Source organism: Streptococcus infantis (assembly GCF_019929575.1).
In the GTDB taxonomy this organism is placed as follows: domain Bacteria; phylum Bacillota; class Bacilli; order Lactobacillales; family Streptococcaceae; genus Streptococcus; species Streptococcus infantis_L.
Window position 1 is genome coordinate 1 of sequence record NZ_JAHZPU010000014.1, and the last position, 49,491, is coordinate 49,491.

Below are 49,491 nucleotides of genomic sequence, written 5' to 3' on the forward strand. Positions count from 1 at the left end.
GACACACTTGAAAGCTTATTTGATTAACACTCCGCAACTTTACTTGAGTGTTTACACAAAATTATTGACAGAATCGAAATATTTTTAGAGAATGATAAATCAACAAATTTTATTGTTAATGAGGGAATGATTTTAATCACACGAAGCGGTATCCCAGGAGCTACACGCTTAGTGTCAGAACTGGAAGCAAAAACTGTATATTCAGGATTTATTATTGCATCAGAAGTTAATGATTTGATTTATAAAAATTTGATTTTCTACTACTTAAAACATGTTGAAGAAGTATTAAAAAATCAATCAGCAGGGACTATCATGAAAAATATTTCTCAATCAGTTCTTACTGATATGACTGTTTCACTACCTCCCCAAAATGTTCTGTTAAAATTTAATTCAATCGTTGATAACTTACTTGAACAAATGAAAAATGTTCAAAGGCAAAACCAAGAACTCACCCAACTTCGCGATTGGCTCTTGCCAATGCTGATGAATGGGCAGGTGAAGGTGGAGTAGGGGAATCTAAACTAAAAGAGATTTGCATGTTTGGAAAATAAATTTCTGCTAGAGTCTATATCTATTCCAACAGGTTTTATAGCTTTGTAAGAAACGACAATTGACAGGGAATCCTAACTAGTTTAATGTGGTAGAATAGATAGAATGTAAAGATTTTACTTGAAGATTTCCATAGAAAGGAAGACGATGACACCCAACTATAAAATAACAGAAGAAATATTGAATCTCGTGCAGAAGATTTCTGAGTTGGCGACTCAACTTTCTTTCGAAACGAGGGAACTACACCTACGCAAGGAAAATCGAATTCGCTCTATTCAGTCCTCTTTAGCTATTGAGAATAATAGTCTTTCTCTGGAGCAGGTGACTGATGTTATAGAGGGAAAAAGAGTTCTAGGCCCTCTTAAGGATATCCATGAGGTCCAAAATGCTTATGAAGCTTATGAGAAGGTTTTTCGCTTAAATCCATATAGTATAGATGATTTTTTATTAGCTCATCGATTGTTGACACAGGATTTGGTCAAGCATCCTGGACAGTTTCGATTAGGCGATGTGGGTGTTTTTGATGGAGCAGGGAAAGTTGTTCACCTTGGAGCGAGACCACAGTTTGTTCCTAATCTGGTATCGGATTTATTTGTTTGGGCTGAGGCCAGCCATATATCTGATATTGTCAAATCTTGCATCGTGCATTTTGAGTTAGAAATTATTCATCCCTTTGAGGATGGGAACGGTCGTATGGGTCGGATGTGGCAGAGCCTAATTTTGAGTAGATGGAATCCGTTATTTGAGTGGCTTCCTGTCGAGTCTGTTATTTACCGACATCAGTCAGGATATTATCAAGCCTTAACTGATAGTAATGAAGCTAATGATTCTACAAAATTTATCCAATTTATGCTTGATGCGATTTTAGAAACCTTGCTTGATTATGGTCAGCAAAAAATTGATAGTAGGAACAAGTCGGTTAAAGTGCTTTTGAAACCACGTGAGCTAGCTATTTTTGAAAAAATAGAGTCTTATCTTATAGAGCATTATCAGATAACAAATGCAATTGCACAAGAACTAACAGGTTTAAGTGCGGCAACCATGCGTCGTTATCTCCAACTATTTGTAAATCAAGGTTTATTAGAAAAATCAGGAACTACAAAAAACACTATTTATTCGCTCATAATTCGCTCATAATTCGCTCATTTTTTAGTAATAACTTTGTTCCGTATTTCCTGGGAACTAGTAGAAAGTTAGGAGAAATATGGAAAACAACAACCAACGTGCCCTTTGTCAGCAAATCTGGGCGGAAAACAAATACCTTGTTTTGAGCCATTCTAGCAATATTTACAAGGACATTCGCCAGTATCTCAAGCAAGAAGTGGTGGAGCTGAGTCAGGTTCAAGAGATGATTGACCGTGCCTGCGAGATTCCGGAACACAGGGGTCAGGTTTGCAATGCCTTCCAGCATATTTGGGGCTATTTTAAAAAGCAAGCTAGCCTTGATGAACGCAAAGACTATATGCTCTTGTTGGATCGCTACCGCTTTGGTCAAGCTTCCAAGGAAGACTTGATTGCTCAGACGAGAGATTTGCTCGAACGTTACCCAAATGCTTATCTGCAACATTCTACCTTGCTGAAGGGAGACTCCCATGAGACTTTGGCATGAGGCTTTGATTTCACGACTTCCCCGTCCTCAGCTCTTGGGACAGCATCGAGAGTGCTGTGCCCTTCGTGGCAATGGCTGGGGCAGAAAGCATGCGACGGTTGACTATGTCTTTACCCACTCGCCTTATCGTCTCTATGCCTATCATCGTTTGATCATGGAGGAGATGGCTAGCCGTGGTTACAAGGTCAGTCCGGAATGGCTAGACAAGAACTACCGTGGCAAGACCTGCCCTCCTTATCAAGACTTAGCAGAGGAAAAGCTGAAAAGTCCTATCTACAGTGAGCATGACGCTGCCTACTATGAGGAATGTCTGGCTAATCTTCGTGAAAAGGGGATAGAGCTGGAGTAATATTAAGGATTTTCTCCAATATATAACTCTTTTCGTAATTTTTTCGAATAATAAGAATGGGACCTTTAGAATGATTCTAAGGTCTTCTTTTTATAAGTATTTGGATTTACTTTTAATAACTTTTAAGTTATAATTAAATTGAAAGAGGTTGCTTGGTGCACACGATTTACTTCTATAAGGACAAAAATGGAAATGAGCCAGTCTTGGATTATATGAGAGAATTGGCCTGTCGTAAAAGTAAGGATAGTCGCATAAAACTCAGTAAACTAAACGACTATATCGAGCTACTTAGTCAGCATGGGACTAGAGCTGGTGACCCCTATATTAAACATTTAGAAGATGAGATATGGGAATTAAGACCTCTTCGGGATAGGATTTTATTTGTAGCTTGGCTTGATGGGAGTTTTGTTCTTTTACATCATTTTGTCAAAAAGACTCAAAAGACTCCTAGAAGAGAAATTGAAAAAGCCAAGCGTGAACTGAAGGACTTAAAAGAAAGAGGGTTAAGTGATGAAGAATAGTGCCATTGGAAGTAACTGGAAGGATGTCCGGTCAGAACTCTTCACCAAGGAGGAAATCCTTGAAAGTGATATGCGAGTGGCTATCATGAGTGAATTGATTGAGGCTAGATATGAGCAAGGCATCAGTCAGAAAAAGCTAGAAGAACTCAGTGGAGTGAGCCAGCCTGTCATAGCTAGAATGGAAACAGGTAAGACTAGCCCTCAGTTAGATACCGTCTTAAAAGTTTTAGCCAGTTTAGGCAAGACACTCGCAGTTGTCCCACTTGAACAAGAAAATAGTTGAGAATCAGTGCCTATAGTCTTTTCTAATACCAAGCCATAGTCAGCTGTCAGTTCACTATTTTTTTGCGAAGAACATAGCAACCTTGAAAGGCTATCAATCTATATTTACCAAAGGATTTGGGGAATCTTCTCCAAATCTTTTTTTGTCTTTTAAATCGAGATATAGTTTCAAACTATACCAAAGCCTAATTTTTTACAATTATACAGACGCTTTCTTTTCTGTTAAGATAGTTTCAACAACAATTTTTGGAGGACAAAACATGTCAACTACAATTATCGGTTTCCCTCGTTTGGGTGAATTCCGCGAATTAAAATTTACAACTGAAAAATACTTTAGAAAAGAAATCTCAGAAGAAGAACTCTTAGCTGCGGCTAAAGAATTGCGTGCAAAACACTGGAACATCGTCAAAGAAAAAGGCATCACTGAAATCCCATCAAATGACTTTTCTCACTATGACAACTTCCTTGATGCTGCTTTCCTTTTCAACGTAGTTCCTGCATCAGTACAAAACTTAGAATTGTCTGATCTTGAACGTTACTTTGCTTTGGGACGTGGTTACCAAGGAGAAAAAGGGGATGTTCGTGCCCTTCCGATGAAAAAATGGTTCAACACTAACTACCACTACATCGTTCCTAAATTTGAAAAAGACACTCAAGTAAAATTGGCTGGTCACAAGATTTTCGATGAGTTCCAAGAAGCTAAAGAACTTGGTCTTAACACTCGTCCTGTCCTTGTAGGTCCATTCACTTTCCTTCAATTATCAGACTATGAAGAAGGCGTGAAAGCAGAAGACTTCGTAGATAGCTTAGTAGCTGCTTACCAAGATGTTTTTGCTAAATTGGCTGAACTTGGTGCGACTCGTATCCAACTCGACGAAGCTGCTCTTGTAAAAGACTTGACAGAAGAAGAAAAAGCGCTCTTCTTGAACATTTACAACAAACTCTTGGCTGATAAAAAAGGTCTTGAAGTCTTGCTTCAAACATACTTCGGTGACGTTCGTGACGTTTACGCTGACCTTGTGAAATTGCCAGTAGATGCCATCGGTCTTGACTTCGTTGAAGGTAAGAAAACTCTTGAACTCGTTAAAGGTGGCTTCCCAGCTGACAAGACTCTCTATGCAGGTATTGTTAATGGTAAGAACATCTGGCGTAACAACTATGAAAAGAGCTTGGCTGTTCTTGAGCAAATCCCAGCTGAAAACATCGTTTTGACAAGCTCATGTTCACTTCTTCATGTGCCATTTACAACTGCTAATGAAGAATTTGAACCAGCTATCTTGAACCACTTTGCATTTGCAGTTGAAAAATTGGATGAAATCCGTGACTTGGATGCTATCCGCAATGGTCAAGGGGCAGAAGCACTTGCAGCTAACAAAGAACTCTTTGCGACTGAACGTGTTGGTGAAAATGCGGAACTTCGCGCTCGTATCGCTGGATTGACAGACGCAGACTACACTCGTTTGCCAGCCTTCGCAGAACGTGAAGCTATCCAAGAAGAAGCCTTTAAACTTCCAGCTCTTCCAACAACAACTATCGGTTCATTCCCTCAAACCAAGGAAGTTCGTGCTAAACGTTTGGCCTTCCGTAAGGGTGAATTGTCACAAGAAGAATACGATGCCTTCCTTGCTGAAACCATCGACGAATGGATCAAGTGGCAAGAAGAAGTAGGATTTGACGTGCTTGTACACGGTGAATTCGAGCGTAATGACATGGTTGAGTACTTCGGTCAAAACTTGTCAGGTTACCTCTTCTCTAAAAACGGTTGGGTACAATCATACGGTATGCGTGGGGTTAAACCACCAATCATCTGGGGTGATGTCACTCGTCTCAACCCAATCACTGTTAAATGGTCTAGCTACGCACAAAGCCGTACTGACAAACCTGTTAAAGGTATGTTGACTGGACCTGTTACCATCCTTAACTGGTCATTCCCACGTGAAGATATCTCTATCAAGGATTCTACTCTTCAAATCGCTCTTGCAATCAAGGATGAAGTTCTTGACCTTGAAGCTGCAGGCGTGAAAATCATCCAAATCGACGAGGCTGCTCTTCGTGAGAAATTGCCACTCCGTCGTAGCGACTGGTACGAAGACTACCTTGACTGGGCTATTCCAGCCTTCCGCTTGGTACACTCAACAGTAGCACCAGATACTCAAATCCACACTCACATGTGTTACTCAGAATTTACAGATATCATCCCAGCTATCGACAACATGGATGCCGACGTTATCTCATTTGAAGCTAGCCGTTCAAACCTTGAAATCTTGGACGAACTCAAAGCGAAAAATTTCCAAACAGAAGTGGGTCCTGGGGTTTACGATATCCACTCACCTCGTGTGCCTAATGAAGGCGAAATCGACCACACCATCGAAGCCATCCTTGCCAAAGTACCAAGCAAGAAAGTATGGATCAACCCTGACTGTGGTTTGAAAACACGTGGTATTCCAGAAACTAAAGAAAGCTTGATCCGCCTTGTAGAAGCTGCTAAAGCTGCGCGTGAGAAATTGTAAGAAAAGACATTTCTCCATACATGGTTGATCAGTAAGAAATCAACTAGAAAAGGTTCATACATATGTCACGTCAAACACCGTCCCTCTCATTTGAAGTTTTCCCTCCAAACCCAGCAGTAGGCAATGACAAAATTATTGCAGCCCTGAAAGATATGCAGGACTTGGCTCCACACTTCATCAGTGTGACTGCCAGCAATAATAAATTTAATATCAAAGAGACGACGGTTCGTTTGGCTGATTATATTCAAAATGACTTGGAGATTCCAACCATTGCTCACTTGCCAGCTATCTATTTGACTAAGGATAAGGTGGCTGAGACCATTGCAGATTTGGATAAGGTTGGTGTTCAGAAAATATTGGCTTTGCGTGGAGATATCATTCCAGATGTTGAGCCACAGAAGGATTTCCGTTATGCGACAGACTTGATTGAATTCATCAAGGAGCAGGCCCCGCACTTTGATATCATTGGTGCTTGTTATCCTGAGGGACATCCTGATTCGCCAAACCAAATCTCAGATATTCAAAATCTCAAGAAAAAAGTAGATGCAGGCTGCTCAAGTCTTGTCACCCAGCTTTTCTTTGACAATGAGCGTTTCTACGATTTCCAAGACAAATGTACCTTGGCTGGAATTGATGTGCCGATTCATGCAGGAATCATGCCAATCCTCAACCGTAACCAAGCACTTCGTCTCTTGAAGACTTGTGAGAATATTCATCTTCCACGTAAGTTTAAGGCTATCTTGGACAAGTATGAGAATGACCCTGAGTCACTCAGAGCAGCAGGACTTGCCTATGCCGTAGACCAAATCGTGGACTTGGTAACGCAAGACGTAGCAGGTGTGCATCTCTACACTATGAACAATGCAGAAACTGCCCAATATATCCACCAAGCAACTCATGCCTTGTTCAATCACCAGTCTTTAGGATAATAAAAAGCAAACCATTCTTCTTTTCATGGAGGAATGGTTCCTTTTTAATAGAAAAGCCCGCACTTTTTAAGAAAAATATGATAAAATAGACTCTGTACGTACTTGATACAAAGATGAGGGTATTAAATAATACAATGCATTCAAACTGCAAGGTTTAGCGACACGAGCGAGTCAAATCGATATTATTTGACGAGGGGAGTTAGTAAAGCATTTAGCTAATCGCATGATAGCGATTAGCGTGAAAGGCTTAGATGCTTTAGCATCAATCCTTTCTGATGACTAACGGTAGGAAGAGCGACACGAGCGAGTCAAATCGATATTATTTGACGAGAGAGTTAGTAAAGCATTTAGCTAATCGCATGATAGCGATTAGCGTGAAAGGTTTAGATGCTTTAGTATCAAACCTTTCTAATGATTTGTATCTTGATTTTTGTAGGCAAGGCGTATAATATTATCAATCCAAAGGGGATTAAAATGACAAAACATGTGTTTCAAACGACTTTTGCGGGTCGTGAGTTGATCGTAGAGACTGGTCAGGTTGCTAAGCAAGCAAATGGCTCTGTTGTCGTGCGTTACGGTGAGTCAACTGTCTTGACTGCTGCCGTTATGTCTAAGAAGATGGCAACTGGGGATTTCTTCCCACTTCAAGTCAACTACGAAGAAAAAATGTATGCGGCTGGGAAGTTTCCTGGTGGCTTTATGAAACGTGAAGGACGTCCTTCAACAGATGCGACCTTGACAGCGCGTTTGATTGACCGTCCAATCCGTCCGATGTTTGCGGAAGGTTTCCGTAACGAAGTGCAAGTCATCAACACAGTTCTTTCTTACGATGAAAATGCATCTGCACCAATGGCAGCTATGTTTGGTTCATCATTGGCACTTTCTATCTCAGACATTCCATTTGACGGACCAATCGCTGGGGTACAAGTGGGTTATGTTGATGGGGAAATCGTCATCAACCCAACTCAAGAACAAGCAGAGCAATCGCTTCTTGAATTGACAGTAGCTGGTACAAAACACGCTATCAACATGGTAGAGTCTGGTGCCAAAGAATTGTCAGAAGAAATCATGTTGGAAGCTCTTCTTAAAGGACACGAAGCTGTTAAAGAATTGATTGCCTTCCAAGAAGAAATCGTTGCGGCAGTTGGTAAAGAAAAAGCAGAAGTAGAATTGCTTCATGTGGATGCTGAATTGCAAGCTGAAATCATCGCAGCCTACAACAGTGACCTCCAAAAAGCGGTTCAAGTAGAAGAAAAATTGGCGCGTGAAGCTGCAACTCAAGCAGTTAAAGACCAAGTGACTGCTGTTTACGAAGAAAAATATGCAGGCCACGAAGAATTTGACCGTATCATGCGTGATGTGGCTGAAATCTTGGAACAAATGGAACATGCAGAAGTGCGCCGTTTGATCACAGAAGACAAGGTTCGTCCTGATGGCCGTAAGGTCGATGAAATCCGTCCTTTGGATGCACAAGTGGACTACCTTCCTCGCGTACACGGTTCAGGACTATTTACTCGTGGACAAACTCAGGCGCTTTCTATCTTGACTTTGGCGCCAATGGGTGAAACGCAAATCATCGATGGTTTGGATCCAGAGTATAAGAAACGCTTTATGCACCACTATAACTTCCCACAATACTCTGTAGGGGAAACTGGTCGTTACGGTGCGCCAGGTCGTCGTGAAATTGGTCACGGTGCTCTCGGTGAGCGTGCCCTTGCTCAAGTATTGCCAAGCTTGGAAGAATTCCCATATGCTATCCGTCTAGTAGCAGAAGTCTTGGAATCAAACGGTTCTTCATCTCAAGCCTCTATCTGTGCCGGCACTCTTGCCCTTATGGCTGGTGGTGTGCCAATCAAGGCGCCAGTAGCAGGGATTGCTATGGGTCTTATCTCAGATGGAAACAACTATACAGTATTGACAGATATCCAAGGTTTGGAAGACCACTTTGGAGACATGGACTTCAAGGTTGCAGGTACTCGTGACGGGATTACAGCCCTTCAAATGGATATCAAAATTCAAGGGATTACTGCAGAAATCTTGACAGAAGCTCTTGCTCAAGCCAAGAAAGCTCGTTTTGAGATCCTTGACGTCATCGAAGCTACCATTCCAGAAGTTCGTCCAGAATTGGCTCCAACTGCTCCGAAAATTGATACTATCAAGATTGATGTGGACAAGATCAAGATTGTTATCGGTAAGGGTGGAGAAACAATCGATAAGATCATCGCTGAAACAGGCGTTAAGATTGATATCGACGAAGAAGGTAACGTATCTATCTACTCAAGTGACCAAGCTGCCATTAACCGTACCAAAGAAATCATTGCTGATTTGGTTCGTGAAGCTAAAGTGGATGAAGTCTACCATGCCAAAGTTGTTCGTATTGAGAAATTCGGTGCCTTTGTCAACCTCTTTGACAAGACTGATGCCCTCGTTCACATCTCTGAAATGGCTTGGACTCGTACCAACCGTGTCGAAGACTTGGTAGCTATCGGCGATGAAGTGGATGTTAAGATTATCAAGATTGATGAAAAAGGTCGTGTCGATGCTTCTATGAAAGCACTCTTGCCACGTCCGCCGAAACCTGAACATTCAGAAGAAAAAGGTGAAAAGGGTCATCGTCATGGCGATCGTCCTCGTCACCACCACAAGGATCACAAACCTAAGAAAGAAACCACAGAAACACCAAAAGACTCAGAATAAGAAAGGAGAAATGTATGGGATGGTGGCGTGAAACCATTGATATCGTAAAAGAAAATGATCCAGCGGCTCGCACCACTTTGGAGGTTCTTTTGACCTATCCTGGTGTGAAAGCCTTGGCTGCCCACCGTCTCTCTCATTTTCTCTGGAAACATGGCTTTAAGCTCTTAGCTCGTATGCACAGCCAGTTTTGGCGCTTTTGGACTCAGATTGAGATCCACCCAGGTGCTCAGATCGAATCTGGTGTCTTTATCGACCATGGTTCAGGTCTTGTAATTGGGGAGACGGCTATCGTTGAAAAAGGCGTTCTTCTCTACCATGGGGTAACCCTTGGTGGGACAGGGAAGGATATTGGCAAACGCCATCCGACAGTACGTAAGGGAGCTCTCATATCTGCACATGCCCAAGTTATCGGACCTGTAGAAATCGGTGAAAATGCCAAAGTCGGTGCTGCAGCAGTTGTTGTAGCAGATGTTCCTAGCGATGTGACGGTTGTCGGTATTCCTGCTAAGATTGTCCGAGTGCATGGGCAAAAGGATGAACCAACCATTCATGAAGTTGAAGGAAAACGGGAATACTACGTCAATAAACTCGAGCAAGCGAGAGATGCCAGTCATAGATCGTCCGAGCTTTAACATTTGATTTCGTTCGTTTGAAAAGATTGGCTTTGTCAAACAAACCCAAGTGGTCTATCTGAATGCGAAAGAGTAATAAATGCTATTAGATGAATTTGAAAATGTACCTGCTGTTATAGAGCCAACTGATCGAAGCCTCCTTAGTGGTGGAGAAGTTTGTGATACCATTATCTTGTCTTTTAATGGAGAAATCCTTGAACGAGTAAAGCAGATAGAAGGTGTCTACGAAGGTGGCTATCTTACCAATCTAAATGGCAAACTGCCATGGTATATCTATGAAAAAGATGGGAGTAAGGTAGCAGTTGCTATGGCTACTATTGGAGCTCCAATGGTTGTTGGACTCTTAGAAGAACTAAAAGCAAGAGGGTTTAAAAACTTTATCGTTTTAGGGTCTTGTGGAGTTCTGGACCAGTCTATTCAAGCAGATAAGATTATCCTACCAAGCTCGGCTTTACGTGATGAAGGTACTAGTTATCACTATGCTCCAGCAAGTGATGAAATAGCCTATGATCGATCTCTACTCTTAACTATGGAAAAAGCCTTGGATAAAGCTGGTATTGAGCATATTCGAACAAAGTCTTGGACCACAGATGCCTTCTATCGTGAGACAGCTGCTAAGATCAAACGAAGACTAGCAGCAGGAGCTAGAGTTGTAGATATGGAAGCTTCAGCTATCATGGCCTGGGCCCAATATCGACAAGCCAATGTCTATCAATTTTTCTACACAGCTGACTATGTCGACCATCACAATCACGAATGGGATGCTAGACGCGAGGATAGAAAAGCGGATGCTATGACTTTCTTTGAGATTGCCCTAGTCATTGCTCAAGAGTTAGTTTAGACTAGTTTTTACGATAAATTCGAAACAAGAAAGGAAGGGAGCCTAACGGAAAACATAGAAATAAAACTTCCGTAGTGACTCCCTTCATCTTTTTACTTCATTCTTCTTTTATGTTTAGAAAGGAGCAAGGAATTCCGATTTGTGACAGGCAATCGGACTAAAATTTAGTTGAACAGTTAGTTATGAAAATATCTGTTTATGAATTTTAGCTTTCCTGACTATTATTTTATGATTAAAATCTATGACACCATGTCTCGTGATTTACGAGAATTTGTCCCAATTACAAAGGGCAAGGTTCTCATGTATGTCTGTGGGCCAACGGTATATAATTATATCCACGTGGGGAATGCCCGCTCAACAGTAGCCTTCGATACCATTCGTCGCTACTTTGAGTACCGTGGTTATGAGGTTGCCTACATTTCCAACTTTACCGATGTAGATGACAAGATTATCAACCGTGCCAAGGAAGAAGGCATCACACCTCAGGAAGTAGCGGACAAGTATATTGCGGCCTTTCGTGAGGATGTGACAGCTTTGGGTGTTAAACCTGCGACTCGTCATCCACGTGTTGTAGAGTTTATGGCTGATATCATCCGCTTTGTAGAAGACTTGATTAAAAAGGGCTATGCTTATGAGAGTCAAGGAGATGTCTATTTTCGTGTAGAAAAATCTCATAACTATGCTAAGTTGGCCAATAAAACCTTGGAAGACTTGGAGCTAGGTGCTTCAGGTCGAACGGATGAAGAAACAGCTCGTAAGGAAAATCCTGTGGACTTTGCCCTCTGGAAATCTGCCAAACCAGGTGAGATTTCTTGGGATAGTCCATGGGGACCAGGTCGTCCAGGCTGGCATATCGAGTGTTCGGTCATGTCAACGGAGATTTTAGGAGATACCATCGATATTCACGGTGGTGGAGCAGACCTTGAGTTCCCTCACCATACAAATGAAATTGCCCAGTCAGAAGCTAAAACAGGCAAGACCTTCGCCAACTACTGGATGCACAATGGCTTTGTCAATATCGACAATGTCAAGATGTCTAAGTCTTTGGGAAACTTCATTACGGTACACGATGCTCTCAAAACTATCGACGGTCAAGTATTGCGTTTCTTCTTTGCGACTCAGCACTACCGTAAGCCTATCAACTTTACAGAAAAAGCAGTACGTGATGCAGAGACTAATCTCAAGTATTTGAAGAACACTTACGAGCAACCATTTTCTGGAACTGTAGATGCTCAAGAGTTACAGGTTTTTAAAGATAAGTTTGTAGCGGCCATGGATGAGGATTTCAATACAGCTAACGGAATCACAGTTGTCTTTGAAATGGCCAAATGGATCAATTCAGGTAACTATGATGCAGCCGTTAAGGAAGCTCTTGCGGCGATGTTAGAAGTCTTTGGAGTGGTCTTTGTTGAGGAAGATTTGGATGAAGAGATTGAAGCCTTGATTCAAAAACGCCAAGAAGCGCGTGCCAATCGTGACTTTGCGACAGCTGACCAAATCCGTGACCAACTAGCTGCACAAGGGATTAAGCTACTTGACACAAAGGATGGAGTGAGGTGGACACGTGATTGATGTCAATCTCATTAACGGGATTGCTCTAGCTTTTGAAGGAGATGCAGTTTATTCTATGTATATCCGTCGCCATCTCATTCTCAAAGGCATGACCAAGCCCAATAAACTTCACCAAGAGGCAACCAAGTATGTGTCGGCCAAGGCTCAGGCACATTTGATTTCCCTCATGCTGGAAGAAGAAGTCCTAACGGAAAAAGAAGAAGAAATCTATAAACGGGGTCGCAATACCAACAGCCATACTAAGGCTAAGAATGCGGATGTGGTAACCTACCGTATGTCCACGGGTTTTGAAGCGGTCATGGGCTATCTTCATATGACTGAAAATGTGGAACGCCTAGAAACCTTGATTTCTTGGTGCATCCAAAAAGTGGAGGGCTAGGAATGATTGCAAAAGAACTACTGGATTGGTTTCCTGATGGTAAAATCTTAGATCAGCCAGTTGATAAAGAGGGTTATCTAAGTCTACCTCTGTCAAATTATCAGTGGCTTTTGCTTGAGGAAGCTAGTCTTAGCGAGCGTGAAAAACAACTGGTGGCTCTCTTAACCAAACAGGAGCAAACCATTTCCCTCAATCCTTGGTATAGTTATCTCATTGAAGGCAAAGGACAGGCACCGCAAAACTTTAAAAAATTGCAGCTTGTCTATTGTCACCTATCCTATTTCCAACAGGAAAATTTAACGTCTTGGTTAGAGATGATGGGAACCCTCTTTCCAAATTGTCAAACAGTGCTTCAGGTGGGAGCGCAGGATTACATTTTTGTTCTCCAACAGGATAAGTACATATCCGTTCGCTCTATCTTGATGGATACCTTGGAAGCCGTAGAATATGACTTTGGAGTACGTTTGTCCATCATGTTAGGTCAGGTCTGGTCACAGACAGGACATCAGGCTCTGTCAGATCTCATCAAAGCAGAACGTGATTTGTTCAAAAACTGGTGGCGACAAGGGCATCAAGGGTTCCATACTTTTTCTCAACTCTATCTGTGGAGTATGGGTGAAAGAATCGTGGATCTCCGAGTTGTCAAGGAATATCTGCATCAGATGATTGTGGACCAGGATCAGATTCAGGAAATCATCCTTTCACTGTGGGAAAATAGTGCTGTCCTTACGAAGACAGCTCAGCAACTGTATTTACATCGCAATTCTCTCCAATACAAGATTGATAAATGGGAAGAATTGACAGGGCTTCAGTTGAAAGAATTGACTGACTTGACCTTGTGCTATCAGTTGATTTTACCAGATATTATTTAAAGTTTTGTGCAAGTTGCACAGAACTTTTTTATTTTTTTGGTCACCTTGCCATAGAAATGTAAAGCGTTTTCATCTATAATAAAACTATCAAATGACAAAAGGAGTTCACCGAAATGGTAGAATTAAATCTTAAAAATATTTACAAAAAATATCCAAATAGCGAACACTATTCAGTTGAAGATTTCAACTTGAACATTAAAGACAAAGAGTTCATCGTTTTCGTAGGACCTTCAGGATGTGGTAAATCAACTACTCTTCGTATGATTGCAGGTCTTGAAGACATCACAGAAGGTACTGCATCTATCGATGGCGTGGTTGTCAATGACGTAGCTCCAAAAGACCGTGACATCGCCATGGTATTCCAAAACTACGCTCTTTACCCACACATGACTGTATACGATAACATGGCTTTTGGTTTGAAATTGCGTAAATACAGCAAAGAAGACATTGACAAACGTGTACAAGAAGCAGCTGAAATTCTTGGTTTGAAAGAATTCTTGGATCGTAAACCAGCTGACCTTTCAGGTGGTCAACGTCAACGTGTTGCCATGGGTCGTGCAATCGTCCGTGATGCCAAAGTATTCTTGATGGACGAACCTTTGTCAAACTTGGATGCTAAACTTCGTGTATCAATGCGTGCTGAAATCGCTAAAATCCACCGTCGTATTGGAGCTACAACTATCTACGTAACTCACGACCAAACAGAAGCGATGACACTTGCAGACCGTATCGTTATCATGTCAGCAACTAAAAACCCTGCTGGTACAGGTACTATCGGACGTGTTGAACAAATCGGTACTCCTCAAGAAGTTTACAAAAACCCAGTGAACAAATTCGTAGCAGGATTTATCGGAAGCCCAGCTATGAACTTCATCAATGTTAAATTGAACGGTGACCGCATTGTTGCTGACGGATTTACTTTGAAAGTTCCAGAAGGTGCTTTGAAAGTTCTTCGTGAAAAAGGCTACGAAGGAAAAGAATTGATCTTCGGTATCCGTCCAGAAGACGTAAATGCAGAACCTGCTTTCCTTGAAACATTCCCAGAATCAGTTGTGAAAGCAACAATCTCTGTATCAGAATTGCTCGGTTCAGAATCTCACCTATACTGCCAAGTTGGTAAAGATGAGTTCGTTGCAAAAGTTGACGCTCGTGACTACTTGCAAGCAGGTGCAACAGTTGAACTTGGATTTGACTTGAACAAAGCACACTTCTTCGACGTAGAAACTGAAAGAACAGTTTACTAAGATAGATTTTAAACAATGAGCACTACTAGAGTTTTTCTAGTAGTGTTTTTTATCAAGTTTAGCAAACTCTTACAGAATGGGCTTTACTAGTTTTCATATCCTCAAAAAAGTGTTAAAATGGTAGGAAGAATTGGAGAGTATGCATGCCGAAAGAAGTAATTTATTCAGGCGATGAGGTCGTCGCTTTAACGCAAAAATATTTATCGAAAGAAGATGTGGCTTTTGTACACAAGGCCTTGGTTTACGCTGTAGAATGCCATAGTGGTCAGTATCGTAAATCAGGCGAGCCCTACATTATCCACCCTATTCAGGTAGCAGGTATCTTGGCTAAACTCAAGCTGGATGCTGTCACTGTTGCCTGTGGTTTTTTGCATGACGTGGTAGAAGACACAGATGCTACTTTAGATGACTTAGAACGCGAATTTGGTCATGATGTTCGAGTGATTGTAGATGGTGTTACCAAGCTTGGTAAGGTTGAGTATAAATCTATCGAGGAGCAGCTGGCTGAAAATCATCGCAAGATGCTCATGGCTATGTCAGAAGATATTCGTGTTATCTTGGTCAAACTATCTGACCGCCTGCATAATATGCGCACCCTTAAGCACCTTCGTAAGGACAAGCAGGAACGTATTTCCAGAGAAACCATGGAAATCTATGCACCCCTTGCTCACCGTTTGGGGATTTCAAGTGTGAAGTGGGAACTGGAAGATCTCTCTTTCCGCTATCTCAATCCAACTGAATTTTACAAGATTAGTCACATGATGAAGGAAAAACGTCAAGAGCGTGAAGCCTTGGTCGATGAAGTTGTGACGAAACTCGAGGAATACTCATCTGAGCGCCATCTTACAGGAAAAATCTATGGTCGTCCAAAGCATATCTACTCTATCTATCGTAAGATGCAGGACAAGAAAAAACGCTTTGAAGAGATCTACGACCTGATTGCCATTCGCTGTATCCTAGACACTCAGAGTGATGTCTATGCGATGTTGGGCTACGTTCATGAGCTTTGGAAACCGATGCCGGGACGTTTTAAAGACTATATTGCCAATCGTAAGGCCAATGGTTACCAGTCTATCCATACGACTGTTTATGGACCAAAAGGGCCGATTGAGTTCCAGATTCGTACTAAGGAGATGCACGAGGTTGCTGAGTACGGGGTTGCGGCTCACTGGGCTTATAAAAAAGGAATCAAGGGTCAGGTTAATAGCAAGGAATCTGCTATTGGAATGAACTGGATCAAGGAGATGATGGAACTCCAAGATCAAGCAGATGATGCCAAAGAATTTGTGGATACTGTCAAGGAAAACTATCTGGCTGAGGAGATTTATGTCTTTACTCCAGATGGGGCGGTTCGTTCACTTCCAAAGGATTCTGGACCGATTGACTTTGCTTATGAAATTCATACAAAGATTGGGGAAAAAGCGACTGGTGCTAAGGTTAATGGTCGTATGGTTCCCTTGACGACCAAGTTAAAAACGGGTGACCAGGTTGAAATCATCACTAATCCAAATTCATTTGGACCAAGCCGTGACTGGCTTAATATGGTCAAGACCAGCAAGGCTCGTAACAAAATTCGTCAGTTCTTTAAAAACCAAGATAAAGAATTGTCCATCAATAAAGGTCGTGAATTGCTGATTAGTCAGCTCCAAGAAAATGGCTATGTGGCCAATAAATTTATGGACAAACGCCACATGGATGAAGTCCTTCAAAAAACCAGCTACAAGACAGAAGAAGCGCTATTTGCTGCGATTGGTTTTGGAGAAATCGGAGCTATTACTGTCTTTAACCGTTTGACTGAGAAGGAACGTCGTGAAGAAGAGCGGGCCAAAGCTAAGGCAGAAGCTGAAGAATTGGTCAAGGGTGGCGAAGTCAAGGTGGAGAACAAGGACACGCTTAAGGTTAAGCATGAGGGTGGAGTAGTCATCCAAGGTGCTTCTGGGCTCTTGATCCGGATTGCCAAATGTTGTAACCCTGTTCCAGGTGATGATATCGTCGGCTATATTACCAAAGGACGCGGAGTTGCCATCCACCGTGTAGACTGTATGAACCTTCGTTCACAGGAAAATTACGAACAACGTCTACTCGATGTTGAATGGGAAGACCAATTCTCAAGTAAGGAGTATATGGCTCACATCGATATCTACGGGCTCAACCGTTCTGGTCTATTGAATGATATCTTGCAAGTCTTGTCAAATACAACTAAGAATATCTCAACAGTTAATGCCCAACCAACCAAGGATATGAAATTTGCCAATATTCATGTTTCCTTTGGAATTTCAAACCTTTCAACTCTGACAACGGTAGTTGATAAGATTAAGAGCGTACCAGAAGTCTACTCGGTTAAACGTACCAATGGTTAAGTTGGCTTGATATCCTTAGAAAGGATTGCTATGAAAATTATCGTTCAGCGTGTCAAGAAAGCTCAAGTTTCTATTGAGGGTCAAGTATATGGGAAAATCCAGCAGGGGCTCTTACTCTTAGTAGGTGTTGGACCTGAGGATCAAAAAGAAGATTTGGATTATGCAGTCAGAAAGCTTGTCAATATGCGAATTTTCTCAGATGCTGAAGGCAAGATGAATCTATCTGTTAAGGATATCCAAGGCCAAATCCTTTCCATCTCTCAGTTTACTTTGTTTGCCGATACCAAAAAGGGAAATCGTCCAGCCTTTACAGGTGCTGCTAAACCGGATATGGCGGAAGCTTTCTATCAAGAATTTAACCAAGAACTAGCCAAGGAAGTTCCTGTTGAGACAGGAGTCTTTGGAGCAGATATGCAGGTGGAACTGGTCAATGATGGCCCAGTAACCATTATCCTTGATACGAAAAATAGATAAGAAAAAACCAAGCTCGCGGGCTTGGTTTTTTTGTAATGTATTTAGTTCAGTTTTTCAACATAGAGCTGTTTGGCGATTTCTAGGCTGACTTGGAGTTCTTCATTCTTGTGAATCAGAGTGAAGGTATTAGAGAAGCCATCAAACTGCTTGACTTGGAGTTTGTCTCCAATGTGGATGCTGTGTTTTTCCAAATATTGGAGAAGTTCAAAGCTATCATGGACCCGAGTCAGTAGATAGGTTCCTGATTCTTTGATATCAGAGAGAGGAAGGTTATTGATCTCAACTAAAAGCTCTCCCTTGGCAGGAATGGTTCCTCCATGGGGACAGGTTTTTGGAAAACCTAACATTTTGTCTAATCTCTCGACAAAAAAGTCTGAAACCGTATGTTCTAGTACCTCAGCTTCGTCATGAATCTGGTTACTGGTATAATCCAGATGGTGAACCAGAAAAACCTCAATGAGTCTGTGCTTTCGGAAAAGGTCAGATACAAGTTTTAAACCAATATCCGTTAGTAAGTAGCCCTTTTTCTGATCTTTTAGGATAAGATTTTCGGATTGCATGCGCTTGATCATTTCAGTTACAGCTGGAGGTGATACCTGCATTCGAGTAGCGATTTCCTTATTGCTAATCTTAGGAACTTCCATGCCAATCTCATAAATACATTTTAAGTAATCTTCTTTATTTGGTGTCATTCTCATTTCCTTGTTCGTTATCTCCATCTAGTATATCAAAAAAAGCTAGATTTCTCTAGCTTTCTGCCTTGTTACAAGTGGACTTTCTTTTAGTCAAGCGACTTTGCTGCTGCAATAGCTGCTTCAAAGTCTGGCTCGCTGTTGATATTGTCTACGTATTCGACGTAGCGGATGGTATTATCGGTATCGAGAACAAAAACGGCTCGAGCAAGCAGATGCCATTCATTGATTAAGAGGGCATAATCGCGTCCAAAGGAGTGGTCGAAGTAGTCTGAAAGCATGATGGCATTCTCAATTCCCTCTGCGCCACACCAGCGTTTTTGTGCAAATGGAAGGTCCATGGATACCGTTAGGACAACAGTGTTGTCTAAGCTAGCCAATTCTTGATTAAAGCGACGAGTCTGAAGCGAGCAGATGCCTGTATCGATAGAAGGGATGACACTCAAGATCTTTTTCTTGCCTTCAAAGTCAGCCAGTGTTTTTTTAGAGAGGTCAGTCGTTGTGAGAGAGAAATCAAGTGCTTTGTCTCCTACTTGTAGTCGTTTTCCTGTAAAAGTAACAGGGTTTCCAAGGAATGTAGTCATAAGCTACTCCAATCTTTTTTCTTTCATTTTACCTGGAAATGTTCAATTTTTCCAATGATTTGACCGAAATTTAAATAGACAAAAAACGTCAATTCATGGTGACTGACGTTTTTTAATGGATTATTTTGACAAACCTTCAGCAATCTTTTCAAGATTGTATTTCATCATGTTGTAGTAGCTGTCACCTTCTTTACCTTCTTCAGCGATTGAGTCCGTAAAGATTTGCGCGTAAATTGGAATATTTGTGTCTTGTGAAACAGTCTTCATTGGACGGTCATCGACACTTGATTCAACAAAGAGTGATGGAACTTTCATTTGGCGAAGTTTTTCAACCAAAGTCTTGATTTGGTCAGGTGTTCCTTCTTCTTCAGTGTTGATTTCCCAAATGTATGCACTTGGTACACCGTAAGCTTTAGAGAAGTATTTGAAGCATCCCTCGCTGGTTACGATGAGTTTCTTGTCAGCAGGAATAGCGTTAAATTTCTCTTTGGCTTCCTTGTCAAGCTTGTCTAGTTTTTCAGTGTATTCTTTGAGATTCTTTTCGTAGAATTCCTTGTTGCTAGGGTCTTTAGCGATGAGTTGCTTAGCAATATTTTGAGCATAGATGATCCCGTTTTCAAGGTTGAGCCAAGCGTGTGGGTCTTCTTTTCCTTTTTCGTTTTGACCTTCAAGGTAGATAACATCAACGCCTTCGCTGACTGCAAAGTAGTCTTTGTTTTCAGTTTTCTTAGCATTTTCTACCAATTTTGTAAACCAAGCATTGCCACCTGTTTCAAGGTTGATACCGTTATAGAAAATCAAATCAGCTTGAGAAGTTTTCTTGACGTCTTCAGGTAGTGGTTCGTATTCGTGTGGGTCTTGACCAACAGGAACGATACTGTGAAGATCAATCTTGTCACCAGCAATATTTTTAGTAATATCAGCGATGATTGAGTTTGTGGCAACAACTTTTAGTTTTTGACCAGAAGCTGCATCTTTTTTTCCACTAGCACATGCTACAAGAGCAATGACGGAAAGAAAGAGAACGAGTAATGTACCTAATTTTTTCATTAGATCCTCCAATTTATTGGGGTTTTGTCCCTTATTTTAACAAATGTTTATTTTTCAGTTTCAAATATCGTTGTTTTGGAGCGATAAAGAAGCTAATGAGAAAGAAACTAGCAGCTGTGAGCACGATACTAGAACCTGCCGCAACGTTAAAGCTATAGCCGATAAAGAGTCCCAAAACTGAAGCTGTAGCTCCAAAGGTTGAGGAAAGGAAAATCATACTTTTCAGGCTATTAGCATACAGATAAGCAGTTGCAGCTGGGGTAATCAGCATGGCTACAATCAGGATAGTTCCGACACTTTGCATTGCTGTCACAGACACCAGAGTTAGGAGTACCATGAGTAAGTAGTGATAGAAATTGACAGGCATTCCCATGGCTTTAGCCAAGAGTTCATCAAAGGACGTTATCAAGAGTTGCTTGAAGAAAATCCAGATTAACAAGAGAATGGCTGCCCCTACACCCATAGTAATAAACATATCTGTATCTTGAACAGCAAGAATATTACCAAAAAGGATATGGAAAAGGTCAGTTGAACTTTTAGCGACACTAATCAAGATGATACCGAGAGCTAAGAAAGAAGAAAAGGTAATGCCGATGGCGGTATCGCTTTTGACAATCGAGTTTCCCTTGATGTAGGTAATGATGATAGCAGCTAGCAGTCCAAAGACAATGGCTCCGATAAAGAAGTCAATGCCCAAGATGAAGGAGAGGGCTACACCTGGTAAGACAGCATGTGAAATGGCATCTCCCATGAGTGACATCCCACGTAGAATGATGAAACATCCTACAGCTCCAGCTACGACCCCGATAACAATAGCTGTTATCAAGGCATTTTGTAAGAAATGGAATTTTTGCAATCCATCTATAAATTCTGCAATCATAGGTCACCTCCATTGAAAAAGAGTCGATTACCGTAAGCTTCTTTGAGATTGGCTTGGGTAAAGGTTTCTTTGGTCGGACCAAAAGCAATCACTTCTCGATTGACAAGCAAGACTTGATCGAAGTAGTTGGGAACCTTGCTGAGGTCGTGGTGGACGATGAGAACCGTCTTCCCAGCTTTTTTCAGATCTCTCAGCGTATTCATGATAATCTCTTCACTGACTGAGTCAATCCCCACAAAGGGTTCATCTAAGAGGATATAGTCGGCTTCCTGCACCAAACATCTGGCAATCAAGACCCGCTGGAACTGACCTCCAGAGAGTTGACTGATTTGACGTTCAGCGTAGTCAGCTAGGTCGACGATTTCAAGGGCCTCTTGCACTTTCTTCCAATGTTTAGCATTTAAACTTCGAAAGAGAGGAATAGAGGGAAATAGTCCTAACGAGACGCATTCCTTGACCTTGATGGGAAAGTTGTAGTCGATATTGATTTTTTGTTCGACATAGGCGATTCGATGTAAGGATTTTTTAACTTCCTTGTCATCGAGAAATGCCTGACCTTGATGTGGGATAATTCCCAGCATACCTTTTAATAATGTTGATTTCCCAGCGCCGTTTGGACCAATAATTCCGGTAATCGTTGGTCCTTGGAGCACTAGTGAAATATCCTTTAGTGCCAACGTTTCTTTATAGGAGACACTGAGGTTTTCGATACGTATCATACAGTTATATTCCTCCTTTCTTTTAATATACCTTAAAATAAAAATTAAGTCAAGTTAATTTTTGTAAATATTTAAAATATTAATAATGAAAACAATCAGGAGAAGATGGTATTTTAATTGCATTCCCCAGGGATTTTTGCTAAGCTAAGAATAAGTGAAAAATGAAAGCGAGAACAAGATGACACGTTATCAAGATGATTTTTATGATGCTATAAATGGTGAGTGGGAAAAGACTGCAGTCATTCCAGCCGATAAATCACGAACAGGTGGTTTTATCGACCTTGACGAAGAAATCGAAGAGTTGATGCTAACGACGACGGACAAGTGGTTGGCAGGTGAAGATGTGCCAGAAGATGCTATCTTGGCAAACTTTGTTAAGTACCATAGTATGGTCAGAGATTTCGACAAGCGTGAAGCTGATGGAATTGTGCCAGTTCTTCCTTTATTGGAGGAATACCAGAATTTAGAAAGTTTTGCAGATTTCGCAAGTAAACTAGCTGCATTCGAATTAGCTGGTAAACCAAACTTCCTTCCATTTGGAGTATCACCAGACTTTATGGATGCTAGAACCAATGTTCTTTGGGCTAGTGCTCCAGGAACTATCTTGCCTGATACAACCTACTATGCGGAAGACCATCCACAGCGTGAGGAATTATTGAACCTTTGGAAAGAAAGTACTTCTAATCTCCTCAAAGCCTATAACTTCTCAGATGAAGAAATCGAAGATTTGCTAGAGAAACGATTGGAATTGGACCGTCGCATCGCAGCTGTAGTCCTCTCTAACGAAGAAAGTTCAGAATATGCTAAACTTTATCATCCATATTCTTATGAAGATTTCAAAAAGTTTGCCCCTGCTCTACCTCTCGATGACTTCTTCCAAGCTGTGATTGGACAAACTCCAGATAAGGTTATCGTAGATGAAGAACGTTTCTGGCAAGTAGCAGAGCAATTTTATAGTGAGGAAGCTTGGCCTTTGCTCAAGGCAAGCTTGATTTTGAGTGTGGTCAATCTTTCAACTAGTTATCTGACAGATGAGATTCGTATCTTGTCAGGTGCCTACGGACGAGCTCTTTCAGGAGTTCCAGAGGCTCAAGACAAACGCAAGGCTGCTTACCATTTAGCTCAAGGACCATTCAAACAAGCCCTCGGCCTTTGGTATGCCCACGAAAAATTTTCTCCAGAAGCCAAGGCAGATGTAGAGAAAAAAGTTGCGACCATGATTGACGTTTATAAGGAACGTTTGGCTAAAAATGACTGGCTGACTCCTGAAACTCGAGAAAAAGCCATCGTCAAACTCAATGTCATCAAGCCTTATATCGGTTATCCAGAGGAGCTACCAGCCCGCTATAAGGACAAGGTAGTGGATGAATCTGCTAGCCTCTTTGAGAATGCCCTAGCCTTTGCGCGTGTAGAAATCAAGCACAGCTGGAGCAAGTGGAACCAGCCAGTTGACTATAAGGAGTGGGGAATGCCTGCTCATATGGTCAATGCCTACTACAATCCACAAAAGAACTTGATTGTCTTCCCAGCTGCTATCTTACAGGCACCATTCTATGACTTGCATCAGTCATCTTCAGCCAACTACGGTGGGATTGGTGCAGTTATCGCTCATGAAATTTCTCACGCTTTTGATACTAATGGAGCTTCCTTTGATGAAAATGGAAGTCTCAAGGATTGGTGGACAGAGAGCGACTACGCAGCCTTTAAAGAAAAAACACAGAAGGTTATCGACCAGTTTGATGGTCAAGAATCTTACGGTGCAAAAATTAATGGTAAATTAACTGTATCCGAAAATGTTGCCGACCTTGGAGGAATCGCTGCTGCCCTTGAAGCAGCTAAGAGAGAGCCAGATTTCTCAGCTGAAGAGTTCTTCCATAACTTTGCTCGTATCTGGCGTATGAAAGGTCGCCCAGAGTTAATGAAACTCATGGCCAGCGTTGATGTGCACGCCCCAGCTAAACTCCGTGTCAATGTTCAAGTGCCAAACTTTGATGATTTCTTTACAACCTATGATGTCAAAGAAGGCGACGGTATGTGGCGTTCCCCAGAAGACCGTGTGATTATTTGGTAATCAAAAAACCAAGGATGATTGTCCTTGGTTTTTATGTTTTAGAAAAATGGATTAAAGGTTTTTTCGTGAGCGATGGTAGTAGCCGGACCATGTCCTGGATAGACATCGTAGTTTGGAAGGGTGAAGAGCTGGGTTTGGACACTATGAAGGAGTTGTTCCATACTACCAGTTGGCAAATCTGTTCGACCAATGGTTTCTCGAAAAAGGGCATCTCCCGTTAAGACCAAGTGTCCATCTGGGAAAACCAATGAAACTCCACCGATAGAGTGGCCTGGCGTTGGTAAGACTGTGAAGCGGAATTCTTCAATCTGGTATTCTTCATGAAAGACATAAGTGTGTTCAGCTGGTTTGCAGATGACATCCGCCATATCATCGTGTCGAGGGAGTCCTGAAAGGTTGTCAACAGGAGTATAGAGCCAAGAAGCTTCACTTTCTGCCACATAGACTGGAGGATTTCCATAAGTATCTCTGACCAAGTCAAGACTCATAATATGGTCGTAGTGAGTGTGGGTCAGAAGAATGGCACAGACCGGTTTATTGATGGTTTCAATAGTCTTGCGAATGGCCTCCCAATGGCTACCAGGATCGACTACAATCAGGTGTTGCTCCCCTTCAAGATAATAAGTATTTTCATAGGCGACAGGATTCACAGTTTTATGGATTTTCATAGGATTTCCTCTTTCATAGATTTACAGTTTCTAGTATAACACAGAAGCGCAAAATAAGGAATCAATAAAAAAGTCCCTTCAGAGAAGAGACCTTGTTCTTGATTAAAAACGATTTTTCCAGGCTTGGAAGCGAGCATCCAGTAGGAGTTGTGTCAGATTTTTTAAGATTTCGACTTGCTCGGGCTCCAGTGTCTGGGCTTGAGAAACAAGTTGTTGAATGTGTTCAATAGCATTTCTAGAAGATAAATCGTTGATAGAAGTGATTCCAGATTCTAGGATGGTTCCGAAAAAGAGATCAAAATAGAGCTCTAGTTCTTCATCGGGCACACTGTCCACCCATTCTTTAAGAGCGTCTTTGATTTGCAGACTTTCGCTACTAATTTCCTCTAGTTGGACAAAGTGGTGTCCTTCAGTTAGCCAGCTAAAGGTATTGTGTTGAGCGATTCCACCGAGAGCCGTAGATTTGACGACGGTAGGAGTATCAGGAACTTCTAGCATCATGCCGATGACAGAACCTTGTGGGACATAACGGTGAAATTTAGGGATAACATCTTGATAACCAGTCGTTTCTGTCAGATGAGCCTGCAAACCAGGAGCATCGTAGGTATAAACTGCTGATATCTTTTCCTGCAATTCAGGCTGGATTTGACTTGCAGCAAAGACGGCTAGATTTCCACCTTTAGAATGCCCAGCAAGAAGTACTTTTTGTTTTGGATATTGTTTAAAGAAATCTTCCAAGTATTCAAGAGCATCCTTTTGGGCAGGGATTTCCTTCATATAGGTCATATGGAAATCTTCCTTCCAGCCAATAATACTGTCGTCTGTGCCACGAAAGACAATCAGATAAGTATCTAGGTTCAGACGATAGGTCATAGCAGCGAACTGCTTTTGAAGTTCTGTGTCGACCTCGTTAACAAGATTAGAAAGTTTGCTATTTTTAAAACGTTTGTGTTGGGATAACTGATCGAGGAGCTGAAGCCGTTCTTTATTGGTCAACATGGTACTTTCTCTAGGGACGCGTGTTGCAACATCGCTTAAACGATTGACGGATTGGTCCAACAAGTTATCAAAAGACAGGTAGGTCAGCTCTGTCAAAGCAAGTACATCCAGTTCATTTAAGGGAATATCATAAAAAGAATCGTATTGAACGTCAGTTAGGTAGTCAAAAATATTGGCCATGAGAACTCCTTTCTTTACTTTTATCTTATCAGATTTGCATCAATTTCGCTAGTAGTGAGGAGAATTTTGCTATAATATAGAAAAAGGAGGAGCAGATGCATAAGATTTTACTAGTAGAAGATGATCCAGTTATCCGTCAACAAGTTGGGAAAATGCTCTCCGAATGGGGATTTGAGGTAGTCATGGTAGAAGACTTCATGGAGGTTCTAACACTATTTGTTCAGTCTGAACCTCATCTGGTTCTCATGGATATCGGCTTGCCTCTCTTTAATGGCTATCATTGGTGCCAGGAAATTCGCAAGATTTCCAAGGTTCCTATTATGTTTCTGTCTTCCAGAGACCAGGCTATGGACATTGTGATGGCTATCAACATGGGGGCGGATGATTTTGTGACCAAGCCCTTTGATCAACAGGTTCTTTTAGCCAAGGTACAGGGCTTATTGCGTCGTTCCTATGAGTTTGGACGGGATGAAAGTCTCTTAGAGTATGCTGGGGTTATCCTCAATACCAAGTCTATGGATGTACATGTCAATGGCAAAGCTATCAGTTTAACCAAGAATGAATTTCAGATTTTACGTGTTTTGTTTGAGCATGCGGGAAATATCGTAGCGCGTGACGACTTGATGCGGGAGCTTTGGAATAGTGACTTTTTTATCGATGATAATACCTTATCCGTTAATGTCGCCCGTCTGCGTAAGAAATTGGAAGAAGAAGGTTTGATTGGTTTTATTGAAACCAAGAAAGGAATAGGATACGGGTTAAAACATGCTTGATTTCAAAAGTTTTTTTCTAGCTTATATCCGTTCGCGTAGCCGTTTTTTCGTGTTTATTCTCTTACTTACAGGTTTACTTTTTCTCTTTGAGGTCTTATTTGATAACCAAGTGCCTTACTTTAACTATTTCTTCTTTCTATCTACCTTTTTGACACTTCTGTTTTTGGTCTATGATTTCTTGATAGAATTGCAACGCTATCGTAAGGAATTGTTTTACGGAAAAAGAGAAGCCAAGTCACCAATGGAGGCACTACTAACTGAAAAATTAGAGAAAAGTGAAGAAGAACTCTACCAAAAGAAATCAGATGCGGAAAACCGCTATAATGATTTGGTGGATTACTATACACTCTGGGTTCATCAGATAAAAACTCCAATTGTGGCCAGTAAACTCCTCGTGAGCGAGGTGGCAGATCGCCAATTGAAGCAACAGCTAGAACAGGAGATTTTTAAGATTGATTCCTATACCAACCTCGTTCTCCAATACCTACGCTTAGAGAGCTTCCATGATGATCTGGTGTTGAAGAAAGAAAATGTGGAGGATTTGGTCAAGGAAGTTATTCGCAAATATGCCATTTTCTTTATCCAGAAAGGATTAAGTGTTAATCTGCATGACTTGGATAGAAGCATTGTGACGGATAAAAAATGGCTGTTAGTAGTTATTGAACAAATCCTTTCAAATAGCCTCAAGTACACAAATGAAGGTGGGGTTGAAATCTACATGGAAGGTTCAGACCTTTGTATCAAAGATACTGGGATTGGTATCAAAAACAGCGATCGGTTGCGAGTCTTTGAACGTGGATTTTCAGGATATAATGGTCGAATGACCCAGCAGTCATCTGGACTTGGGCTCTATCTAACCCAGAAAATCAGCCAAGAATTAGGACATCAGATTCAAATAGAATCCGAACTTGGGCAAGGAACAACTGTGAGGATTAAGTTCTCTGAAGTGAATTTACTGATTGAATGAAAAGAATTGTGAAGAGCTTGGAAGAAACCTTTCAAGCTCTTATTTAGACCTTTATATAGTGAGAAAAAAGGCTTCAATTAGATAAAAAATTTAATCTTACAAAAATGTAAGATTAAAGTCCTCTTTTGTAAGGTTATGTTATGGCAAGACCTCTTTTTTTGGAGTAAACTTAGAGCATAAAGAAAAAGGAGAGGAACCATGAAAACAATTTTACAAAAGAAACATACAAGTAAGCCGAGTCCAAAGGATATCGAGCGAGTTCAAATCGGCATCGAAATGATGCAAGCTCAGTTTCAATTAATGGGATATTAAAAAGGAGAAGTTAAAATGACACTATTAGATGTAAAACACGTTCAAAAGATTTATAAAACTCGCTTTCAAGGCAACCAAGTAGAAGCCCTGAAAGATATTCACTTTACCGTTGAAAAAGGCGACTACGTCGCTATCATGGGTGAGTCTGGATCTGGTAAATCTACTCTACTCAATATTCTTGCTATGCTTGACAAGCCAACGCGTGGCCAGGTCTTCCTAAACGGAACTGACACAGCTACCATTAAAAATTCAGAAGCATCAAGCTTCCGTCGTGAAAAGTTAGGCTTTGTCTTCCAAGACTTCAATTTGTTAGATACGCTTTCTGTTAAAGACAATATCTTACTCCCTTTGGTATTGTCTAGAAAGCCTATTACAGAAATGATGAAAAAATTGGTCGTGACGGCCGAAAATCTTGGCATCAATCAATTGCAGGAGAAGTACCCTTATGAAATCTCTGGTGGACAAAAACAACGGGTTGCAGTTGCACGGGCTATCATCACAGAACCAGAAATTCTTCTTGCGGACGAGCCAACAGGAGCCCTAGACTCTAAATCATCTGCAGCCCTCCTTGATATCTTTGATCAGATCAACGAGCAAGGACAGACCATTCTCATGGTAACCCACTCAACAGCTGCGGCCAGCCGTGCAAAACGTGTTCTTTTCATCAAGGACGGTATTCTCTATAATCAAATTTATCGAGGTGAAAAGACGGATCGTCAGATGTTCCAAGAAATCTCTGACACTTTGACTGTTATGGCAAGTGAGGTGAACTAGTATGTTTCGATTAACCAATAAGCTGGCCATATCCAACTTAATCAAAAACCGCAAACTCTATTATCCGTTTGCTTTGGCTGTCATTTTGGCAGTCACTATCAGCTATCTCTTTTACTCTCTGACCTTCAATCCTAAGATTGCGGAAATCCGTGGAGGATCCACCATTCAAGCTACTCTAGGATTTGGTATGTTTGTCGTCACCCTTGCGTCAGCCATTATCGTCCTTTATGCTAATAGTTTTGTTATGAAAAACCGCTCCAAGGAGTTAGGGATTTATGGTATGTTGGGCTTGGAGAAGCGTCATCTGATCAGTATGACCTTTAAAGAGTTGGTGATATTTGGAATTCTAACTGTTGGAGCAGGTATCGGTGTTGGAGCCTTGTTTGACAAGTTGATTTTCGCGTTCTTGCTTAAACTAATGAAATTAAAGGTTGAGATGGTCGCTACCTTCCAGATGAAAGTTGTCATTACAGTACTTGTTGTCTTTGGTTTGATTTTCCTAGGCCTCATGTTTCTGAATGCCCTTCGAATCGCCCGTATGAATGCCCTCCAGCTCTCGCGTGAGAAAGCAAGCGGAGAGAAAAAAGGTCGCTTCCTTCTTCTCCAAACCATTCTTGGTTCCATTAGCTTAGGGATTGGCTATTATCTTGCCCTTACAGTAAAAGATCCTCTTACAGCCCTAACAACATTTTTCCTAGCTGTTTTGCTGGTTATCTTTGGTACTTATCTTTTGTTCAATGCAGGGATTACAGTTTTCCTTCAAATATTAAAGAAAAATAAAAAATACTATTACCAACCAAATAATCTCATCTCAGTGTCCAACTTGATTTTCCGTATGAAGAAAAATGCGGTTGGACTAGCAACTATCGCAATTTTGTCAACAATGGTTTTGGTAACCATGTCAGCAGCAACAAGCATTTTCAATGCCTCAGAAAGCTTTAAAAAAGTGATGAATCCGCATGACTTTGGAATTACTGGACAAAATGTTGAAAAAGAAGATTTGGACAAACTCTTGAGCCAGTTTGCAAGTGACAAAGGTTATAGTGTCAAAGAGAAAGAAGTTCTTCGTTACAGTAACTTTGGTGTTGCAAATCAAGAAGGAACCAAGTTAACCATTTTTGAAAAAGGACAAAACCGTGTCCAACCAAAAACAGTTTTCATGGTATTTGACCAAAAAGATTATGAAAATATGACTGGTCAAAAACTTTCTCTATCAGGCAATGAGGTCGGACTCTTTGCTAAGAATGATGGACTAAAAGGACAGAAAAACCTAACTTTAAATGACCATCAATTTTCTGTAAAAGAAGAATTTACTAGAGATTTCATTGTTAACCATGTCCCAAATCAGTTTAATATTTTTACTGCTGATTACAATTATCTTGTTGTTCCAGATTTACAAGCCTTTTTGGACCAATTCTCAGATTCGGCTATCTATAATCAGCTTTACGGTGGGATGAATGTAAATATCAGTGAAGAAGAACAAATCAAGGTCGCTGAAGAATATGAAAAATCCTTACAAAAGTTTAATGCTCAATTAAACACTGAAGGTAGCTATGTGTATGGTAGCAATCTAGCAGATGCTAGTGCTCAAATGAGTGTCCTCTTTGGCGGTGTCTTCTTTATTGGTATTTTCCTATCCATTATCTTTATGGTCGGAACCGTTCTAGTCATCTACTACAAACAAATTTCTGAAGGATATGAAGACCGTGAGCGCTTTGTTATCCTGCAAAAAGTTGGCTTAGACCAAAAACAAATCAAGCAAACTATTAACAAGCAAGTTTTGACTGTCTTCTTCCTTCCGCTAATCTTCGCCTTTCTACATTTGGCCTTTGCTTATCACATGTTAAGTTTGATTCTCAAGGTTATCGGAGTTATCGATACAGCCATGATGTTAACCGTAACACTTTCTATTTGTGGTATCTTTGCCCTCATCTACGTACTTATCTTTATGATTACTTCAAGAAGTTATCGTAGAATTGTTCAAATGTAAAACAGAAACATCAAAAAAGAGAGTGGGACAGAAATCGTTAATTCGTTAGAATTCGATTTCGTCGTCCCACCTCCGCACAGTTGAGTAGGGCTGTAAAAGCTGATGAAATCAGCGTAGTAGAGCCCACTCAACCACTGCGTCTTGCTCGACAATCCAAAGACAATTGAGAGGCTAGGACTTTTGTCCCATCCTCTTTTTTAGTAGCTGGGATTTTGTCCCAGGTTTTATCTCTTATTTCTCAATACGTGATTTGTTGGCGATATCAGCTAGGATTGCTGCTACAAACTCATCATGTTTAAACATTAAAAAGGTATCTACTTTCAGAGGAGATATCGTTTTTCTTTTTCTTCGGATAAGGATACAAAAATTTCTTCCTTTCTCTATCTTTTAAATTGATTGAGTTCTTCAGAGAAAGGTTGTAAAATTTTTGATATAATATCAAGGATGGACTGATGGATATTTAAAAGATAATGTTCAAAAGAATGACAAGTGAGAATTAAAAATATGTCAAATTGGACAGATGTCTCTCTACTATCATCCATGCAGAAACAAGATTATATGAAATAAAAGGAGTAACCAATGACCGGAAACTATTCAACACGTGAATACCGTGAAAAATTATATGATGATCTTCATGTTCGATTAAGAGATACATTGATTTTGATGTGTTCGATTTTTATTGCCTCTATAGGTCTAAATATGAATTCAACAGCTGTCATTATTGGAGCCATGCTGATTTCCCCTCTTATGACACCGATTGTTGGATTGGGGTTTGGTTTAGCTATTTTTGATACGCGTTTAATCAAGCAATCTCTAGAGGTTTTATTTACTCAAGTATTGGTCAGTTTGCTTGTCTCGACTCTGTATTTCTGGATTTCTCCCTTATCTTATGCAAGTAGCGAGTTGATTGCACGAACATCTCCAACCATTTGGGATGTTCTCATTGCTATTGCTGGTGGGATAGCAGGAGTAATTGGTTCAAGGAAAAAAGAAGCAAACAATATCGTGCCTGGAGTAGCCATCGCAACAGCTCTGATGCCACCTATCTGTACTGCAGGCTATGGTTTAGCTAATGGAAATGTACGGTTTTTATCTGGGGCTCTCTATCTTTTCTTGATTAACTGTGTCTTTATCATGCTAGCCAACATTGTTGGAACAAGAATTTTGATGAGAAAAACTCCCTTAAGTTCATTTAAAGAGCTAAACATTAAAATGAAAATTGGCTTGATATCCTTGATTGTATTATTGGTTCTTCCAGCCAGCTATTCAGCAGTCACTCTGACGATGGATCAAGCGCGAAAAGAAGGGATTAAACAGTTTGTAGGAAAAGAGTTCGCCAACCATACGGTCATTAATCAAGTCTACAAGTCTAGGGACAATGAATTGGTCTTGACAGTTGTTGGAGATCCGATTTCAGAAGAAGAATTAGAAACAATCCGCCAAAAACAAGCCTCTTACGGTATTCAAACTGTTCAATTGAAAGTCAAGCAATTCAACAATTCGACAAAATTAGATAGTGAGACGATCAAGGAATTTTACGAAAACATTGACAAGTTATCGATCAAAAACTCTCTGAAAAAGATTCACAAAACGATCGCGCAAAAGAAAATGAAGCAGACAAGGACTGAGATAGTCAACTTATCTAACTCATGGAAGCAAATCTTGGGAGGATATCCTATATCCAAAAGTTAATGGATAGAAAGAATTATTGATGAGGATACTATTTGTGGTGGTTTGCCTAATCACTACTAACTCAGGCTAAATAAAGAAGCAACAACGTTTTCAGTTGTTGCTTCTTTATTTAGCTGGAATTTTTATCCCAGGTTTTATCGTTTATTTTTCAACTCGTGATTTGTTAGCGATGTCTGTAAGAATTAATTCTACAAATGCATCTACCGGCATAGTTTCAGTTTCTTTTTGACCATAACGGCGAACGTTTACAGCCTTCTCTTCCATTTCCTTGTCTCCAACGATTAATTGGTAAGGAATCTTTTGAGTTTGAGACGCACGAATCTTGAACTGCATTTTTTCATTGCGCTCATCCACGTCTGCACGGACACCACGGTCACGGAGTTTCTTCGCCACTTCCCAAGCGTAGTCCACGTGTTTTTCGTTAGATACTGGGATAAGGGTTACTTGGTGTGGTGCCAGCCATGTTGGGAAGGCACCCTTGTAGTTCTCAATCAAGATAGCTGTGAAGCGTTCCATAGTTGAGATAACTCCACGGTGGATCATAACTGGACGGTGTTCTTCACCATCAGCTCCGATGTATTTAAGGTCGAAGCGTTCTGGAAGCAAGAAGTCAAGCTGGATAGTAGAGAGGGTTTCTTCTTTTCCAAGAGCTGTCTTAACTTGGATATCCAATTTTGGTCCGTAGAAGGCAGCTTCACCTTCAGCTTCAAAATAGTCAAGTCCCATGTCATCCATAGCTGATTTCAACATACGTTGAGCATTTTCCCACATCTCATCATTATCAAAGTACTTGTGAGTATCTTGAGGGTCACGATATGATAAACGGAAACGATAGTCAGTCAAGTTGAAATCTTCGTAAACGTCGATAATCAATTGAAGCGTACGTTGGAACTCATCTTTGATTTGTTCAGGTGTTACGAAAGTATGACCATCATTAAGGGACATTTCACGTACACGTTGAAGCCCTGTAAGAGCACCAGATTTTTCATAACGGTGCATCATACCGATTTCAGCAATACGGATTGGCAATTCACGGTAAGAGTGCACGTGGTGTTTAAAGACTTCGATATGGTGAGGACAGTTCATTGGACGAAGAACGAATTCTTCACCATCACCCATATCCATAGTTGGGAACATATCTTCACGGTAGTGATCCCAGTGACCAGAAGTCTTGTAAAGTTCTACTGAGGCAATTGGTGGAGTGTAGACGTGTTGGTAACCAGCGGCGATTTCCTTGTCGACGATGTAGCGTTCCAATTCACGACGGATAGTGGCACCATTTGGCAACCAGAATGGAAGACCTTGACCAACTTCTTGAGAAATCATGAAGAGATCCAATTCTTTACCAAGTTTACGGTGGTCACGTTCCTTAGCTTCTTCACGCATTTGAAGGTAGTTTTTCAAGTCTTTCTTGTCAAACCAAGCTGTACCATAGATACGTTGCATCATAGCATTGTCGCTATTTCCACGCCAGTAAGCACCAGCTACGTTGAGAAGGTGGAAGATTTGGATGCGACCTGTTGATGGAACGTGTGGTCCACGGCAAAGGTCTACATATTCACCTTGACGGTAGATGGTTAAGCCACCTTCGTCTTCTGAGTGTTCTTCAATCAATTCCAATTTGTATGGATCGTTTTTGAAAATTTCACGCGCTTCATCTTTAGTCACTTCCTCACGAATAGATGGGAAGTTTTCTTTCACGATTTTCTTCATTTCTTCTTCGATACGAGGAAGATCTTCATTAGAGATTTGACCCGCTTGGTTGTCTGTATCGTAGTAGAAACCATCTTCGATAGCTGGACCAACACCCAAGTGAATATCTGGGAAAAGGCGACGAGCTGCTTGAGCGAACAAGTGGGCTGCTGAGTGACGCAAGATTGGAAGAGCATCTTCGTGATCAGGTGTCACGATTTCGATGCTTCCGTCTTCAGTGATAGCACGAGTTGTGTCAATCAGTTTGCCGTTAAATTTACCAGCAAGAGCTTTTTTAGCTAGGGAATTACTGATAGATTGGGCAATTTCAAAAGTTGTAACGCCAGATTCGAATTCACGAACAGCGCCATCTGGGAAAGTAATTTTAATCATGGTTTTCTCCTTATATTATTAGTTATCAATTATTTTTATAGCAGAAGTGTTTCCCTATTTCAGCAGTTTTAAATCAAGAAAAACAAAAAAGCGACCTCCTCGAAAGGACGTCGCAACGTGGTTCCACCTTCATTTATGTACAACAAAAACTGTTGACACCTCTGATTGGCTTTAACGTGGCCACCGTTTTATGTTTGCATAAAAGTTAGTAGAGTAGTATCAGTTTAGACTTCCTATGCGTTCTCAGCAACCACGCACTCTCTAAAAGAAAGATTCTAAGTGACTTGTCTCTATGCATTATTATAGCATGATTGCGAGATTTTTCAAGGATTTTGTGAAAGTTTTTTGTTTTTCAGTTTTTGAACTAGTTTCTTAATAGAAGCACCGATAGCCATACCTACTATGGCAAAGATTTCATAGGCTAAAAAGTAAGTCCAGATAAATTCACCAAAAGGTATGATAGTAAAGCAATAGAGCAGTCCGTTACCCAGTAACCACCAAAGTGAGAAACGGAAACGGTAGCTATAGAGTAGCGATACGATAAAGATTACTAAAGGAGTATAGAATAGAATATTATTAATGTAGAGACCCTTGAGCAAAAGGGGGTCAGAAACGACTCGCAAGATCAACTCGTACAGTGGCCAATAAAAGAAAAATACGACCAGATAGTAGGGGAGATATTTAAACAATTTACGCATGGTAATCACCTCTTTATAAAACTATCAACTTAGATATCCTTCCTATGAATATTATAGCATATTTGCAGTAAGAATAGTAAATCAGTTGACAAAGAAGTTAGTTATTGGTAGAATAGGAAATGTCGTAAAGACAAATAACTTCTTCTTGGTTACAGGCATGCCAACCTGTCACTCGGATGAAGCCAAATAAAAAGGAGAAACATCATGGCAATCTCAAAAGAGAAAAAAAATGAAATCATCGCACAATATGCACGTCACGAAGGTGATACAGGTTCAGTAGAGGTTCAAGTTGCTGTCCTTACTTGGGAAATCAACCACCTTAACGAACACATCAAACAACACAAAAAAGACCACGCTACTTACCGTGGATTGATGAAGAAAATCGGTCGCCGTCGTAACTTGCTTGCATACTTGCGTAAAAACGACGTTAACCGTTACCGTGAGTTAATCAACTCTCTTGGACTTCGTCGCTAATCTTGCGTCTAAAACGTTTCTATACTTCGTTGGCTTCGCCTCGATGTACCATCAGTACAATCTTCGGCTTGCCGCCTAGTCTATAAACGTTTTATCCAGCAAGACTCAAGCTCTCTGATATCAGAGGGCTTTTTTATTCATTTTTCTAGCCTTGTTCCTGCCTTGGAAATGTGGTATACTATTTATGAAAATTGTCTAAATTTTTAATTTTATTAAGGGAGGGTTTCATGATTTCCAAATCTTCTGGAAGCCATCAAAACCTGCGATATGTTTTTCTCCTATCTCTGTTGCTCGGAGCTTTGGGAGTCTCTCTATTTTTAGCTGTTTCTATGGGGTCTGTTCAGATTAGCTTGAGTGATACTTATAGAATTATTTTAAGTAAGATGGGGGCCCCTCTGGGTATAGGAGACCTTTCGAAGTCTACACTTGCTATTGTTTGGAATATGAGATTACCACGGGTTTTTCTTGGTTTGATAGTTGGTGCTGGCCTTTCCATGTGTGGTAGCGTCATGCAGTCAACGGTCAATAATCCAATCGCAGAACCTTATGTTTTAGGAATTTCAGCTGGGGCAACCTTTGGTGCGACTTTGAGCATCATTCTCGGGTTTAAGGTCATGATTGGTCTTGGCTCTTTCCTTGGAGCGCTTGTGGCAACAATTGCAGTTCTACTCATTGCATCCATGCAGGGCAGAATGACAACTTCAAGCCTGATTTTATCAGGGACAGTCGTAAATGCACTCTTTTTGGCTTTTTCAAACTTTATTATTTCAATTGGCGCTAATGCTGATAGTGTCATGACCATCAAGTTTTGGACCATGGGTTCTTTAGCGGGGACTTCCTGGGCTCACTTAACTTTGCCAACAATAATCGTGGGAATTGCTTTTTTATTTTTCTCTACCCAATATCGTGTTTTTAATGCCATGATGATGGGTGATGAGGCGGCTTTGACCTTAGGGATTCCCCTACGTTTTTACTGGTATCTTTATGTGACGATTGTGGCTATAATGACAGCAATCTTGGTATCGACCTGTGGGATCATTGGTTTTGTTGGTCTCATCACACCTCATTTGGCACGAAGCTTGGTGGGGACAAATTACAGAAGACTTTTTCCGATAGCTACTTTGCTCGGCGCGCTTTTTGTTGTTTGGGCAGATGTTCTTGCTCGTGTCTTGATTCAAAATGCTGAACTACCGATTGGTATTTTCACAGCCCTAGTAGGTGCTCCTTTCTTTATCTACATGGTTGGAAGTAGACGAAGGGAGGTGAAGGTCTGATATGGACTTAATGTGCCAGGATATTCACTTTGGAATCGGAGAGAAAAAAATTCTCAAAGGAGTGTCGCTCAAACTGGAGGGCAAGCAATTTCATACCATTTTGGGACCCAATGGAAGTGGGAAAACTAGCTTGCTGAAACTCCTCTATCGACAGGAAAAGCCAGATCAGGGATTGATTTGTCTAGATGGAAAACCCTTGGAACAAATGAGCGTCAAGGAAACGGCAAAGCAGATGGCAGTCGTCACGCAGTTTAATCAGTTACAATTTGATTGTAGGGTTGAAGAAATTGTTATGCTGGGTAGAACGCCCCATCTCTCTTTCTTACAAAAGGAAAAAGAAAAAGACTTTGCCTTGGTTGAGGATGCTCTGGTCAAGGTAGATATGTTCGAGAAAAGAAATCGCCTCTACTCTTCTTTGTCAGGAGGAGAGAAGCAGCGGGTTTTATTGGCACGCGCCTTGGCTCAAGAGCCGACCCTCTTGCTCTTAGACGAACCGACCAATCATTTGGATATCAAGTACCAGCTAGACTTGTTAACCATTGTCAAACATCTCAATATCAATGTGCTAGCAGTATTACACGATATTCAGCTAGCTTGTCGCTATTCAGACTATCTCTATCTAATGAAAGAAGGAGAGATTGTTTACCAAGGGACTCCAAAAGAGACCATCACACCAGAGTCTTTGCAGGCTGTCTATGGCGTCCAAAGTAGGGTTACTTGGACGGAAGACCAGCAAGCCATGATTCACTATTTATAAAAAATGAAAAGGAAAATAAAACATGAAAAAATCACTCAGTATTTTGCTCCTAACAGTAGCTACCTTAACTTTAGCAGCTTGTGGAAATAGTACAACAGAAAAAGCTACCACACAATCAAGCGCAGAGACAAGTCAAAAAGCTACTACAGAAACCAGCTATCCTGTAACTATCAAAACTTATGATGCCAAAGGAAATGAAGTCGAACAAGTCTTTGAAAAGGCTCCTGAAAAGGTCATCACTAACAACCTATCAACAACTGAAATCCTACTTGAACTTGGTTTGAAGGATAAAATTGCCGGCATGCTCAATCCTGATAATGCCGTAACTGGTAAATACAAGGATGCCATTGAAGCCATCCCTCATATTGGTGATAAGAAATCAGTCTCACAAGAAACGGTTCTTTCTTATGAACCAGACGCTTTGATGGGACGTAATATGATGTTCTCTGAAAAGTCAATGGGAACTATCAGTGCTTGGAATGAAAATAAAATCCCTGTTTATACGCAAAAAGCCTCACTTTCAAATATCCAACAGGATTTGGGAAATATCGTAGAAGATGTGAAGAATCTTGGTACCATTTTCAATATCCAAGACAAGGCAAACCAATACGCAGAGCAATTGCAAGCTAAAATCGATGCGGTTAAAAAAGCCAATCCAGAAACACAGGGTGAAAAGAAAAAAGCTTTGATTATGGTTGCCTACAATGACGAAACCTTTGGTGCCTACAAGTCAGCCCTCCAAGAAAGCTTGCTTAACCAACTTGGTTATACCAATGTTGCAACAGGAACATCTGGTTTGACCTTGGAAAACTTAGTATCAATGGATCCAGAGTTGATTATCTATGTAACTAGCGATCGTAATCAAAAGTTCGATGAAAAAGCAGTGGATTTGATGAAGGCAAATACTGTTTTGGAAAATGTACCAGCAATCAAGAATCAAAAAATCATGACTATCTCTTACGATGAGTTGATGGACTACGGTCCTGCAGTGATTGATTCCCTTGAAAAAATCAATGACTTTATCAAGAAATAAGGAGTTTAACTGGGAAGGGATTCGTGTTAGAGTCAGTCTTCCTTCAAACTATGACTCTAAACAAGCCTACCCAGTTGTGCTCTTAAACGATGGGGAACTAGATTATTTGTCAGACCTGTCCCAATCTGTGATTTTGGTGGGTTTGATTCCAGAAAATCGTCTGGATGACTTTACGCCTTGGAAAGCTAGTGCGTTGAAAGAAGGGGCCCCAGATTTTGGTGGGAAGGGAGATGCCTACCATCAAAAGCTCTTTCAAGGAATTCTAACAACTCTGAAAAAGGACTACTTGATTGATGAAAGTAGGATTGCCTATGGTGGCTATTCACTGGGCGGTCTTGCTGCTGTCTATAGTCTTTATAGTAGCCATCTTCCTGCGACCTGTATCTTTTCTATCTGTGGTTCTTTCTGGTATCCAGACTTTATAGACTTTTGCAGGGAACATGACTTGATTCAGAGCCAAAGTCTGATTTATCTGCAAAATGGTCAGACAGAAGGTGCCAATCATTCCAATCGTCTGTCTAAGGCTCCTGTTTTTGCAAGGGGACTACATGATCTGATATCAGAGAAAGTTTCCTCAACTTATTCCACTTTTGATGCTTACGGGCATCATGAAGCTCTTGATCAACGCTATCAACATTTTTGTGATTGGCTAATGAAGGAATGGGAGCTTACGTAAAAATCTAATACTCTTTGTTTAGGATGGACAGAGAGTATTTTTCTTGCCTTTAATCGGGTATGTTTTTACATTTCGGAGTGATTATCCAAACCGAAAGTTTAACTGAAATGCATCAAAATGTGGTATAATGAGTAGATAGATAGAATCGAGGATATTATGTCATTTACGAAATTTAAATTTAAAAAATATATAGAAGAAGCTTTGGAGGAGTTGAAGTTTACGACTCCTACCGAGGTGCAGGATAAGTTGATTCCTATTGTCTTGGCAGGTCGTGACTTGGTCGGTGAATCAAAAACAGGTTCAGGGAAGACTCATACTTTCTTGCTTCCAATTTTCCAACAGTTGGATGAAGAGAGCGACAGTGTACAGGCAGTTATCACAGCTCCTAGTCGTGAGTTAGCAACTCAGATTTACCAAGCGGCTCGCCAGATTGCAGCACATTCAGAAGTTGAAATTCGTGTTGCCAACTATGTGGGTGGGACAGACAAGGCGCGTCAGATTGAAAAACTGGCAAGCAACCAGCCCCATATTGTTATCGGAACACCAGGTCGTATCTATGATTTGGTAAAATCGGGTGATTTGGCTATCCACAAGGCTAAGACCTTTGTAGTCGATGAAGCTGATATGACCTTGGATATGGGATTCTTGGAAACAGTTGATAAGATTGCAGGTAGCCTTCCCAAGGACTTGCAGTTTATGGTCTTTTCAGCAACTATTCCGCAAAAACTGCAACCATTCTTGAAAAAATACTTGTCTAATCCAGTTATGGAAAAAATCAAGACCAAAACAGTTATCTCAGATACCATTGATAACTGGTTGATTTCGACTAAAGGTCGTGATAAGAATGCCCAGATTTATGAATTGACTCAAGTCATGCAACCATATCTTGCCATGATTTTTGTCAATACTAAGACTCGTGCAGATGAATTGCATACATACTTAACAGCCCAAGGCTTGAAAGTAGCTAAGATTCATGGAGATATTGCACCTCGTGAACGTAAACGGATCATGAATCAGGTGAAGAACCTTGATTTTGAGTACATCGTTGCGACTGACTTGGCTGCGCGTGGGATTGATATTGAAGGTGTCAGCCATGTTATCAATGATGCTATTCCACAAGACTTGTCCTTCTTTGTTCACCGTGTTGGACGAACTGGACGTAATGGTTTGCCAGGTACAGCTATTACCCTTTACCAGCCTAGTGATGACTCTGATATTCGTGAGTTAGAGAAACTAGGGATCAAGTTTGTGCCTAAGATGGTTAAAGACGGAGAATTCCAAGATACCTATGACCGCGATCGTCGTGCCAATCGTGAGAAGAAACAGGAAAAACTGGATATCGAAATGATTGGCTTGGTTAAAAAGAAAAAGAAAAAAGTCAAACCAGGCTATAAGAAGAAAATCCAATGGGCGGTCGATGAAAAACGCCGTAAGACCAAACGAGCAGAAGGTCGTGCTCGTGGACGTGCAGAGCGAAAAGCTAAGCGCCAGACATTTTAAAAATGAAACAAACACCCTGAGACAAGTATTTCAGGGTGTTTTTATGATATCAAAAAGGAAAGCAGAAGTGCTTTCCTTTTTGGTCTAAAATATGTGCTTTCTATGACTAGGCAATTTTCTTAATCGAAAAATTACGAAATAGAAAGAGAGATTTCAAATCCATGCATCCATTCGGATTTTACTACGATGTCGATTTTTAAAGCATCTGCTAATTGTTTGACAAGATAGAGACCCATACCTGTTGATTTTTTCCTTGTCTCTCCTGAATCACCTGTAAATCCTTTTTCAAAGATATGAGGGAGGTCGCAAGCTTTAACTCCACACCCATTATCCCTAATAATCAGGGTTTTGCGCCCTTTGTCACTTGACATAGAAATCTTGAGTTCTGGTTTGTCAGAGCTATATTTAAGGGCGTTGGCTAGTATTTGAGATAGGATAAATCCAAAACTGCGTTGATCGGTGTAGCAGATTCCTTGTATGTTCTCTAACTTAATCGTAAAATTCTTTTCTTTGAGCAAGGGATCAAAGTTCTCCAAAAGATCTTGGATACACTCTTCTAGGTCAAGGTCTTCAAATAGAAAATCATTTTTCTCACTTTTCACCCTGTAGTAGAATAGGATCTGTGATACATTTCCTTGGATTTGATTTTTCACATAGTCCAATTTAAAAGTAGTATCCTTAGGTAGTTGGTCACTTTGATTGTCTAAAAGGAGGGAAAGAAGCGATAAAGGAAGTTTAATCTCATGCGCCCATTTTTCAACATAGTCCTCGTACTCGGCTAGTAATGAGTTGAGTTTTCCTATTTGAGCCTGCTTTTGATAAAGTGTATTTGCTATTTTTTCAATGCTTTCTTTCTCTGAGGCACTTGATAAATTCAATAATTCAAGTTCAGTATCTGTCTTGGGATTGGCTATGAAGGCTTTATAAGCAGCGGATTTTTTTCTTTCTCTTCTTATAAGTAAGAATGATAGGACGAAAAAAAGCAGGACGGTGGCTAAAATATAGAGAAGGATGAGAGCTTGAAACATTCTCACATCTGAAAGCCAAAGCAGGACAGCTGTAAATAGATCAAATGCTAAGAGAACAAGTAACCAAGGCAGATAACTAGCTAGATATTTTAGATTATGTTTCATCTGGACTTACCTCTTCTAGCTTGTAGCCAATACCTCTGACGGACTTGACTTTAAGGGCAATGCCAGCCTGTTTCATCGCCTTTTTCAGCCTTGCAATGTTTACTTGTAGGGCATTTTCATCGATGAACTCAGTTGTATTCCACAGTTTCATGCTTAGTTCTTCTTTTGTGACGACAGAATCAGTTGCCACTAATAAGGTTTCTAACAATTTCCCTTGATTTTGAGGGAGTAAAATCGAATGTCCGTTGATATAAAGAGTATAGGTATTTCTATCCAGCAGGAAATTATCTTTTTCAAGCAAATTTTGTCTACCTTCATAGCGTTTCAAGATGTTTTCTATACGAGCCAAGAATCTTTCTTTCTTGAAAGGTTTTGTTAAGTACTCGTCAGCCCCTAATTTTAGGGCGTAAATCTCATCTTTTAGTTGTTCACGGGAGGTGAGAACCAATATGGGCACAGAGCGTTTGGACTTGAGATTTTTACAAATTTGAAAACCTGTTTCTCCTGGTAAATTCAAATCCAGTATGATTAAATCCGTATCGTATTGCAATACTTGCTGGCTTGTATCTTTGAAGTCAGTCAACTTATCAACTTGATAACCCGCTTTCTCTAACAAAATGACAATTTCATCTCGAATCAAGGCTTCGTCTTCAATAACCAGAATATGCTTCATATCGGCTCCTCCTTTTCCTATTTTATTCTACCTTATTCATCTCTTTTGGGTTCCATTAATGACAACAAGTACTTGTTGCTATTTTTCTTTACAATTCTTATATAGATGACTTCAAATCCAGCTAACAGTAGTATTATCAGCATGGCTGTGATAAATTTCTGCCCCATGGCCATTCTTGCACTGGCTGGTACTATTCCTGTGAGGAGGGAGCTCACTCCGAAGCTACTACTGATAAGTGCAAGAGCTATTGGCAGACCAAAATACCAATTGATTTGCTTTTCTGAAGATTTACAAAGAGTTTCGTAGTTTGCTCCAAGATGGATTAAGGTCTGGTATCGTCTGTAGGATTGTCTTTGTCCCATCAAAAACTGAACGCCGATAATTGTATTTGCGACAACAAGGAAGATGATAGCCAGATAGATGGTGATATAGCTGGCAGAGATAATGTAAAATAATTGTCTTCCCATATTTTGTATATAACTTTCATAGCCAAGAGGGCTTTGATTCAGCTTTTTATTGGTATCTGAGATAGCTTTCATCAGGCCTTTTTTCTTGACCAGCTCAGGAGCCAAGATACCACTAACATAATTTGAATACCGACCATCTGTATAGCTCATAAAGGTCTCATCTGGGACTATGAGGGCTACAGAAATGGTTATTTCACGATCCGTTACAATCGGTAAAGACTGAACCTCTCCAATCAATTTCACATCATTTCCCATGACTTTGATTTGAGGATTTGTTTTCAGAACAGAGTTAACTAGATTCTCATCCGGGAGAAAATCTTTCCCCATATACAAGTAGGCTTCCTTGTTTGTTAATTCTAGAGGAGGGAGATTGGCAGCCTTTCTAAGTTCATTGTATTCAGAAACTGGTATGAGGTGGGAAGTAGTAGACTGTTTAAATTTATGGAGCAAAATTTCCTTGTTCTTGCTGTCTTTTTGCTTTTTCAACTCCTTGATGACCTCTTCGAAGGACACGGACTCGTGTTCTTTCGGTTCGCCCACTTTGATTTGTAGAATCTTTGAAAACTGTGATGCCAGTCCAGCAGCTTCAAGCTCTTTTTTAACTGTATTTACATCAAGATTTTCATCTGTTTCCTGCTTGCTATCTCTAAATGTATAATCCAATACGTGGGTATGATTGCTTGAATTGCCACTTGCAATGGCCACACCTGCTCCAAAGAGGCACAAGGCAGAGAAGATTAAGAGGGAGCAGATAGCCAGTATAGTTGAGCGTTGGATAACTAATTCCTGAATCTGTCTAAAATTATAGGTGTGGAGTTTTCGATTGCTTCCAAGCTTGACCAAAAAGTCTATAAACAAACGCATACCAAAGAAGAGTAGTATAGTTCCTAGAGTACCCAAGAGAACAGTGATGCCCATTGTTATGACATTTTCCCAAGCTCGTCCACTCATCCCCAAGTAATAGGCTGTTCCTAGAAGCAAAATTCCGAGGACAGAAGCAAGAAGGTACACACCCTTGGGGAGTAGTTTCTTCATGCCAGAAGGAGAATAGGATAGCAGATCTCCGATTTCCTTATTGGCTGTTTTTGCACTTAAAAGAATAAAGACAGCTAATTTTACGGCTAGGAAACCGATGATTGTATAGAATAGAGCTGTAGTAGATAGAGAAAATTGATGTTCAATAATCCCTAGCCCAACAATTTTAGCGGTTATTAGGCTAATCAGTTCTGAAATCAAGATTGAAATTGGAAGACCTATTCCAAGAGCAAGGATACTGTTTCTCAAATCCTCGAGTAGGAGCAGCAAGAACAGTTTGCTTCTTCGCATCCCTAGCGTTAGATAGACACCAAATTCATGTTTTCTCCTTTCCATCTGCATACTGCTTGCGAAGTAGACTAGAAAAAAGAGAATAAAGAGGGTTGCTACATAAAGAATGGGAATCATGCTAAAGAGTTTATTTACAGCGTCACTCTCTATTTGTTTGAGAAAGATCATCACATCTTGATGGGACAAAGAAAGGATGATGTAAAAGGAGATAATAGAAAGAACCATGGAACTGAAATACAAGCCATTATTCTTTCGATCCCTCTTGCTATTTCTTGAGACTAATTTAGAAAACATTGCCATCACCTCCAGCCAGTGCAGACATGACCTTTAGTATTCTGTGGTAAAAGTCTTCTTGACTTTCTCTTGGATAATCGCGTCGAATTTCATGGAATAGTTTTCCGTCTTGGATAAACAAGATGCGGTTGCAAAAGCTGGCAGCGACTGAATCGTGGGTCACCATGAGAATGGTGGTTTCTTCCACTTGATTCATTTCGGATAATTTTTGCATCAAAATGGTCGCATTTTTTGAATCCAAAGCTCCTGTGGGCTCATCTGCAAATACAATCTTAGGGTCTAAAATCAAGGCACGCGCAGCAGCTACCCTTTGCCGTTGACCACCTGATAATTGAGATGGGAACTTATCCAGAAGTTCAGAAATATCTAGATATTGGGAAAGCAATTCTAACCGAACCTTGCTTTCGTTGGCATCGACCTTGTGTAAAGACAAGGGGAGTAAAATATTTTCTTTGGCTGTCATATTGTCCAAAAGCTCAAAATTTTGAAAGAGGTAACCAATTTCCTTGCCACGATAATCAGCTAACTGACTACCTTTTAACTGACCTAAATCTTTTTCTTGCATTTGAATGGAGCCGTCAGTTGGTTTGATGATAGTAGCGAGACAGTTAAGAAGGGTTGTTTTCCCAGAACCACTGCTCCCCATAATCCCTAAGAACTCACCTTTGACAACTTGAAAAGATATACCGTTCAAGGCTTTGGTGATATTCGGCTCTTTTCCATAATGCTTTTTTAATGATTCTACTCGTAAAATTGTTTCCATGTGAAACACCTCCATCTTTTGTTACTTTCATTATAATATGAATCAGAGTAGAATAACACTTACGGATGATGTAAGAAATCTTTATCATTAGGTTATTGGAGTTATACTGACTATATTATAGCATGGTTTCAAGGATTAAAAAAGAGGAGTTGAGAGTCGAGAAATTTTCCTAATATTGAAATTAAAAAAATAATACCACTGTAGTCCATGCTCCAGCAGTATTATTTATTATTTTATAGGAAACTTTACTCCCACTCTACAGTTGCAGGTGGTTTACTTGTAATATCGTAGACGATGCGGTTAACGTGGTCAACTTCGTTTACGATACGTACAGAGATTTTTTGGAGAACTTCCCAAGGGATCTTAGCGAAATCAGCTGTCATACCATCGATAGAAGTAATAGCACGGATAGCGATGGTGTAGTCGTAAGTACGGCCATCTCCCATAACACCTACGGAACGAACGCCAGTGTTAACAGTGAAGTATTGCCAGATGTCGCGGTCAAGGCCAGTTTTAGCAATTTCTTCACGAAGGATAGCGTCTGATTCGCGAACGGTTTCAAGTTTTTCTTCAGTGATCTCACCCATGACACGGATCGCAAGTCCTGGTCCTGGGAATGGTTGGCGCCATACGATGTGGTCTGGCATGCCAAGTTCTGTACCAAGGGCACGAACTTCATCCTTGTAAAGAGTATTGAGTGGCTCGATGAGTTCAAACTGCATATCTTCTGGAAGTCCACCCACGTTGTGGTGAGACTTGATCGTTTGAGCAGTATCCGTACCAGACTCAATGACGTCTGTGTAAAGAGTTCCTTGAGCCAAGAATTTCACATCTTTGAGTTTGCTTGCTTCGTCGTCAAAGACATAGACAAATTCGTTACCGATAATCTTACGTTTTTGTTCAGGGTCAGATACACCAGCTAATTTATCAAGGAAACGTTTGGCAGCATCTGCCTTAACGATGTTCAACCCAAACTTACCGCCAAGCATATCCATAACTTGGTCAGCTTCACCTTTACGGAGAAGACCGTGGTCTACAAAGATACAGATCAATTGATCGCCGATAGCTTTTTGGAGAAGAACCCCAACAACAGAAGAGTCAACACCACCTGAAAGACCAAGGAGGACACGTTTGTCTCCAACTTTTTCGCGGATTTGTTTGATTTGCATCTCGATGAAGTTATCCATGGTCCAGTCACCTTTTGCACCACAGATATTCAAGGCAAAGTTACGAAGAATATCATATCCGTGAACTGAGTGACGAACTTCTGGGTGGAATTGGATACCATAAATTTTCTTATCAGGGTTTTCGATAGATGCGTAAGGGCAGTCAGCAGAAGTACCAGTACGGACAAAGTCTGCAGGAATTTCTGTAACAGCGTCTCCGTGGCTCATCAAGACAAGTTGCTCTTCTGGAGTACCTGCAAAAAGAGCTGATTCTGTGTGAGTCAATTTTGATTGACCGTATTCACGGTTACCAGCATCGCCTGCAGGAACAACCTTACCACCAAGCTTGTGAGTCAAGAGCTGCATACCATAGCAGATTCCTAAAATTGGAATACCAAGTTCAAAAATCTCTGGATCAATATCAAATGATCCTTCTTCGTAAACAGAGTTTGGTCCACCTGAAAGTACAATCCCGATAGGATTGATAGCGCGGACTTCGTCAGCCGAAATCTTGTGACTTTTTAGTTCTGAAAAGACACCAATCTCACGGATACGACGTGAGATAAGTTGGTTATACTGGCTACCATAGTCCAGTACGATGATCTTTTCGACATCTTGCAAATCAGTTGAAATGTTGGTCATCTTTTCCCTTTCTTAAAAGAAATATCTTCTTGAATATTCTATCATAAATGCCCCGGAATTACCAACCAAACAAGTGCAGTTTGACTTTTCCCCATAAGATACGGTACAATGGAAAAAATAAAGAAAAGAAGTGAGCACGCATGTTACCAGCTTATATGAAAATCCACGACCAAATCAAGAAAGACATTGATGAGGGAAGTTGGAAAATTGGGGAAAGACTTCCAAGTGAGCGAGATTTAGCAGAAGAATTTGCCGTTAGCCGCATGACCTTACGTCAAGCAATCTCTCTTTTGGTTGAAGAAGGGGTTTTGGAACGCCGCGTCGGTAGTGGGACCTTTGTTTCAAGCACACGTGTTCAGGAAAGAATGCGTGGAACAACTAGTTTTACGGAGATTGTTAAAGCTCAAGGAAAAACTCCGTCTAGTCACTTGATTTCTTATCGTCGAACCATTCCAAATGAGCAAGAAGTGGCTAAACTAGGTTTACTGCCAACTGATAATATCATTCGTATGGAACGTGTCCGCTATGCAGATAAGGTTCCTGTTGTCTATGAAGTAGCTTCTATTCCTGAGAAATTTATCAAAAATTTCAAAAAAGAAGAAGTAACCAAGCACTTCTTTCAAACCTTGCAAGAGCATGGTTATCGAATTGGTAAATCTCACCAGACCATATATGCGCGTTTAGCCAAAGAAAAGATAGCTCATTACTTAGAAGTTGAAAAAGGGCATGCTATTTTAGGTTTGACTCAGGTTTCTTACTTTGATGACGGAACGGCTTTTGAGTATGTAAAGAGCCAATACGTCGGAGAACGGTTTGAATTTTATCTAGAAAATAATTAGTTTATAACATCACTCTTAAAATAGAAACTCATCTACTTTAAGAGTTTTTATTTGGTTAAGATTAGAAAACATTTTCCTAGTAAGAAAAATAGCAATCATACGAGTATTTTTCAAAGATTCGTGTTATAATAGTTAGGTTATATGGTCCCGATAAGGTGGTAGTGAACATCGTTTAACGATTCTCTACCAGTACTTTGTAACTCTATAACGAATATTTTTTAAGGGGGGACATTTTTATGTCAGAACGTAAATTATTCACGTCTGAATCTGTATCTGAGGGGCACCCAGATAAGATTGCAGACCAAATTTCAGATGCTATCTTGGATGCTATTTTAGAGCAGGATCCAGAAGCCCACGTTGCTGCTGAGACAGCTGTTTATACTGGTTCAGTTCATGTATTTGGAGAAATTTCAACTACAGCTTATGTAGATATTAACCGTGTCGTACGTGATACCATTGCAGAGATTGGCTATACCAACACTGAGTATGGATTCTCAGCTGAAACAGTAGGAGTTCACCCATCACTTGTTGAGCAGTCACCAGATATCGCCCAAGGTGTTAATGAAGCCTTGGAAGTTCGTGGAAATGCGGATCAAGATCCACTTGATTTGATTGGAGCTGGAGACCAAGGTCTCATGTTTGGTTTTGCGGTTAATGAAACTGAAGAACTCATGCCATTGCCAATCTCACTCAGCCACAAGTTGGTTCGTCGTTTGGCAGAGCTTCGTAAGTCTGGTGAAATTAGCTATCTTCGTCCAGATGCTAAATCTCAAGTTACTGTTGAATATGATGAAAATGACCAACCAGTACGCGTGGATACAGTCGTTATTTCAACTCAACACGATCCAGAAGTGAGCAATGAACAGATTCATGAGGATGTGATTAACAAGGTTATCAAGGAAGTGATTCCAGCTTCTTATCTTGACGATGAGACTAAATTCTTCATCAATCCAACAGGTCGTTTCGTTATCGGAGGTCCTCAAGGGGACTCAGGCTTGACGGGTCGTAAGATCATCGTAGATACTTATGGTGGTTACTCACGTCACGGTGGTGGTGCCTTCTCTGGTAAGGATGCGACTAAGGTTGACCGTTCAGCTTCTTATGCAGCTCGCTACATTGCAAAAAACATCGTTGCTGCAGGACTTGCTAAGAAAGCAGAAGTGCAATTGGCTTACGCAATTGGTGTAGCCCAACCTGTATCTGTTCGTATTGATACCTTCGGTACTGGTACAGTAGCGGAAAGCAAGCTTGAAAAAGCAGCACGTCAAATCTTTGACCTTCGTCCAGCAGGAATCATCCAAATGCTTGATCTCAAACGTCCAATCTACCGTCAAACAGCGGCTTATGGACACATGGGACGTACAGATATCGATCTTCCATGGGAACGCTTGGATAAGGTTGATGCCTTGAAAGAAGCAGTTAAATAAAGTAAAAAGGAGTTGATTTGTACTGACCCCAAAAAGTTAGACAATTAATTTAAGCAAAGGATTTAGTTCTGTATTGTACAGGACTAAGTCCTT

Annotated in this window: 44 protein-coding genes and 2 pseudogenes; 31 read left to right on the plus strand and 15 right to left on the minus strand. The window is 40.7% G+C overall.

Annotated elements, in window-relative coordinates; translation table 11 throughout:
• Window positions 1-78: 78 nt before the first annotated feature.
• The 17 genes from K1I67_RS05970 to dtd all read left to right on the plus strand — a co-directional run bounded on the left by K1I67_RS05970 (window position 79) and on the right by dtd (window position 17,820).
• Entirely contained in the window at window positions 79-510 is a 432-nt protein-coding gene (locus K1I67_RS05970) for a restriction endonuclease subunit S (RefSeq protein WP_223339268.1), read from the plus strand.
• Between the two features lie 186 nt (window positions 511-696).
• On the plus strand, window positions 697-1,686 hold the full coding sequence (locus K1I67_RS05975) for a Fic family protein (protein ID WP_223339235.1): 990 nt from the start codon (window positions 697-699) through the stop codon (window positions 1,684-1,686).
• A gap of 67 nt (window positions 1,687-1,753) precedes the next feature.
• Window positions 1,754-2,158 (plus strand): YbgA family protein, encoded by a 405-nt coding sequence (locus tag K1I67_RS05980; RefSeq protein ID WP_223339236.1) that lies wholly within the window; start codon window positions 1,754-1,756, stop codon window positions 2,156-2,158.
• Complete coding sequence (locus K1I67_RS05985; RefSeq protein WP_223339237.1) at window positions 2,142-2,507, plus strand: TIGR02328 family protein; 366 nt, start codon at window positions 2,142-2,144, stop codon at window positions 2,505-2,507. The genes K1I67_RS05980 and K1I67_RS05985 overlap by 17 nt, the downstream gene beginning before the upstream one ends.
• A 155-nt stretch (window positions 2,508-2,662) precedes the next feature.
• On the plus strand, window positions 2,663-3,028 hold the full coding sequence (locus tag K1I67_RS05990) for a type II toxin-antitoxin system RelE/ParE family toxin (RefSeq protein WP_223339238.1): 366 nt from the start codon (window positions 2,663-2,665) through the stop codon (window positions 3,026-3,028).
• A complete protein-coding gene (locus tag K1I67_RS05995) occupies window positions 3,018-3,311 on the plus strand; it encodes a helix-turn-helix domain-containing protein (RefSeq protein ID WP_223339239.1) in 294 nt (97 codons plus the stop codon). The genes K1I67_RS05990 and K1I67_RS05995 overlap by 11 nt, the downstream gene beginning before the upstream one ends.
• A 259-nt stretch (window positions 3,312-3,570) precedes the next feature.
• The gene (gene metE, locus K1I67_RS06000) at window positions 3,571-5,820 is read left to right on the plus strand and encodes a 5-methyltetrahydropteroyltriglutamate--homocysteine S-methyltransferase (protein ID WP_006155898.1); all 2,250 of its coding nucleotides are present in this window, start codon (window positions 3,571-3,573) and stop codon (window positions 5,818-5,820) included.
• 62 nt (window positions 5,821-5,882) lie between these two features.
• Complete coding sequence (gene metF, locus K1I67_RS06005; protein WP_223339240.1) at window positions 5,883-6,749, plus strand: methylenetetrahydrofolate reductase [NAD(P)H]; 867 nt, start codon at window positions 5,883-5,885, stop codon at window positions 6,747-6,749.
• Window positions 6,750-7,223: 474 nt separating this feature from the next.
• Entirely contained in the window at window positions 7,224-9,446 is a 2,223-nt protein-coding gene (gene pnp, locus K1I67_RS06010) for a polyribonucleotide nucleotidyltransferase (RefSeq protein ID WP_223339241.1), read from the plus strand.
• Between the two features lie 14 nt (window positions 9,447-9,460).
• Complete coding sequence (gene cysE, locus K1I67_RS06015; protein ID WP_223339242.1) at window positions 9,461-10,078, plus strand: serine O-acetyltransferase; 618 nt, start codon at window positions 9,461-9,463, stop codon at window positions 10,076-10,078.
• Window positions 10,079-10,157: 79 nt separating this feature from the next.
• Window positions 10,158-10,919, plus strand: a complete 762-nt coding sequence (locus K1I67_RS06020; protein WP_223339243.1) for a nucleoside phosphorylase — start codon at window positions 10,158-10,160, stop codon at window positions 10,917-10,919.
• Window positions 10,920-11,147: 228 nt separating this feature from the next.
• Entirely contained in the window at window positions 11,148-12,491 is a 1,344-nt protein-coding gene (gene cysS / locus K1I67_RS06025; RefSeq protein ID WP_223339244.1) for a cysteine--tRNA ligase, read from the plus strand.
• Complete coding sequence (locus K1I67_RS06030) at window positions 12,484-12,870, plus strand: Mini-ribonuclease 3 (RefSeq protein ID WP_045763483.1); 387 nt, start codon at window positions 12,484-12,486, stop codon at window positions 12,868-12,870. Before cysS ends, K1I67_RS06030 begins: the two co-directional genes overlap by 8 nt.
• Before the next feature lie 2 nt (window positions 12,871-12,872).
• Window positions 12,873-13,742 (plus strand): helix-turn-helix domain-containing protein, encoded by an 870-nt coding sequence (locus K1I67_RS06035; RefSeq protein WP_223339245.1) that lies wholly within the window; start codon window positions 12,873-12,875, stop codon window positions 13,740-13,742.
• 113 nt (window positions 13,743-13,855) lie between these two features.
• Window positions 13,856-14,986, plus strand: a complete 1,131-nt coding sequence (locus tag K1I67_RS06040) for an ABC transporter ATP-binding protein (protein WP_049504000.1) — start codon at window positions 13,856-13,858, stop codon at window positions 14,984-14,986.
• A 143-nt stretch (window positions 14,987-15,129) separates the two neighbouring features.
• A complete protein-coding gene (locus K1I67_RS06045; protein ID WP_223339246.1) occupies window positions 15,130-17,346 on the plus strand; it encodes a RelA/SpoT family protein in 2,217 nt (738 codons plus the stop codon).
• 30 nt (window positions 17,347-17,376) lie between these two features.
• The gene (gene dtd, locus K1I67_RS06050; protein ID WP_223339247.1) at window positions 17,377-17,820 is read left to right on the plus strand and encodes a D-aminoacyl-tRNA deacylase; all 444 of its coding nucleotides are present in this window, start codon (window positions 17,377-17,379) and stop codon (window positions 17,818-17,820) included.
• Window positions 17,821-17,861: 41 nt separating this feature from the next.
• On the opposite strand, the gene K1I67_RS06055 is transcribed toward dtd, so the two are convergent.
• The 5 genes from K1I67_RS06055 to K1I67_RS06075 form a co-directional block, all read right to left on the minus strand.
• The gene (locus tag K1I67_RS06055) at window positions 17,862-18,512 is read right to left on the minus strand and encodes a metal-dependent transcriptional regulator (protein WP_223339248.1); all 651 of its coding nucleotides are present in this window, start codon (window positions 18,510-18,512) and stop codon (window positions 17,862-17,864) included.
• A gap of 89 nt (window positions 18,513-18,601) precedes the next feature.
• The gene (gene tpx / locus K1I67_RS06060) at window positions 18,602-19,096 is read right to left on the minus strand and encodes a thiol peroxidase (protein WP_223339249.1); all 495 of its coding nucleotides are present in this window, start codon (window positions 19,094-19,096) and stop codon (window positions 18,602-18,604) included.
• Window positions 19,097-19,216: 120 nt separating this feature from the next.
• Window positions 19,217-20,146, minus strand: coding sequence for a metal ABC transporter substrate-binding protein (locus K1I67_RS06065; RefSeq protein ID WP_223339250.1), 930 nt, complete (start codon window positions 20,144-20,146; stop codon window positions 19,217-19,219).
• Window positions 20,147-20,177: 31 nt separating this feature from the next.
• The gene (locus K1I67_RS06070) at window positions 20,178-21,026 is read right to left on the minus strand and encodes a metal ABC transporter permease (protein ID WP_006148893.1); all 849 of its coding nucleotides are present in this window, start codon (window positions 21,024-21,026) and stop codon (window positions 20,178-20,180) included.
• A complete protein-coding gene (locus K1I67_RS06075) occupies window positions 21,023-21,745 on the minus strand; it encodes a metal ABC transporter ATP-binding protein (RefSeq protein WP_075228047.1) in 723 nt (240 codons plus the stop codon). Before K1I67_RS06075 ends, K1I67_RS06070 begins: the two co-directional genes overlap by 4 nt.
• 178 nt (window positions 21,746-21,923) lie before the next feature.
• Here K1I67_RS06075 and K1I67_RS06080 point away from each other — a divergent pair, with 178 nt between their 5' ends.
• Window positions 21,924-23,816 (plus strand): M13 family metallopeptidase, encoded by a 1,893-nt coding sequence (locus K1I67_RS06080; RefSeq protein ID WP_223339251.1) that lies wholly within the window; start codon window positions 21,924-21,926, stop codon window positions 23,814-23,816.
• A gap of 38 nt (window positions 23,817-23,854) precedes the next feature.
• Here K1I67_RS06080 and K1I67_RS06085 read toward each other — a convergent pair whose 3' ends face one another.
• Window positions 23,855-24,484, minus strand: a complete 630-nt coding sequence (locus K1I67_RS06085) for an MBL fold metallo-hydrolase (RefSeq protein WP_049495469.1) — start codon at window positions 24,482-24,484, stop codon at window positions 23,855-23,857.
• 102 nt (window positions 24,485-24,586) lie between these two features.
• On the minus strand, window positions 24,587-25,663 hold the full coding sequence (locus K1I67_RS06090) for a DUF2974 domain-containing protein (RefSeq protein WP_223339252.1): 1,077 nt from the start codon (window positions 25,661-25,663) through the stop codon (window positions 24,587-24,589).
• A gap of 95 nt (window positions 25,664-25,758) precedes the next feature.
• On the opposite strand from K1I67_RS06090, the gene K1I67_RS06095 reads away from it, so the two are divergent.
• The 5 genes and pseudogenes from K1I67_RS06095 to K1I67_RS06115 all read left to right on the plus strand — a co-directional run bounded on the left by K1I67_RS06095 (window position 25,759) and on the right by K1I67_RS06115 (window position 32,107).
• A complete protein-coding gene (locus tag K1I67_RS06095) occupies window positions 25,759-26,436 on the plus strand; it encodes a response regulator transcription factor (RefSeq protein ID WP_000548968.1) in 678 nt (225 codons plus the stop codon).
• Complete coding sequence (locus tag K1I67_RS06100; RefSeq protein ID WP_223339253.1) at window positions 26,429-27,403, plus strand: ATP-binding protein; 975 nt, start codon at window positions 26,429-26,431, stop codon at window positions 27,401-27,403. The genes K1I67_RS06095 and K1I67_RS06100 overlap by 8 nt, the downstream gene beginning before the upstream one ends.
• A gap of 327 nt (window positions 27,404-27,730) precedes the next feature.
• Window positions 27,731-28,489, plus strand: coding sequence for an ABC transporter ATP-binding protein (locus K1I67_RS06105; protein WP_006152604.1), 759 nt, complete (start codon window positions 27,731-27,733; stop codon window positions 28,487-28,489).
• A 1-nt stretch (window position 28,490) separates the two neighbouring features.
• Window positions 28,491-30,479: an ABC transporter permease gene (locus K1I67_RS06110; protein ID WP_223339254.1), complete on the plus strand. Its 1,989-nt coding sequence runs from the start codon at window positions 28,491-28,493 to the stop codon at window positions 30,477-30,479.
• Window positions 30,480-31,058: 579 nt separating this feature from the next.
• Window positions 31,059-32,107 (plus strand): annotated as a pseudogene (locus tag K1I67_RS06115) (DUF389 domain-containing protein).
• A 205-nt stretch (window positions 32,108-32,312) separates the two neighbouring features.
• Here the strand turns inward: K1I67_RS06115 and thrS are convergent.
• The 3 genes and pseudogenes from thrS to K1I67_RS06125 form a co-directional block, all read right to left on the minus strand.
• Window positions 32,313-34,256: a threonine--tRNA ligase gene (gene thrS / locus K1I67_RS06120; protein ID WP_223339255.1), complete on the minus strand. Its 1,944-nt coding sequence runs from the start codon at window positions 34,254-34,256 to the stop codon at window positions 32,313-32,315.
• A gap of 68 nt (window positions 34,257-34,324) precedes the next feature.
• A pseudogene (locus tag K1I67_RS09965) lies at window positions 34,325-34,458 on the minus strand (AAA family ATPase); the annotation flags it as partial.
• 121 nt (window positions 34,459-34,579) lie between these two features.
• A complete protein-coding gene (locus K1I67_RS06125) occupies window positions 34,580-34,954 on the minus strand; it encodes a hypothetical protein (RefSeq protein WP_223339256.1) in 375 nt (124 codons plus the stop codon).
• A gap of 204 nt (window positions 34,955-35,158) precedes the next feature.
• Between K1I67_RS06125 and rpsO the strand changes: the two genes are divergently transcribed.
• The 6 genes from rpsO to K1I67_RS06155 all read left to right on the plus strand — a co-directional run bounded on the left by rpsO (window position 35,159) and on the right by K1I67_RS06155 (window position 40,668).
• Complete coding sequence (gene rpsO / locus K1I67_RS06130) at window positions 35,159-35,428, plus strand: 30S ribosomal protein S15 (protein WP_001018251.1); 270 nt, start codon at window positions 35,159-35,161, stop codon at window positions 35,426-35,428.
• Between the two features lie 227 nt (window positions 35,429-35,655).
• Window positions 35,656-36,702, plus strand: coding sequence for a FecCD family ABC transporter permease (locus K1I67_RS06135; protein ID WP_223339257.1), 1,047 nt, complete (start codon window positions 35,656-35,658; stop codon window positions 36,700-36,702).
• Window position 36,703: 1 nt separating this feature from the next.
• Window positions 36,704-37,459, plus strand: coding sequence for an ABC transporter ATP-binding protein (locus K1I67_RS06140; RefSeq protein ID WP_223339258.1), 756 nt, complete (start codon window positions 36,704-36,706; stop codon window positions 37,457-37,459).
• A 22-nt stretch (window positions 37,460-37,481) separates the two neighbouring features.
• A complete protein-coding gene (locus K1I67_RS06145; RefSeq protein WP_223339259.1) occupies window positions 37,482-38,492 on the plus strand; it encodes an ABC transporter substrate-binding protein in 1,011 nt (336 codons plus the stop codon).
• On the plus strand, window positions 38,473-39,168 hold the full coding sequence (locus K1I67_RS06150) for an alpha/beta hydrolase-fold protein (RefSeq protein ID WP_223339260.1): 696 nt from the start codon (window positions 38,473-38,475) through the stop codon (window positions 39,166-39,168). The genes K1I67_RS06145 and K1I67_RS06150 overlap by 20 nt, the downstream gene beginning before the upstream one ends.
• A gap of 156 nt (window positions 39,169-39,324) precedes the next feature.
• A complete protein-coding gene (locus K1I67_RS06155; RefSeq protein ID WP_223339261.1) occupies window positions 39,325-40,668 on the plus strand; it encodes a DEAD/DEAH box helicase in 1,344 nt (447 codons plus the stop codon).
• Window positions 40,669-40,799: 131 nt separating this feature from the next.
• On the opposite strand, the gene K1I67_RS06160 is transcribed toward K1I67_RS06155, so the two are convergent.
• The 5 genes from K1I67_RS06160 to guaA all read right to left on the minus strand — a co-directional run bounded on the left by K1I67_RS06160 (window position 40,800) and on the right by guaA (window position 47,132).
• Window positions 40,800-41,801: a sensor histidine kinase gene (locus tag K1I67_RS06160; RefSeq protein ID WP_223339262.1), complete on the minus strand. Its 1,002-nt coding sequence runs from the start codon at window positions 41,799-41,801 to the stop codon at window positions 40,800-40,802.
• On the minus strand, window positions 41,791-42,474 hold the full coding sequence (locus K1I67_RS06165) for a response regulator transcription factor (protein WP_223339263.1): 684 nt from the start codon (window positions 42,472-42,474) through the stop codon (window positions 41,791-41,793). Before K1I67_RS06165 ends, K1I67_RS06160 begins: the two co-directional genes overlap by 11 nt.
• 32 nt (window positions 42,475-42,506) lie before the next feature.
• Window positions 42,507-44,561, minus strand: a complete 2,055-nt coding sequence (locus K1I67_RS06170; RefSeq protein ID WP_223339264.1) for an FtsX-like permease family protein — start codon at window positions 44,559-44,561, stop codon at window positions 42,507-42,509.
• Entirely contained in the window at window positions 44,551-45,324 is a 774-nt protein-coding gene (locus tag K1I67_RS06175) for an ABC transporter ATP-binding protein (RefSeq protein WP_223339265.1), read from the minus strand. Before K1I67_RS06175 ends, K1I67_RS06170 begins: the two co-directional genes overlap by 11 nt.
• Before the next feature lie 245 nt (window positions 45,325-45,569).
• Window positions 45,570-47,132 carry a glutamine-hydrolyzing GMP synthase gene (guaA, locus tag K1I67_RS06180; protein ID WP_223339266.1) on the minus strand — a complete coding sequence of 521 codons (1,563 nt, stop codon included), beginning with the start codon at window positions 47,130-47,132 and terminating at the stop codon, window positions 45,570-45,572.
• A 140-nt stretch (window positions 47,133-47,272) separates the two neighbouring features.
• On the opposite strand from guaA, the gene K1I67_RS06185 reads away from it, so the two are divergent.
• Together K1I67_RS06185 and metK are read left to right on the plus strand one after the other, a co-directional pair.
• On the plus strand, window positions 47,273-47,971 hold the full coding sequence (locus K1I67_RS06185) for a GntR family transcriptional regulator (protein WP_024054207.1): 699 nt from the start codon (window positions 47,273-47,275) through the stop codon (window positions 47,969-47,971).
• Between the two features lie 236 nt (window positions 47,972-48,207).
• Window positions 48,208-49,398 (plus strand): methionine adenosyltransferase, encoded by a 1,191-nt coding sequence (metK, locus tag K1I67_RS06190; RefSeq protein ID WP_223339267.1) that lies wholly within the window; start codon window positions 48,208-48,210, stop codon window positions 49,396-49,398.
• Window positions 49,399-49,491 lie beyond the last annotated feature (93 nt).

Coding starts and splice junctions, on each gene's coding strand:
- K1I67_RS06110 (WP_223339254.1), top strand. CDS start 28,491: ATGTTTCGATTAACCAATAAGCTGGCCATATCCAACTTAATCAAAAAC.
- K1I67_RS06075 (WP_075228047.1), bottom strand. CDS start 21,745: ATGATACGTATCGAAAACCTCAGTGTCTCCTATAAAGAAACGTTGGCA.
- K1I67_RS06070 (WP_006148893.1), bottom strand. CDS start 21,026: ATGATTGCAGAATTTATAGATGGATTGCAAAAATTCCATTTCTTACAA.
- K1I67_RS06020 (WP_223339243.1), top strand. CDS start 10,158: ATGCTATTAGATGAATTTGAAAATGTACCTGCTGTTATAGAGCCAACT.
- rpsO (WP_001018251.1), top strand. CDS start 35,159: ATGGCAATCTCAAAAGAGAAAAAAAATGAAATCATCGCACAATATGCA.
- K1I67_RS06080 (WP_223339251.1), top strand. CDS start 21,924: ATGACACGTTATCAAGATGATTTTTATGATGCTATAAATGGTGAGTGG.
- K1I67_RS06085 (WP_049495469.1), bottom strand. CDS start 24,484: ATGAAAATCCATAAAACTGTGAATCCTGTCGCCTATGAAAATACTTAT.
- K1I67_RS06175 (WP_223339265.1), bottom strand. CDS start 45,324: ATGGAAACAATTTTACGAGTAGAATCATTAAAAAAGCATTATGGAAAA.
- K1I67_RS06100 (WP_223339253.1), top strand. CDS start 26,429: ATGCTTGATTTCAAAAGTTTTTTTCTAGCTTATATCCGTTCGCGTAGC.
- K1I67_RS06040 (WP_049504000.1), top strand. CDS start 13,856: ATGGTAGAATTAAATCTTAAAAATATTTACAAAAAATATCCAAATAGC.
- K1I67_RS06145 (WP_223339259.1), top strand. CDS start 37,482: ATGAAAAAATCACTCAGTATTTTGCTCCTAACAGTAGCTACCTTAACT.
- pnp (WP_223339241.1), top strand. CDS start 7,224: ATGACAAAACATGTGTTTCAAACGACTTTTGCGGGTCGTGAGTTGATC.
- K1I67_RS06135 (WP_223339257.1), top strand. CDS start 35,656: ATGATTTCCAAATCTTCTGGAAGCCATCAAAACCTGCGATATGTTTTT.
- dtd (WP_223339247.1), top strand. CDS start 17,377: ATGAAAATTATCGTTCAGCGTGTCAAGAAAGCTCAAGTTTCTATTGAG.
- K1I67_RS05985 (WP_223339237.1), top strand. CDS start 2,142: ATGAGACTTTGGCATGAGGCTTTGATTTCACGACTTCCCCGTCCTCAG.
- K1I67_RS06185 (WP_024054207.1), top strand. CDS start 47,273: ATGTTACCAGCTTATATGAAAATCCACGACCAAATCAAGAAAGACATT.
- K1I67_RS06165 (WP_223339263.1), bottom strand. CDS start 42,474: ATGAAGCATATTCTGGTTATTGAAGACGAAGCCTTGATTCGAGATGAA.
- metK (WP_223339267.1), top strand. CDS start 48,208: ATGTCAGAACGTAAATTATTCACGTCTGAATCTGTATCTGAGGGGCAC.
- K1I67_RS06045 (WP_223339246.1), top strand. CDS start 15,130: ATGCCGAAAGAAGTAATTTATTCAGGCGATGAGGTCGTCGCTTTAACG.
- K1I67_RS06035 (WP_223339245.1), top strand. CDS start 12,873: ATGATTGCAAAAGAACTACTGGATTGGTTTCCTGATGGTAAAATCTTA.
- K1I67_RS06125 (WP_223339256.1), bottom strand. CDS start 34,954: ATGCGTAAATTGTTTAAATATCTCCCCTACTATCTGGTCGTATTTTTC.
- K1I67_RS06170 (WP_223339264.1), bottom strand. CDS start 44,561: ATGTTTTCTAAATTAGTCTCAAGAAATAGCAAGAGGGATCGAAAGAAT.
- tpx (WP_223339249.1), bottom strand. CDS start 19,096: ATGACTACATTCCTTGGAAACCCTGTTACTTTTACAGGAAAACGACTA.
- K1I67_RS06155 (WP_223339261.1), top strand. CDS start 39,325: ATGTCATTTACGAAATTTAAATTTAAAAAATATATAGAAGAAGCTTTG.
- K1I67_RS06090 (WP_223339252.1), bottom strand. CDS start 25,663: ATGGCCAATATTTTTGACTACCTAACTGACGTTCAATACGATTCTTTT.
- K1I67_RS06055 (WP_223339248.1), bottom strand. CDS start 18,512: ATGACACCAAATAAAGAAGATTACTTAAAATGTATTTATGAGATTGGC.
- K1I67_RS05980 (WP_223339236.1), top strand. CDS start 1,754: ATGGAAAACAACAACCAACGTGCCCTTTGTCAGCAAATCTGGGCGGAA.
- K1I67_RS06150 (WP_223339260.1), top strand. CDS start 38,473: ATGACTTTATCAAGAAATAAGGAGTTTAACTGGGAAGGGATTCGTGTT.
- K1I67_RS06095 (WP_000548968.1), top strand. CDS start 25,759: ATGCATAAGATTTTACTAGTAGAAGATGATCCAGTTATCCGTCAACAA.
- K1I67_RS05995 (WP_223339239.1), top strand. CDS start 3,018: ATGAAGAATAGTGCCATTGGAAGTAACTGGAAGGATGTCCGGTCAGAA.
- cysS (WP_223339244.1), top strand. CDS start 11,148: ATGATTAAAATCTATGACACCATGTCTCGTGATTTACGAGAATTTGTC.
- cysE (WP_223339242.1), top strand. CDS start 9,461: ATGGGATGGTGGCGTGAAACCATTGATATCGTAAAAGAAAATGATCCA.
- thrS (WP_223339255.1), bottom strand. CDS start 34,256: ATGATTAAAATTACTTTCCCAGATGGCGCTGTTCGTGAATTCGAATCT.
- K1I67_RS06065 (WP_223339250.1), bottom strand. CDS start 20,146: ATGAAAAAATTAGGTACATTACTCGTTCTCTTTCTTTCCGTCATTGCT.
- metF (WP_223339240.1), top strand. CDS start 5,883: ATGTCACGTCAAACACCGTCCCTCTCATTTGAAGTTTTCCCTCCAAAC.
- K1I67_RS05975 (WP_223339235.1), top strand. CDS start 697: ATGACACCCAACTATAAAATAACAGAAGAAATATTGAATCTCGTGCAG.
- guaA (WP_223339266.1), bottom strand. CDS start 47,132: ATGACCAACATTTCAACTGATTTGCAAGATGTCGAAAAGATCATCGTA.
- K1I67_RS06140 (WP_223339258.1), top strand. CDS start 36,704: ATGGACTTAATGTGCCAGGATATTCACTTTGGAATCGGAGAGAAAAAA.
- metE (WP_006155898.1), top strand. CDS start 3,571: ATGTCAACTACAATTATCGGTTTCCCTCGTTTGGGTGAATTCCGCGAA.
- K1I67_RS06105 (WP_006152604.1), top strand. CDS start 27,731: ATGACACTATTAGATGTAAAACACGTTCAAAAGATTTATAAAACTCGC.
- K1I67_RS06160 (WP_223339262.1), bottom strand. CDS start 41,801: ATGAAACATAATCTAAAATATCTAGCTAGTTATCTGCCTTGGTTACTT.